Below are 55,488 nucleotides of genomic sequence, written 5' to 3'. Positions count from 1 at the left end.
TTCCCAGGAATGATCGTCGGCATGGGCAATCAGGGTAGGCCACTGATCCGGCTCGGGACATTCGAGAATAGGCCCGAAAAAAATGGCTCCCGGTTTGTTTTTCAAACGCATGGCACAACTTCCGGGGGTACGACCGGACATCGGCAGAAAATCGATGGTTCGGGTCAGCCGCAGCTTGCTGTCCAAGGGTATATCGATGGAAGCTTGCAGATAATGGCCTTCCGCCGGCTGGGCGACCAGCTTGCAACCCGCCTGCTGCCAAAGGGGAACATCCTGTGCACCGAAATGACTCGGCAAAAACAAGACTTGCAGGGGGGCCAAAGCCGCCAGTTCCGCCTGCAAGGTGGTGCTGTACGCCGGGGCATTGACCAGAATGCCTCCGGCGTCCTTGTCCGCAATAAAAAATACGGCGGGCCGGGTTTCTCCACCCTCCACATGATAAATATCCCGGTCGAAGAAACTGCAAATTTTTTGCATACGCTACTCCTGTCATCCGCCATTCCCCACGATGGCGGCAGTATATCATTATCCCAGCCGCCGTTGTGCTTCATTCCGACTGTGGCATACTCTGTTTATGAATATACTCATGCTGATTGCGGCCCTGATCATTATCCTCGCCGGCGCCGAGGCCTTTACCAATGCCTTGGAACACCTCGGTGATCGTATGGGCATTTCCGAAGGCGTCACCGGCTCGATATTTGCCGCCGTCGGCACCGCCCTCCCCGAAGCCATGGTCCCCATTGTCGCCGTATTTGCTGCCGCGTCCGGCAAACCCGCCCATCTCGGTGAAGAAGTGGGTGTAGGAGCCATTCTCGGGGCGCCCATGATGTTATCCACTCTGACCCTGTTTTTGATGGCAGTATTTGTTTCCCCGCAAAGAGGCTGGCGTGGTGCCCTGCAGCCGGAGCCCAGCGGATTACGGCGTGATCTGGGCTGGTTTCTGGCTGCCTTCGGAATATCCTGCATCGCCCTTTTTGTGCCTCACCAGATTACCCTGGCCCGGGTCGGTATCGCCCTGATTTTGATCGTCCTCTATTTTCTGTATGTGTTGAGTACCCTGCGCGCATCCGCAGCACTGGTTGCCGAAGGTCATGGCACTGAGGCCGGACATGCCCTGTACCTGAGCAAAACCGGATTACCCGTACAGATGCCGGTCATTTTACTGCAGTTATTGATCGGTTTGGGCATGATTGTTTTCGGTGCCAGCCTGTTTGTGGATGGTATTGAGGGGCTTTCCAGTTGGCTCGGTATTTCCGCCTTGATTCTGTCGCTGCTGGTGGTCCCCATTGCCACCGAGCTGCCGGAAAAAATCAACAGCATTCTCTGGATACGCCGTGGTAAGGACACCCTGGCCTTTGGCAACATTACCGGCGCCCTGGTGTTTCAGGGTAGCCTTCTGCCCGCCATTGGCGTCTTGTTGACCCCTTGGAATCCCTCTTTTGCCGTGCTGCTGGGGGCCGGACTGACTTTGCTGGCAGGCGGCTATACCTTCTTGCTGGTGATGCGGGGAGTGACCCTGCGTCCATTTCATTTCGTGCTGAATGGCCTGTGCTATGCCACGTATTTTCTGACTTTGACTTGAAAAAAGGATCAATAATAGGGCTCGCACCCAAAGCCTGGCCTTTGCTAGACTAGTAACCATGCCTCGGTAGCTCAGTGGATAGAGCAACCGCCTCCTAAGCGGTAGGTCGCGCGTTCGATTCGCGCTCGGGGCACCAATTGCGAAGCACTCAGTCCGATACGAGATTGCAATTCTTTACTGCGTCATTTTGCATACCATAAAAGACTGGGGCATCCCGCTTGCGCACGGCCCTCCGCAAAATAAAGTATGCGTATCTTCAGATACATGATCTGCGTATTTCTACCAAAGATAAGAGGCACTTAACATGGTCAGAAAACTAAAAAGAGAAGTCGGCTTTTCCGGCCTGATTTTCGCAAGTTTGGGAGGCATCATCGGGTCAGGCTGGTTGTTTGGTCCTTTGAATGCAGCCCGTATTGCCGGACCACTCAGTATTTTTTCCTGGTTAATTGGTGCGATAACCATCCTTTTTCTGGGACTGACTTATGCTGAAGTTGGTCCTTTGTTTCCTCGCGCCGGTGCTGCTGCTCATATCGCCAATGTCGTGCACGGTAATCTGCTGGGAAAAATCTGGGCCTGGCTGCTCTTCATGTTCTATATCGCCATTGCTCCGGTGGAGGTCATTGCGGTGCTGACCTATGCCAATAACTATATTCCCGGTCTGTTGCAGGGAAATACCGCCCTACTCAGCGGGTTTGGCCTTGTTTCGGCTGTCGGGCTTCTGGGAGCCATGTTTCTCCTGAATTTTATGGGTATCAAACGGGTCACCCAGATTTTTACTGGTTTAGGATGGTGGAAGCTGGCGGTACCCATCTTGACCATTATTGTCCTGGTGGCTTTTTCCTACCACCCTGAAAATCTTCATGTCTTGCACATGAAAGATAATGTGCATGGCATGTTTGCGGCCGTAGCTTCCTCTGGTATCGTCTTCAGTTATTTGGGATTCAGACAAGCCATTGAGTTAGGTGGGGAAAGTAAAAATCCTGGCAAACATATTCCATTGGCCGTCATCGGCTCCATTGTTATTGGTGGTTGCCTGTACGTTGCCCTGCAATGGGCCTTCCTGGTCAGCATGCCCCCGGATCAGCTCACCCATGGCTGGACCAAGCTCAGCTTCAGTGGAGTTTTTGGCCCATTTGCGGCGGTGGCCGGGCTGTTGGGAATTACCTGGCTGGCGGTATTGATTTATGCCGATGCCCTCATTTCTCCCGGAGGCACGGCACTCGTCTATGCCACCTCGGCGGCGCGGGCGGTGGTGGCCAATGGTGAGGTCAAGGCCGGCCCGAGTTTTTTCACCAAGATCAGTGAAGGGGGCGTGCCCTGGGTCGGGGTGATTGTCGCTTATGTGATTGGTTGCCTGTATTTCCTGCCCTTCCCTTCCTGGCAGAAACTGGTCGGGTTCATTACTACCATTTCGGTCATTACCTATGGCATCGGCCCCATCGTCCTGCTGCAGTTGCGGCGCTCGGTTCCGGATTTGCAACGACCTTTCCGCTTGTGGGGCGCCCATGTCATTGCGCCGATTGCTTTTATTTTATCCTCACTGGTCGCCTATTGGGGCGGTTTGCAGGCGCTTTCTTACATTTTTGGCGTGCTGTTTGGCGTACTGATCATCTACGGGATCGTGCACTTGATCCGGGGAAAAGCCGATGACAAGCCCCTCGGCTTCAAGCACATCACCTGGATATTTCCTTATTTCATCGGACTCTGGGTGCTTTCCTGGTTTGGTCCCAAGATCCTGGGCGGAACCGGAGATATCCCGTTTTATCTGTCCATGGTTCTGGTGGCCATTCTCGCCATCATCTGCATGATCTGGGCACTGAAAGTCACGGTGCCGGACGGTCGTGTCAGCGATTATTTTTCGACCATGGAGCAGGAGGGTATCGATCTGTAAACACCGATCATCCTGCAGTCTATGGTCAGCCCCCTTTTCAGGGGGCTTTTTGCTATGATGGAGATTACCTGGCGTTCCGACAGTGGAGTGATGAGCATCATGGGGAAGACAGCATCCAGTAACGTCCGCAAACTGGCTGCGGCGCAGAAGCCGATATTTTTTCGTCCGCCCAGCCACCCCGCGCCCTTAAAAAGGCCATTGTATTTATCACGTATTCCAGCCGGCTTCCCTTCTCCGGCCGATGATCATGTCGAGCGCTCGCTGGATCTGCATGAACATTTGCTCCCCCATCCCGATGCCAGCTTTTTTCTGCGGGTTTCGGGCGATTCCATGCTGGACTATGGCATTCATGATGGCGATCTGCTGATTGTCGATCGCGCCATTGATGCCAGGGAAGGCCATATTGTCATTGCCGCCGTGGATGGCGAGCTCACCGTCAAAAAGCTTGGCAAACACGCCGGACAACTGGCTCTGCTACCAGGTAACAGCGCGTACCCCCCGCTCTTGCTGGATCCCGAACAAGAATTGGTGATCTGGGGCGTGGTGCGTCATGTCATTCACAGCCTGGGCCAGTAAACATGACCTTTGCCCTGGTGGACGCCAATAATTTTTATGTCTCTTGCGAACGCTTGTTTGCACCACAACTGGAAGGGTGCCCGGTGGTAATCCTCAGCAACAATGATGGATGTGCCGTATCCCGATCCGCCGAAGCCAAGGCTCTGGGTATCGGGATGGGCAAACCGTATTTTCAGTGGCGGAAACTGGCGGAACAACAGGGTATTGTCGTGCTGTCTTCCAACTATGCGCTGTATGGAGAATTGTCGGCACGGATGATGCGCCTGCTGGGGAGCTTGAGCGCAGCACAGGAAATTTACAGTATTGACGAGTCCTTTCTGCATATTCCCGTCCAGGGGGATGCAGCCATGCGCTGGGGCCAAGCCACCCGGCGGCGGGTGCACAAGGAGTTGGGCTTGCCGGTTTGTGTCGGGATGGGACCTTCCAAAACCCTGGCCAAACTCTGTAACCACTGGGCCAAAAAAGGGCGGGTCGCCGGGGGCGTATGTGACTGGGACAGCATACCCGCCGATCAGAAGGCGCAGTGGCTCCAGGAAACACCGGTAGATGCCGTCTGGGGAATAGGCAGACAATGGGGCAAAAGCCTGGCGCAGCAGCATATCCATCGGGTCATGGATTTATTGCGTGCGGATCCCGTCGCTCTCCGGCAGCGCTATGGCGTCGTTCTGGCCCGCATTCACAGGGAACTGCAAGGTGTTTCCTGCCTGCCGCTGGAGCAGATACCGCCGAAACATCAGCATATCCAGTGCAGCCGTTCGTTTGGCCGCGCCACGGAAAAGCGCGCTGATCTGGAAGAAAGTTTATCCGTGCACGCGCAACGTTGTGCGGCCAAGTTGCGTCAGGATGGTCAGGTGGCTCAGGGCATTCAAATCCAGATTCGCAGTTCACCCCATCGCGGACACTATTATTCCGGTGTTGCTTTTCGGCGCTTACCCCGGCCGAGTAATGACTACCGGGAGTTGTGGTCTGCGGTGAAAGCGGCGCTGGCAGAGGCGTACCGGCCAGGCGTGCGCTACGTCAAATCCGGTATTTTGCTGAGCGACTTGCAGGACGTGAATACGCCAGAAACCCGGAGTCTTTTTGCCCCGGAAACCGCTCCCGCTGAAGGCCGGAATCAAAAACAGGCGGCACTGGCGGAAGCCTTGTCGCTGCTGCAAAAGCGTTACGGAAAAGCCGCTCCCGGATTCGGGGTAGCCGGTCTGCGCGCGCCACGGATCTGGTCCATGCGTACTGGCAAGCGCTCGCCCCACTATCTGAGCGACTGGTCTGACATTCCCGTGGTCCAGGCCGACTATTCGACCACCACTTCCAGCGCCCCTACGTCCAGAAAAGCGGCTTCCACCATTGCCGATTCCTTCTCGTCAAAACCGTAAAACTCACAGGCAAGCACATCTTTTTCGGCAAATATGGCCGGGCGGTAGCGCAGCGGCTGCTCCAATAATTTCTGCAAGGCGGCATAGTAATCGGGATGATCCCCGTGCTTCTCCGTCCAGGCCGTGCGGATACTGGAAAGGGCTTCCTGAGCCGCTTTTTCATCATCAAACAATACTTTCAGGGCAAACATAAAACACTCCTGTGCGGCAGTGGCATCGCGTTTTCTATTCAAAAAATGGCCGGGGACATACAAGCAAAATCAGTATAACAGCTTCCAGAAAACCGCACATTTCACTGACTGAAAATTTCATGCGATCTGGTGGCATTTGGCCAATGCTCTGCACAAACAGGGAGCTGTCGCTGCGAAAGAAGCCAAATATGCCGCTTATCTGGTCTATGAGCGCAACATTTACAGTCAGAAGCCAGATATCGCCCTCCTGCTGCCGACTCTACAGCTCCTGCAGAAAGCCCTGGCTGCGGAGGGTGATCAGCTCGGTGAAATTCATCTTCTGGTAGCCATGTACCGCGCTTATCCCCATGACCCCCAGGTCGCCGTTGACCTCAAAAAAGCCGTCCTGACCTCTGGTTTCAAAATCCAGAGTATTATACCCCGGATACCAACCAGTTTCCGACGCGGACCTGCGTCCGCTTTACAGCGCCCCTGTCAGAAGCACCGGATTTTCATGTCAGTAACTGGGTCAGCTTTTCGCCGGCCCGCGCGCAGCTTGCCGTAGTCCGCGAAAACGGCGGCATTTGCATCTGAGGTATCCACTATTGTCAGGACACCTCAGAGTGCCTTTCGGTATGGATATGCGCTGTGACGCCTCCTGTAAGCCGAGCCCCTGACTCAAAACCAACTTGACCGCTTCCGCCCGAAACTCAGCCGTATAGCTCTGCACTTTCTTTCCCATAAAATCCTCCTCGACCCACTATATCCAATAGGGGGTGTCCACGAGATTCAAGGTACCTCAGAAAACAGCAGCTTTTTTCTCGAACATGGTCTAAAATCCTTGAGAGTTGGTCAGATATAAGGTCCATAATGATGGAAATAGTGAATATTCATGCAGCGAAAGCCCAGCTATCCGAGTATCTCAGCAAGGTAGAGCGAGGCGAGACGGTGATCATTGCCCGTCGTAACAAACCGATTGCCGAGTTGCGGCCGATTTCGGCATCCATCCTGACCAAGAAAAGTCGGCCCATGGGCTTGGCAAAAGGTAAAATACATTGGGTCGAGGATGCCTTTGCCCCCCTGTCTGATAGTTGATCATTGAGAGCGGATCCGATTCGGTTTTTGACTATCTGCTCTTCCAGATCGACGCATCGGACTTTCGGCGCATAGCACTGTCCGATACCGACCTTCGTCATCTTCCGCAACTACCGCCGATTCATCGGGATCCTTTCGATCGCATGCTGATTTGCCAGGCCATCGAACGTGGACTTACATTGGTCACCCCTGATCCGGCCATTGGAAAGTATCCCATTAGAACGCTTTGGCTGTGATGCGTTCTTCGGACGAAAGTGGTGGGGCAGCCTGAAGCTCTTGGGGCATTCTACCGGGAAGATGACTAGGCACTATCTGGACAAACACCAAGAACCGTGAATTGTGACCGATACTGTCGGGCCATCACTAATGGCTTGCCAAAAGTTTACCAAACAACTTTTTTGATGCCTGCATAAAATATGCAACACAATGAAAAATATAGATAAATTGGTCGGGGCGAGAGGATTTGAACCTCCGACCACCTGAACCCCATTTATTTGCGCCCTAACATCCTAACGCTTTCTTTATAAAAAACTATTTTACTTCCGGATACAACAGTAAAACACAAATCGCGTCATTTAATATCAATAAGATACAAATCTGTTTCCAGATAATATGCACACCTCCTGCCTGGAAAGCGCCCGTTCCGCCCCCTTATCTGTCGCTGAACTTTTCTGCATCGAATACTACATAAAACAAATCCGGATTCTTTACCCAGAAGCGCGAGAGGAACGTCAATTAATCGGGGTAGTACGGCATCTGTACCAGTTCGGCCACCAGCGGGGTGAAATAGGTGTGGGTGACACCACGATAGCGGCCATGCGCCTTGCGCCGCACTTGCCGGACGATGTATCCGGCAGCTTCGAGATTTTTGATAGCTTTGCTGACCGTGCGCACGCTGCGCCCACCTTCTCCTTACTCGCCAGAAACCAAAGCGCAACCAACTTCCGGTAGAGAAGCCCATTTTTTGATTGTAATCACCTGTTTTCATTGCAAAAATAAATGCCACCCCAAAAAGGAACTCATTTAATAGCAAATATAACAAAGACTGCAAAGGAAGCCGGATACCTTTCGTGCCCTATCCCCTCTTGTCCTGTCGGCTTCCCTGCTCTTTTGGGTTTCTCCAAAAGCCCATGTCCTGCCAACCCACACTTTCTGTCCGGCCTTTGAGTTTTGGTATTCGCTCAAACATGGAGATTTACATGAAAGCATTGCAAATAGTCGCCGCCGCTCTGGGCAAGAGCCTGGGCGGTATATCAGTTACCGTGGATCCCAAGGCATCCACGGCATACACCAACGGCAAGAAAGTGGTCCTGCCTGTCCTGCCGATTCTGGCAGATGAAGAGCGAGCGGATGTCACCCTGGGGCTCGTCTGTCATGAGAGCTTCCACATTCGCCATACCTATCTCGGCGGTCGGCTCGATGGGAGACCCCCCGCAGGAATCGACTACACCCCCCTCAAAAAGCGCATCCAGAACGCCCTGGAAGACGCCCGGATTGAACATCGGGGATTCAGGCAGTACCCCGGTTCCCGGAAGTTTCTGGACACTCTGGTGGCCTTTGCCATTCGTGAGGGCTGGTTCAGAAACCCCCGGCGGAACACTAAGCCTGGCAACCTGGTTCTGTTCGGCCTGCTGTTCCACTACCGGGCGGGCTTTCTGGAGCAACACGATCTGGACAACATTGCCCAGACCTGGGAGAAAAAGGCGATCAAGACCTTTGGCAAGCGTTTGTGGTGGCAGATGTTGGGTATCGCCGATAACGCGGTCGTGGCTTCTGGTCCGGAAGCCTGCTGGCTCGCGGCAGATCAAATCTGTGCGCTGCTGGCTGGTGAGGATCAGGAAGAGGATCCGGATCAGGAATCTGGTTCTTCTTCGGATTCCGGAGAGGATGCAGGTTCGGATGACTCGTCTGATTCCGATGATTCCGAACTGGACTCCCGCCAGAAAGCCGCGAAAGAGGCTGCCGCTTCCGGAGAGGATGATCTGGATCAGGTAGATCTGGCGGAGATGGTGCCGGTAAAGCGGAAACAGGTTTCAGATATGCCCCCCGAACCAGCCCTCAGTCAGCCTCTGAAGGAGCATGGGAATGATGCTGACCGTCTGAACCCTGCCCAGGTGGAGTCCCAGCGGATCTACCGGAAGATCTGTGGTCCTCTGGAAGCCAAACTCTGGGCCAGAGCGCAGGAAGAGGAATGGGTCACGCGCACGGGCACGTCTGGAGTGGTTTCCAGCAGTCTGTACGCGGCACATACCACCGGGAGGGTTTTCCGAACCCGTGTGGAAGGCGATTCGCGGTCCATGACCGTGCATCTGCTGCTGGATAACAGTGGCAGCATGGGGGATGTTATGAATGTCGAACATAGCAGCTACTGGGCGGCTGCCGGCGCATTGGCACTGGTCCGCTTGTTTGCATCGCTGGGCATCGACTGGTCTGCATCGTGGTTCGATGATGTTTACTACCAGGGACGGGGATATTCTTCAGCCCCTATGTCACCCAGGGATCCCTGGGAACTGTTTCCCGGCGGCTATACGGATCTCCCTTTGGGGATGTCCGAAGCGGGTAAGCAGCTTGTCTGTGAAACAGAAACAGACCGCAAGCTCTTGCTGGTTCTGACGGACGGCGGTGCGAACGAGTCAGACACATCCGCGCTGGATGCCGAGTTGATGCGTCAGGGTATCGAAGTTCGGTATGTTCTGATCGGAGCTTTGGCGGGTTTTTATTTTGCCAAGGACCGTGTTTCTCACGGCGAACTGGCGGATACGGCGAAAGCCATGATCGGAGCTTTCCGGTCTTTTGTCTGATCTGTAGCAGGCTTCTATTTTTCCCCTACCCCACAGCTTCGGCTCTGGGGTTTTTTTCGTGTGCGTTCCCATATTTTCTGTCCTGCCTTTCCCTTGCGGTATTCAATCATCGCAAGGAGAGTGTCATGGACGTGGAAAATGTAAGCAATGAGGTGTTGTTAAGCTGCGTTGTCGGGAAAAGAATGGCGAAAAGCCTCGCAAATAGACCGTTGAGCGAAGTCTTTGGCTATTCCAGGCCGCGACACAATGATCTGGCTGAGGAGATCGCACCTTACAATGTTATTGAACAGTTGGCCGCAAGCAAGGAGCTAATGGCTCGTTGCTTCGCTGAGAGGTTATCTACTGAGGAAGATCTGGTTATGAATTCCCCGGAGGCCGTGAGAGGGTTTTTGTGTACCCGTCTTGCCCATTTGGAACGAGAGGTTTTCGCCATTCTTTGGCTGGATAATCGGCATAGGGTGCTGGCATTCGAGGAGCTATTCCACGGAACAATAAACCAGTCATCTGTTTACACAAGAGAGATTGTCAAATCTGGTTTGGCCATCAATGCTGGGGCCGCACTGATTTGCCATAATCATCCTAGCGGTTTACCAGAACCTAGTCGGGCCGATATTCAAATAACAAAGCATATAAAAGAGGCTTTGTCGTTGGTGGAGATTCGCCTGCTGGATCATCTGGTCGTTGGTGGTAACACCGCTACATCCCTTCAGGAAATGGGAGTCATGTAAACTAATACCCACCCTCACGCTCAGGCTTGAGGGTTTTTCTTCGGGTGCCGTCTGCCATTCCATACTTTCTGTCCAATCTCTCCTTTCCGGTAATCAGGAAATCAATCGGCAAAAAAGGAGACAGGCCATGAATTTCAAAAAAATGGCGGAGCGTTCCGCCTATGCTTCTATTGCCGGTCTTGCTAAAATGGCACTGACCGGTTCCGCCGATCCAGTTTCCATCACTGCGACCGCTGTTCTGACCGTTATTGCCATTGCATTGGCAATTCTCGACCGCCTCAGCAGCTAAAGGAGATCGTTATGGAAGACTTTATCAGCAATCTCATTGGAAACGGCATTTTGATCTTTATGATCGTTGCCGTGTTTTTTGGGACCACAGCCGACATAGGCTATGTGGCAGCAGGCGGATCAGGGTTAATTATCGCGTGGGTATTCTCTTTATACCTGCGCCATCCTGAAAAATTCAAGCTTCATAAGAAGCATTAACCACCCCCACCCCATTGCTTCGGCTCTGGGGTTTTTCTTCGTGTGCGTTCCCATATTTTCTGTCCTGCCTAACCCTGCCGGTAATAGATCGCAATAAGGGAACACCATGAATAAACGTGAAAAGTTGTTGGCAAAAGCCCAGATGGGGGCAGAACTTTCCTATAGCGAGTTCCAAACCTTGCTCACTCAGCAAGGATGGCGCTACTCTGGCCATGAAGGTAGCCATGCAAAATGGGTATCGCCTGCTGGAACGCGCTTGATGATTCAGGACTCGAAGGGAAAAGCGAAAAGATACCAGGTTCGTCTGTTCCTGAAATCGTTGGACAAGGAGGTGTTGTAATGGATGAATTTAACGGATTCGCCGTGCGGCTGTGGTTCGATCATGATACTCAACAGTGGGAAGCTATGCTTGTTGATGTTCCCGATGCTTTCATCTCTGCTGGCGGACACTCTCCAGAAGAAGCTATAACAGAACTGAGAATAGCCTGGGATTTGTGTTATTCGGGTGAGAAAAAGCCTGTCTCCGAAGTAGCAGTTTCTGCAGCCTGACCATCCCCACCCCATAGCTTCGGCTCTGGGGTTTTTCTTTGCCCTGCAGACAAAGAAAATGCCCTCTGTTCACACCTGGGCTGGCGTCTGCTGCCCTCAAACAGTAAGGGGTATTCAATTACAGCAACTTCCTTGCAACAGAACCCGGAACATTGCCGGCCTTGCACCGACCAAAGATTTGAGAAAAAACCCCAAGGCAGGGAAGGAGATCACATCCTCGTGTGGGGATGCCCTTTGGTCTCCGTTTCAAAGTACGCAATGCAGCGATAGAATGCAAGTGGATAATGAGCTCCCATACTTTCTGTCACCCCCCTTGTGTTTGGAATTTCATCCCAACACAAGGAGATTTATTTATGAAAACGCACAATACTGTTGTTAGTGGTTTTATCACCCTCAAAGACGCCAACGTCGAGGCGGCGCTATTCGAGGCTCGCCATGAGATCGGAGAGTCCGCCTGGAAACAGGGGTATTCCGAAGAAAAGTGCAAGGCCACCCGTGCCATCTTCAAAAAGCACGGGGCTGGTTTCGTAACAAAGCTGTCCGGCCCTCTGATGGGATTTTCCACAAAGGAAAATGTGGACGGCTCTGGTAATACCTACCAGAAAGCACGCATCGTTCTGGGGAAAGATATTATTTCCCTGGAAGTGGATACGGAGTTTTGCCAAAGGCTCTTGCCCAAGCTGGAAACCGTTATTGCTGATATGGGATTAGGTACCGAGATCGTCATCTCCGCTTTCCCCACTGAAGAAGAACGGAATGGTCGGAAGTTTATAAACCACACGGCCTCTGTGAAGGTCCAGGGCACGGAGGTGAAAGGCGCTTCCCACTTCAAAAAGGCCCAGGAAGCAGCCAAAGCTGCCGGCGAAGCCATGAAGTCTGCCGGTATCAAGGATGCCAAGGCACTCAAGGCTGCCCGGCAATCCGCGAAGAACCAGTATTTCTGGGAATTGGCGGAGAAGCTCGGCAGGATTTGCGCTGACCAGCATGATCCAGAACCAAGCCCTTTGTTCATCAAGGCGCTGGATCGGATACAAAAGGCGGACATTTCCAGATTGGATGCCGCTCAAGAATGGGTATCGGCCCACTTTTTTGGGGAAGAGTTGGTCCTCTTAACCGAGGCCATTCAAAATCGCTGCTCCATTGCGGCATAGATCTATCCGCCCCCACCCTCACGCTTCGGCTTGAGGGTTTTCCCTTGCCTGCCGCGTGCTTCCCATACTTTCTGTCTGGCCTTTGAGGTTTGGTATTCACTCAAAATGGAGGTTCTTATGAAAGTATTGGTTAGCCTTTCCGGCGGTTTGGTCAACGCGGTCTATCTCGATGATGAGGCCCAGAAAGCGGGGCTACAGGCAGTCATCGCTGATTACGACTGTGAAGGTTCGGATGTCATACCCGTTCAGGATCCCGATGGGGATGATGTGTTGCTGTGGCGAGAAACGCCCATTGTAGAATCTTCGTTTGCCCAACAGATGTTCCAGATCGAGGAGGTGTTACGATGATGGATGTAAATGAAATACCTGACGAAGTGTTGACTGACATTATGCGGAACATGGGTTATGAGCCGGATGGGGAAAGCGATATTCAAGCCTATCTGGATGAAATAGGTAAGATGGATGTCCGTACAGCATTCAATAAGTATTTGTCATGGCAAGGAATTATCGGATACACCGACGATATTATCGCCGCCTTGGATGGCATAAGATCTGCGGAAAATCCCAAGAAACCGAGCGAAGTTTAAGGCTAACTTCCTGATATTTCACCCTCACCCCACTGCTTCGGCTTTGGGGTTTTTCTTTGGGTGCTGATCCCATATTTCCTGTCCGGACTCTCTCTTTCGGTATTCATCCGAACATGGGGTTCGGTTTTTTTTCTCAAGGAGAGTGTTATGTCTGATCATTTTTTTGGTGAAGTGCGTTTTCCCCTTTGGGCCGTCCAGCATGTTCCCGGCCTGGACGATGATGTTCGTCTGTACGAGCTTGAAACCCTGGGTATCCCCTATGACCGAGAATCCGCCGAGTATTACGAGTACAAGACCGAAGACGAGTACCTGCGCTGGGTGAATCAGTACAAGGCCCGTGTCTTCCGCGACAATCTTCAGCGTCTGAAGTCAGGAGCGCGGGATAAGATCGGTGATATGTACCGGCTCACCGAAGAAACCAAGGGCCATCTCGACGGGATACCCGGCATCTGGGTCTATCAGAACGTGGCTTGTGGGCGAATCGTCACCGATGATGCGCTGGATGCCGCTGAACGGGACTTCCGGGAAGTGATGCGGATTTTCCGGATTGGGGGCATTACCCGGATCGGGGCTTTTGTCTCGTTTCCAGAGAGGCAACAGAAATCCATTGCGGATGCTGTGTTGTGGGAGATTGAAGCGCGGTTACGGCAGATTGCCGGGCTTGAGGAGGTGTGAATATGTGTTTGAAAGTTTGGATGCAAAAGCTGAAAATATTTCAGAGGATTCTCTTAGCCTTGGTTGTCTTAGATTGGTTTGGGTTTGAGTTTATCGGGTACCTGATTGTCGGGAAAGGAGATTGCTGATGTTTTTCACTATCTTTGAGTCTGTTTTGGTGTTCGGAGGATTTTTCGTCATCGTATATTTCATTGTGGCGCTTAGGAAGCACTGAAATGTCTGCGCTCGATTGGTATGACACTATTGTGTCTGGAAGCAGGTTTGTTATTGGGTGTGTCGCCATTTATTTGCTGACCCGGCACTAATTACGATCTTCCCCAACCCCATCGCTTCGGCTTTGGGGTTTTTCTTTGCCTGATGCGCTATTCCAGGGGGCGGTTGTATTTCAGGGACTGCTCATAGAACGGACCCTTGGGTATCGCTTCCCGCAAGGATGCGCGTTCTCTCTCCAGGTCGGATATGTAATTTTCAGCATGGGATAGCGATCTCGATAAACCCACCCACTGATGCAAGATCAATCTGCGATGTTCGATCAAATCCTGTATCCGGTTCAAAGATTCCCGCGTCTGCTCCACACCCAGCCCCCAGCCACCCTTGCTCTTCGCTTTGCGGGAAAGGGCTTTCAGCGGGAGGAATGTGTAGAACCAACGGTACTGGCCAGAAAACTGCCGCATGAGCCAACGCACCATTCTGGGTTGCAGTGCGTTATTAAGCCGTCGCTCGCTTCGTTCCCAGAACAATCCTATCTTTTCGTTACTCTTGGGCTGGTAGGTGTCCAGAATCCGACCATGAAGCTCAAGAGTCTCGTCTATCTCGCCCAGGGCGGCAATCGTGCGGTCGAGTTGAGTCCGGAGGTATTCCGTCATATTGGGGTCGCTTCCGGCAGGAACAGGGGCGCGGCTCGATGTTTTTTGAATCTGGCGGTCATCGGCAAATTCTTCGATGGTCAGGATTTTTCGGTCAGGAGACATTTTTTGGTCCGTGGACGAGAAATATCGCCGACAATGATATTATAAGGTTATGAAAAGCACAAAGCTGCATTTTTTTGAGTGCTTGAGGGTACTCTTGAGCCCCTTTAAGGACAGGTAACAACCTGTTCGGACTAAAAGGGACTCTTGAGGACCACCAAAGACAATCAGAATAACAACCCGCAATGACTATAGTGTATTTTTGAGCATCTGTAAGCACTCAGATAGACCGAACAAGACTCTACAAGACCACACAAGACTTCAAAGGATGAGAATAAAGCAGCCTCTCTAGGTATTGTGTGGTTGTCGCAAGTTCTGTTGAGTGCTTGCGAGTGCTTACAGGTATCCTGTGGTCGTATTCGTGCTTCTCAGGTCCACAGAAGTGCTCTTGTGTCTCCTGGAATGATATTATAGTGTATAAACTCTTCCATATTGGGAACCAAAAAGGAGATTTTGATATGACGTGTGTAGGATTGGATGTAGGGCATTCCGCTGTAAAACTGACATGGCAGGGCAAGGATGGAACCATCAAGCGGGCCATGTTTCCGTCCGTGGCGGTCCCCGCCATGACCATCACGGACAAGGAAGCATCAGAACAGGCCAAGACCGAAACGGCAGACGTGAATGGCATGGATTATTTCTTTGGCGAAACCGCCGTGCATGAAGTGGGGAGTATTGCTGTGACCGGTCTGCATGACCGATGGCTGGAAATGCCGGAGTTTCAGGCGCTGGTACAAGGAGCGGTCAACATCGTGATGCGGGATACCGGGGGCATCCACAGCATTGCCACCGGACTGCCACCATCCATTTATGCAGAACAGAATCTCCGGATGCGGAACATTGTCTCGGTGTGTACGGATGCCGAAGTACGGGTCCACCAGGAACCCGCAGGGGTCGCCTTGCGGTATCGAGTGGACGAAAACGGCAGCATGAAGCCGGACGCCACAGGCGATCTAGGGGTGGTGGCCATAGGGCGGTACACGACCGACTTTATGGCCATGCTGGATGGTCGATGGGTGCAGGGGGCGGCAGGATCGGCCAGAGGCATGAGCAGAGCCGCAAATCTGGTGATGCGAAAACTCAATGAACAGGGATACAAAATTGATTACCTGGATGCCGACGACGCTCTCTGGAAGAAAACGATCAAATATAACGGCCAAACGAACGATGTCAGGCCTATAGTAGATATGGCACTGCATGTGCTGGCTTCGGAAATCTTCGATGCCGCATCCAACAAATTCGGGGATACCGGCAGGAAGCTCGAAAGAATACTCGTGGCTGGCGGTGGCGCTGCGCTGATGTTCGATGGGCTTAAAGCCTACTGGCCCCAGGCAGAGCTGGTGGAAGACCCCCGATTTGCTGTTGCAGAGGGATTCCGCCGGATCAGCGCCGGGATATGGAACATCCGGAACAAATAAACAAGAGGGCGGGCAGATGCGAAAAATACGAGTGATTTTTACCGTCAAAGAAACAGATGCCGATCTGTATGATTGGTTTGACAATATTCCTGCGCGGTATCGCAACCTCATGTTGAGGATGGCGCTGCTGGATGCTATACGGAACGGGAACGGCGGAGCGGATCCTGAGAAATACTTTTCCCGAACAACATCAGGACCCAATAAAAAGCCCGTGAAATCGCAGCCCGGAACGTCTAAGATGGAAGCCTATCAGACGGAACCCAAGGTGATGAACCAGCCCAAACCCAAAGGTCGGGATGAATCAACCAGAGATGCGGTAACGGATACAGAGGCCAAGGGTGAAGAAGAGTTGGTGGCCTTTACTCTGGCCCATCTACCAGAGGGTGTCTCGGAAGATTTGCGCGAACTGGCGACTCGATTCCCCAGGGAGCAGCCCTACTCTATGGATGATCTGCTCACTCTGAAAGAGTTGGTCACTTGTACTGAGCAAGGGGGGAATGGCTAATGCTCGTTGTTACCGATCAAGAAATAGCCGGGAAGTCCGTCGAACAAACGCTCGGAGCCGTGTATGGCGTGGCAGTACGCTCTCGGAACGAGTTGGGTAACGTCCTGGGAAAAATACGGGCCATTACTGGCGGGAAAATGGCGGGTTACGAAAAATTGGTCATGACCGCTAATCAGAGTGCGGTGGAAGCTATGGTCAGTCAAGCGGAACAGGCCGGAGCCAATGCTATCGTGGGATTCCGGTTTAATACATCTTCCATGGGCGGCGGCGAAGAAGAAGAGTTTATACAAGTCACGGCCTACGGGACTGCGGTAGTCATTCGGTAGAACCGGACCAGACAAAGAAAAACCCCAGGCCGAAGCATGGGGTGAGGGGGTTAATCAGAAAGCCCAGTCCGGAGACTGGATCGCACGGACAGCCGATTGAATCCGTTCGGCGGTTATGCTCGGAGATTTGGAGGGAGATTCTGGCTTGTGGGTGCTTTTTGTAAAGATGGTGCGCAATAATTGCTCGAAATTGCCCGTTTGAATAGCCCTCAGCAATTTTTCACCAGCTTCTTTTGTGGAAACACCGTCAGCCAGTTCACCATCGAGATCATAAAGCGGGGAATACTCTCCACGAGTTTTCTTGTTCAGCATGGTAATGGCGGTATGTCCCGGTTTCCTGTAAACAGATCCACCGAGCTTAGTCCCTGGGCCGTAGAAAATCGCCGCATCAGACACTCCATCGGGAATAATACAACCCCAAACCTTTTGCGTCGGGCTATTGGATGCCCTGACAATCGTGATTCTGACATTCATGACGTTCCTCCTTACGATTTGCGAATGGTTTCGCGCAAGGTGTCGGCCTTGCGGTATGTATCCAATGTGGAAGTGTCAAAACCGATCTCCTGCAGCAGACGCGAATAATCCACGCTGCCCTTGGCATACTTCCGGGAGACTTCCAGACCCGCACCCTTGATCATCCCCTCGCCTTCCGGCAGGAAAGACAGCAGGGCTTCCCGAAGACGCTTTTCTTCGCTCTTTACCGTTTCCACCATGGACTGAAAATCCAGCCATTCCGCTGCGAGGTCGGCAAAGCCGTCGGGCAGGGAATCTGATACAGAATGGTCAAAAACCGACCAGTCTTCATCTGTGACTGCTTTCCAGAAAGCCGACTCGCGCTGGATAAGCCGTTTCTGAAATTCCGGATCCGGCAATACATCCAGAATGATCGGGATCTCCGCTGCCTCTGGCCGGTAAGTGGCGTAGAGGAGTTTGTTGGCTCCGGAAACGGCCAAGGCGTGCTGGACCTGGCCGAGATACTACTCCGGCACTTTGCCGGACACGGCGGTTTCCCAGTCTTTTATTCCTGGGCACTTGATCTCCAGGAGGGTGTCACCATCCATGGAAATACCGTCTGCAGATAGCCTCATCCAAGGGTGATGCGGGTGTTCGCCACAGATCGGAGAAAAAAACTCTCCGGTAATGCCGTTGACCAGATCACGCGCCACTGGCTCCAAGTCATGACCGCGCTGCATGGCCTTGGCCGCCGCAGGGTGCGGGATAGCGGGCTTAGTGATGCCCACTTTTTCACTGTAAAGCGTATATGGGTCTTTGAACGGGCTCATGCCCATGATGATCGGGGCGTCGGATCCGCCGATACCGCCCGTCCGCCATGACAGCCATTCGGCGGTATTTTGTTCCATCTCGATGATTTTCATTAAATCTCTCCTTGTGTTGGGGGTGAATTCCAAACATCAGAGGCCGGACAGAAAGTATGGAATGACGCCCGAAGAAAAACCCCAGAGCCGAAGCTATGGGGTAAGGGTGGATTAGAACATCCAGGGCTGTGATGCCGGTATTTTTTGGATCTGCGTTTGCACAACCTCAGTGGGTTCTGGCTGAAGTCCTGACCGGTCGCCCTCCCAGAATCCGATTCCTAAAGGGAGTACCACCACTTTCCCCAAATTTAACATATAATTGGGCATGTCTTTTATCGGTTCGTCAGGGCCGGACATGCTCGTTCTGGCTTTCAGTAATTTCTTGGTTATTGCCTTAGCCAACGTGAGACAACCATGGGTGAAAGCATCTTTGGGTGTCAGCCGAAGATGCTGAACTTCCTTGTATTCAGCCCCTGGGTACAGAACCCGCGACTGATAACGAGCAAACACCTCATTTTTGGTGTGCGCCTTAATGTTAGCGGGGCCATTGAGAATGCCGCACCAGAACGATGCGGCATTCGATGAATCCGGGGCGGAATCATCATACAGAATGCCGTACACACTGCGGCAGTCATCCTGTTTGCTTCCTATCCGTACACGAATACCCATGACACTCTCCTTACGATGATTGAATACCGGAAAGGAGAGGCCGGACAGGAACTATGGACTAGCACACAAAGAAAAACCCCAAAGCCGAAGCTGTGGGGTGGGAGATGCGTCGTGATAGCGAGATGAGTTCCATCTGACTACCTTCTGTTCCCAGGGGCGACGTGCTCCCCGGCTTGCAAAAGCAAGCAGAGGATCCAGTATCAGATGATACCGGAGCGGATGAGTGAGCCACGAACCCCAGCATAAATGCTGAAGCCCGTGATCACGCACGCGCACACGACGATAGCCATACGGCTGCTCCTTTTCGGATGAATACCGAAAAAAAGAGCGGTGACAGAAAGTATGGGAAGCGCACAGCAGGCAAAGAAAAACCCTCAAGCCGAAGCGTGAGGGTGGGGTGAGAATCAGGATGCCAGATCGACTGGTTTAGGCAGGCTCATGGTCGCCGTATGACAGGCTGAACCTGAAGAACAGTCAACCAAAGCAAAATTGCTTTGGTAGCCGAGTTTTTCCATAGATGAAACCAGATTGTTATGAAACGATGCCATAGTTTCTTCGTAACTGTCATCCCGATAGGCTGTTTCCCGGTTAGATAAAGCCCAGCTTTCTTGTCTGGTAAGGCGCAATCCCTTATTAAACTTCTCGGCTTCCCGATACTGTTTCCAAAAAGGATTCTCCTGTTCAGGGGTGGCGTTCTCCGGTATCCATTGTCGCCGCAGACCAACCATAACATTCAAACGATCCATGATTTTCTCATTGTTCGGGAAAAAATGAATCGTGCCAATGCCGGGATAGAACCGAATATCAAAATAGTCGGTTTTGACGCGCTGGCCACCCCTTAGATCCGACAGTTGACCCTCAAAAGCATCAATTAGCCCATAGCGGGGACAGTCCTTGCCGTCGAGCATGGCAAAAACCTTGTCTATGTCTTCCAGGATTTTCCGGGCATAATATCCAAGACTACGTTGCCATGAATCCATAGAAAAACCGGGTAATATGAAGCGATTGGCTCTAATTCGCATCCCCGCCATGCGGTGTTTGTCGTTCGACTTCCACCCCATATAATAAACTGTGTTATCGCTATGATACTTGGTGATCTGGTCGAAGATCTCGCAGGCCATGTCGAGCTGAATATCGCCCTTACTCATGGCCAATCCCTGCAGGAATCCGTAAATATTTCCAACGGTGAAGTCCATCTTTTTTACGGATTCAAAGCGACTTTCCAGATCCTGCTGCACCTTTGTTGAAGTCATTTTATTCACTTCTGTGGAGCGGATAACGTAAGACCAGCCACGGTCCTTTAGATCTTCGTATGCGGTATTCAACGCTCCATGAATACCTCTCTTGCTTTTGGGTGCCGGGTTAATGTCATCAGGATGTGATGTTTCCCTTTGCATTTCCCTCAAGCTCTTGCCCAACATGCGGCGATAATGGCTGACACGGGCTTCCATGATAATTGCTTCCTTCTGTGCGGCCCATGCACAATCAAATGCCTTAACCGCATTCTGTATGACATTTGTGGGGATAGACAGCTCCTGCAACGGGTCATAATCGACATCTTCCCGTTCGTTTCTGTCCAACCCGTCAATGATCGTGTCGAGAAAGTCATGCCGCTGTTCAGGCACTTTTGTCAGATGCACCAGGGCGACTTCCACTTCTGTTTTGCGCTCTGTATCTTCCGTCATGAAAGCATCTGTTAGAAACTCAACACTTCCGTGTTTCTCAATGAGACTATTCAGCAGACTACGCTTCTGAGAAAACGGGTTTTTGAGAGTTTCCGCATTCAACAGGCAAACAATCTCGCCCGAATACAGAATATCCCATGCGTGCAAGAGGTGTTCCGCCCCATCCTTGAAAGGCGGGTTCATGATGATATGGGAGTACATGGATCCTTCTTGCAGATCCATGAAATCCAGAGAAACCACTTGGATGCCCTTATCCTTTAGCGTGGGGTGTAGGTCCATGTTGATCTCACAGGCATCAGTATCATGAAATTTTCCATGAAACTTCAGAAGCCGGCCATCGCCTGCAGATGGTTCCAGGATACGGGCAAAATCCCGGTCCTTGAACGTGAACCACATTTTCTGAATTAGGGTGTCCGGGGTTGGGTAATACTGCAGATTATCCATTTTTATCTCCTTGTGTAGAAAGCTGAAACGTGTTCAGCGACGAATACCGGAAAGGAGAGATTGGACAGAAAGTATGGAATGGCAGACGGCAACCGAAGAAAAACCCCAAAGCCGAAGCTGTGGGGTAGGGATGGGATAGATCAGGCCGCAGCAGAACTGCGACGTTCAGAAATGGCCTTTTCCAAAGCCTTTAAGTCATCTCCGGCAAAATTGATCCGGCACCACTGTTCAGCAAAATCCAGCTTCTCAATACTGGATTTCTTGATCTTCTCAAGAGCTGACTCCAACGACGGACCTGCTTTTGCGGCAGGTTTTTCGCCGTTTCCACTGGATGAGGCAGGTGCAGACGCAGATGCAGGAGCAGGACGTTGCTGTTGCCGTGCAGCGGCTGGCCTACTGGTGGAAGATCCACCGGAGGCCGCATTACCATCGTCGTCTTCAGGGGCAATGCCCAGCAGACCCATGAGGGCGTAACGCCGTGCATAGGTCACGGCGGATCCGTAACCTTGAGGGTTTTGTTCTGTCAAAGGAATAGTGGTGAGAATTTCCAAAGATTCGCCACTTTCCGCATGGATGAGTTGAGTCTTTACCGTTGCAGAGGGGTTCTCTGTCCGCTCACCGGTATCAACCGGCGGTTGCATGAGTAAGATGCCCGATTCCAGCAAAGGCCCGCGAACAGCATTCAATAAGGAATCCAAAGTCGCATACTGCGAATTGAACGTGAGATTTTCTCCGTCCCTGGTGATAGGGTTAAATGACTTTTGCGCCTTGAGCAAGGCAGCGTACAGCTTTTGTGCTTCCATGACACTCTCCTTGTAAAAATCGCTGAAACCATTTTCAGCTTGATTGCCGCAAGGAAGAGTCCGGACAGAAAGTATGGGAACGAGGGGCTGGCCTTGCTTGTCTAACATCTTTTATTACACTATTATTTTTATCCATGAAAAATATCTTGGTGCTTACGGCCACGCCAGGAATGGCCAACGCTCTTCGGCGTGTGTTAAGTCAGGGCTGCGATAACCGCCCTAAAGTGATTGCAACGGGTGGCGCGATGTTTCGTCACGCCAGCCCCCAGGAGTACCACCCGCGCTGGAAGAGTTGGCGCATCGAAGACTTGCCCATGCTACCGGAACCGCGCTTCCGGCCCAGAACCGGATGTGCCGCGAAGATACAGGAATGTAAGTCAGCGATTGCCCAGGCAGACCGGATCATCCTGGCCCCTCCTCCGGATCCTCCGGGGATGATGGACTTGCAAATACTCTTGGATTATGTGGGCTATGTTGGTCCTGTAACCGTTTGGAGTACACATTCTCTGCGGGATCAAGACATGATCCGCACTATATCTTCCCCAGTGGAAGATGCTGATTATTGGGTGCAAGCCGAAAAGCTGCGTGTTCATGCGGACTGGCTGATCGGATTGAACGGATCTCGCGCAATGACCCTATATGGTCGCGTATCCAAGGCTATTCCCGTAGGCCGCGTACTGAGCGCCATGCTCTCGACTTTCCCTGTAGTGCCATTGTCACCATCCACGGAAGATCAAAATTCATCGCTGGATGCGTCCACGCTACAAGCGAGAACGCTGAGAGCTTTCGGAGATGCTCCCAAGGATACGCTCGTAGCCTGGCAGCGGGCCTGGGAGATGGGTCGGATCTCCTACCCCTTCAGTAATGAGCCTGTTCGCTTTCTCGAAAAACTTTCAGCGCCTCCCAGTGATCCTCTATACGCTCTTTTTCAAGGCGCTGGCAGGAGAGAAAATCATCCGCCATGCCTGTTGGCCGACTGGTTGGAATCGCTGCGAGATGTCAGCCCGTGGGTCCAAGATCCCGCCCTAAAATCTCAGGGGAGCAACATCCCATTAGGATCCGTCAGAGGGCGCGTCAATCATTTTCAACACCTCGTTGATCAGGGATGGCTGGATCCCCATGAAATGCGACTGACGGACGCGGGGCGGCGCGTTCACGCGCAATTACCGGCATCCCTCACCGATTTAGGCTTGACGGTTTTGTGGTCACACGCGCTGGACCCGCGTGTTTCTATAGGAAAGATCGGAGAAGGCAGCGATGTGCTGCAGAAATTCCGGGCTTGGTCCGATAAATATGTCGTAGATTTGATTTCCCAAATGGGAAAAGGATAGAAAAATGTCGCTCGTAAACAGCAGCCTGTCCCAGTATGGGCACGAAAAAGGTTTTTTGAACATCGCGTTCGCCAGTGGATATGCACGGGATTTCCGGAGAACCGACTCTGGCGGACTTGTCGGTTTTGTCCAGCAGACACGGGATGTTTCCAGAATGGTGCCTGTTGAGCAGCCTGCCTCGCGCAAAAAAAGAGCACTGCATGTAGAAAACGAACAACCCACAAAAATCATCGGGCGCATTCGCAGTCGAAAAATCGTCTGGAATAACGGCAAGAGAGACATCACGGACTACCATGCCTATCTGGACCCCCTGGAAGTATCCTCGCCATCTATCATTGAAATGCCAAGCTCTTTGGCCTGGTCAGATGCCATTCAGAACCGCAAGGAAACTAAAACAGATGGTTTCAATCCTTTTGCGGTCGTAGAGGGAAGCCATCGTGAAACCACGCTTCGGGAAGCCGCGAACCGGGTCAAAATCGCCGGGATCGTGGACCGGGTGCAATCCATTATTCACGAAAACTCAAATTCTTTGGTCGGGGTGGAAGTCTGGGTAAGGCTGACCGCCAATCCGGAAGCCTTGATCCCGGTTCGGATGGTGAATGCCGCGATTGCGCAATCGGTTCGCCGCGAGCTGAGAATGGGGCGGCCCATTCTGATTGATGGCAAGTTACGCGCACGAGATCTCAAGGCGTTCGACGAAGACGGCCTGGAAGTTCCCACTGGTCAGCAGGTCGGGTATATCTGGTGCCGGACCATCCTCAATGCCCGTCGTGGTGTAGATATTCTCTCGATTCCGCCGTGGATTCACGAAATCATGGATCGGTATCGCCAGCCAGAACAGGGGGGGCAGGAAGCGGGAGAAGCCTCTGATGGGAGTGCGAGCACTTCGGCAGCAGAACAACCGCCAGCACCCGCAACCCGGAATACGTCCCAGGATGTCGAGCAAGAGGAAGAGGATGAGGAAAACCCGCCCGCTGGAAGTCTCGCTGACTTGGTGGACAATCTCTAGGTTTTTGCGGGAAAGCGCGGTCGTGCTAGAATCTTCGGGTGCCCGGCCTTTTGCCGGTGACGTGTATAAAGGATCGGAGGCAATCTTGCGTCCGATCCGCCCCAAATCTCCTCGAAAACAATCCCGACTGCGCTCCCATACTTTCTGTCACCCCTCTTTTTTTCGGTATTCATCCGAAACATGGGGTTCGGTTTTGTTTTTTCTTTCTCAAAAGGAGATATGTCATGTTGAATCGCGCTGAAATCATCGGTCGTCTTGGTCAGGATGTGGAAACTCGTTACACCCAGGACGGCAAGTGCATCGTCAATTTGTCTGTTGCCACCTCTGAGTCCTACAAGGACAAAGATGGCAATAAAAAGGAAATCACCGAATGGCATCGAATCGCCGCCTTTGGCAAGCTCGCTGAAATCATCAGTGAGTATTGCAAGAAAGGTCAGCTCATCTATGTGGCTGGCAAGATTCGCACACGCAAGTGGACGGATAAGGAAGGTCAGGATCGTTACACGACCGAGATTGTGGCTAACGAGATGAAGATGCTGTCCAAGGCTGACGGAAAATCCGCATCTTCTGAAGATCAGCATCCTGCTGAAAACTTTGACGATTCGGACATTCCGTTCTGAGGATAATGCAATGATTATCTTCGTAAAAATCCTTTTGCTTATAGTGGAATGTGGACTTTTGGGTGTTGCAGGCATGATGTTCTACGATGCCGTGCAATATCGCCGTAATGCTGCACGTCGTTCACGTTCACGTTTCTAACCCACCCCACCCCACAGCTTCGGCTTTGGGGTTTTTCTTTGTGCCTTGTATCTGAAAAGGATGTGCGGATGCCAGATCAGCGCGATCTTCTGAAATTTGGTGGATCCACGGACGCTCTCTCCCTGTTGGCCCTGGGATCGGCATTCTGGGCCTGCGGGCCTTATACACCCGGCGCTTTCAGTATGGACTGGAAGATAGCCACCGGAGGCCTCGCCGCCGTGGGCACCCTGCATATTGGCAAGCGCATCATCAACTGGTACCACAATGGACGGCACGCTATCGAATCCAATCTGGAAATAGATTCTGCAGATCCCATATTCCCGGCTTCTGATGGAGAACAGCCACCAGATTCGGCCCTGTTGGGATACATTACCAATTCTGGCAAACCGTTCTGGATGCCTTTGGTATCCTCTGCCGGTTTTCGGGAGGAAGATCCCTCCAACGACCACATGGCCATCCTGGGTATGTCCGGTATGGGGAAGACGGTTGCCGCAAACTTTCTGATGTATCAGCAGCTCATGGATGGTGGCGGGATATTTTTTGTCGATGGCAAAATCGACAACAAAAACATCGACAACCTCTGGCAACTGCTGCGTTATACCGGGCGCGAAGATGATCTGGTCATCATCCATCCGGGAGATCCGGCGATCAGTAATCGTTACAACCCGCTGCTCTTTGGGGACGCGGATGAAGTGGCCTCGCGCATCATGGCGACGGTCCCGCTGACCACGGGCAAGGCCGGCGCGGACTACTACCGCAAATCCGCTACCCAGGCGCTCATGGCCGTGATTGCCGCCCTGCAGCGCGGCGGATATGCGTACACAGCAGCCGATTTGTCCCTGTTGCTCAGTAGCCCCACGGAACTCGACAAGCTACCAAATCTTCCGGGGATACGAAATACCGCCGAAGGTCGCACTGCAGCACTGTTCATCAATCGCTTCCGTGTGCCCAACAAGGCCGGCGGGACCATGATCAACGTCGAGAAAGTAAAAGACCTGTTTGGCGGCATCGGCGGGCGTCTGGGCATGATGGGCTCCGGCAAATTCGGCGAAGTGGTCAATACGACCAAGCCGGACATCAACATCTTTGATTGCCTGACGCAAAACAAGGTGGTCTATGTACCCTTACCGACGATGGGTAAGGAAGAAACGGCTTCCGACTTTGCCAAACTGTTTATCGGTGACTATCGGACGGCGCTTTCCTGGATTCAGGTGATGCCTGAAGAGCGCCGACCCCGGCCCAGCACCCTGGTGTTTCTGGATGAACCGGGATCGTATATTGCCGAGAACTGGGACCGCATCTTTGAGCAGGCTCGATCTGCCCGGCAGAGAATCGTGCTTTCTCCGCAAACCAAAGGGAATCTGGATACGATCTCCGAAAACCTGTTCAACAAGGTGGTGGGCAACTGCGCGAATAAAATGTTCTTTGGTCTGGGGGATCAGGATACAGCGGAATATGGGGCGGATTTTATTGGCCAGCAGGTTTCGGTGCTGCGCACATTGAGTGAAACCATGTCGGATTCTGCCAGCGAAGCCTCGACGGACCTTGCCGGGAGTGGTGCGGCATCGGGAGGTGCTGGAACTTCGTACGGCGAACGCGAGCAAGAGATGTATCGCGTATCCGCCGATGATCTGAAAGCTCTCGATAAGGGCGAATGCCTGTTCACCCGGAACGGGCAGCACTACTACCATATCCGGGTACCGTTACTGAGTTTTTCTGCCGATTTCAAAAAATGGGCGGGACCATTCCGGGTGTGGGCACCCGATGATCCCAAGCGTCCACGCCCCTACCGCAGCGACTACGGCCTGATGGAGCGCATGGATGCCGTCATCAAGGCCGATGAGGAGTATGTGAAAGCGCAGTTTCCCAAAGGCGGCAATTTCAACCAGAAAAAACAAACATCGGAAGAACCGGAGTCTGACCAGAAGCCTTCCGGCAGAACGCCTTCTGGCGGCAGGCGCAGGACGGGCAACAGCAACACATAACCTTGCGCTGGTTGGGTATTCGGGGATAATCTTCGTTATAGTGTAATTATTCTTGTTTTATAGGGGATCCCTGTTGTCTGAACCTGTTACGCCCAAAGAACGCCAGAAAGCCTGGTTGCACCGAGCCCTGGTGGACCCGGACGGGCTTCGGCGCACGCGCTTGCAGCTTTATATCTCTGAAGATGCTGCAGCGAATATAGCCACCCTGCGTCGGAAAACGGGCTGGACTAAGCGGCGTGTTGTTGAGGCGGCGCTGGCAGAAATGAGACACCGCTTCGATGCTTAACCTTATCGCAAAAGGAGTCCCCAATGACGGTCACAGCGATTACCGCTTCGGCGAAAGCGCCCTCACCCCCCAAGGGGCCGACCATCCATCATCCCATACTGGCGGATCCTCATGCGGCCTTTCTGATCGGGATAGGGATACTGATCTTTCTGTTACTCCTGTGGATGCCGATTACCAGGGAGATATTGAAGGAAGTTATTGGGAAGCTGTTGATTCCGGGATTTTCGGCGATCTTCCAGATTACTCTGCGCTGGCTGGTGAAGAAGATGAAGTGGATAGCCCAAGCCCACTACGTTCTGGGGAGGAATCTCTTGTCTTCCTATCACAACATTCATCCCACATTAAAGAAACGAAAGCAGTAGCTTCACTGCTGGAGGACTTGTTACCGGAACAAATTATCATCTTTCGTCATTTGTCCACGCAGATCCGGATGTTGTTTCAGGTGCGCTGCAGCATGAGGAAGAAAGCCGAGATACTGACCTGGATATTTTCCGCCGGCACTGTCATGGACCATGCGAGCTTCGATGATTGCTGCTCGGCACTGGAATGCCGTCCATGGGTGATGCGGTTAAGAATTCATCTGGAGCTGTGGCGGAAGGATGTTCAGCTCACAGAAAGGATCAAAGGGCTAATCGTGCCGGTTCCAGAAAGACTGCTGGAAGAATCTTATGCGCTGGCAGGATCCCAGGGTTCCTGGCTGTTGCATCGCGTTTGGGAATATCCTGGCATCTCGCAAGAAAAATTATGCCGGGACAGGGAAGATCAAAAAGCATTGGAGCTGCTGGATGAGTCCGGCATTCTGATTGCCTCATATCGTCGTTTTTGGTACTGCGTCGGGCGCAGCCCCCTGAATCGTGCCGGGTTGCCGCGCTCCCAAAGCTGGGCCAGTTTTTGGAGGAAAAGCTGAATGTTATACAAAACTGAAGAGTATCAGGATGCTTGGCTAGGTTTGCCCGTGTCGCATCCGCATCTAGGCGGTGGCATTGTCATGCGCGTTGTCGCGGCCCGTGCCGGCACGCTGGTATCCGTCCATTTTGCATCCGGGCTGAAAAAGGTCTTTGCCGTCGATCAGTTCTGCTCGGAATGCCGGAGTCTGCTGAATATTGGGAGCTTTCGGAATACAGGATCAGACCCCGACACGTTGTTGGCCAATCCGCAGCGGATGCGGGTGGCTCTCCAGGATGCCCAGTGGCGGCATCAAATGCAGCAATGGGCTTTGGAAAGCGATCTCGATGACCGTTTGAACCGGGCTGCCGGATACCTACAGCCGCCCATTCGGAAGCCCCATTTCGATTGGTCTTCCATCGCGTTCTAAGGAATTTTTTAGGTGGCTGTTCCTGTTCATCGACGCCTGCTATCGGCCACAGCGACCGTACTGGGTTTCTGGGCGCTGGTGGCGACAGTGGTGACATTCTTTTTCTTCAGCAAGGTCTTTTCGCAGTCCTTTCTGTTTATGGGAGATCGAATAGTCTGGGTAATCGCCTGCACCCTGGCGGCTACGGCCTTCATCCTGTTCTGGGAAGCTGCGGAAACATTTACGATCACCCAGGGGCTTCGCCCACAGTCCAGGCGTGGACTAAGTACGACCACGTTGGGCATGTTACCGCAATCGCATGGGATTACAGGACCGCGCCAGCCGATACCGATCAAGCAACGCGCTTCCAAGCTGGAAGCAGCCATTGCCCGCCTGGAAAGAGAGAAGGCGGAATCATTGCTGGATAAACATGCGCTGAAACATTTCGCACTCACTCCATCTCCAAGGTCAGAGCTTTTCTGGTCTATCTACGGAATCATCGAAGAATCCGGCCTTCCAGCTTCTCCTTTTCACGGATCTCACGGCGATGCCTCATTACTCGAACACAGCTTGCGTGTGGCAGCAGCAATGGCTCGCGTGTGGGCGGACATGGAATCGTCCGGTATCACCGCTGTGCGTGCCAGCGAGAAGGCTTCCAGCCGCTCTTTTGATCTGGAAACGGCAATTCTGGCCGGGTTCGCGCACGACCTGGGTAAAGTCTTGTGTTTTCGGCGCGTAGGTAAAAATGGTGAGAACATCGAGGTCATCGGGCTGCATGACATCGAAGGTAGTCGTATGTTGGCCAGGCTGGAGGCGTTTTGGGCCTTGTTGGATCCCCAGGGCCAGCATGACGATTTCACCCAGCGCATGTTGACCCAATCCATCCGCTATTATCACCACGCCTATGCTTATCCGGGGTCCGGCTTCAAGCGCAATTACATCCAGACGGATGAGGCGGTTGTCGATCTGATGCAGGCCATTCGCAAAGCCGATCTGGTTGCCGGCAGCATCGAGGGGCGAGAAGACGAGATTGCCAATGATTATCAAGACAGCAATGACCTTCCTGAACAGAAGCTCGAAGATCAGGTCTGGGAGTCTTTCCAATACCTGATTTCCCGCACCAATCTGATCAATCACAAAAGCCCCGAACAAAGGCTGGGCTACAAGCAAGGCAACCTGATTTTTCTGGCGGAAAAAAAGATCCGGGCACAAATCTGTGCCCATCTGGGATTAACCCGTTCCGATTATGTATCCGACAATAACGGCAACCCCGGTCCCATTATCAAGATCATTACCGCACACCTGGATGAGCTGGGCATACTGAAAAAAGACTTTCAGCAGAAGTCCTGCAAGAAGCCCGAAGGGGCGGGCTTTTATTTGCAGATTGAGGGAACGACAAGGGATGGAGAGGCCAAGGAGGTTGAGGAAAAAATCCCGTATTATCTGGCCCGCATAGAGGGAAGCCCTCTTTTTTCACGTTTCACAGAACTGGAAGACTACCGTTCCAGGCTGGCTGTTTTAGCCCCTACCTGGCCGCAATACTTCAAGGCCATAGGTAAAGAAGATAAAGAACAGCCAGCGGCAGAAGATCATTCCTCTATCGCTGTTCCTGAGCCTGTTTCAGAGGATCGTCCTGATGCGGACACTGATGCTCCCCAGGAAGCCATGAATCGGGATGTTGCCCAAGATGCAGCGCCGGGAAATGAGGCAGAAGAAACGGCGGAAGATGATGATGACCGAGATGCCCCCCCGGATGAAAGCGGGGATCTTTGGGGAAGCGTAGAAACCGCATCCCCGGCGGATTCTGAGGCAGCTTCTGAACCACCGGCAAAACCATCCGTGGATCCTGAATCTGCATCGGATCCAGAACCTGAGCCAGAACCAGAACCAGCGGAGTCCGGGCAAAGCGTCCAGGCGGATCAGGACCGTGCAGAGCAGGTGCCCCGTGCAGAGCGGTTGCCCCGCGCAGAGCGGCAGCAGGCCATGGAAGCCGCCAGGAAAAGAGCTGAACAAAACCACAACGTAACACAGATGATCAAGGGGAATATGCAAACACCTGCACAACGGGCGAACGCTGTCAGCCAGCGTCTTCGTGAAATGATGAATACTTATCCGGGTATTCTTGAGGATTTTCCAGAAAAAACCCGGAAAAGAGTGCTTTTTTCGATGGTTTGGCTGGACGAAATTCAACGGGATTTACGGGCAAGAAACATCCCCAAATCCGCCATGTATCGTGGCAATATCGCTGAGCTGCTGGATCAGGAACCGCCGGGGGAGGCCAAGACCTTGGTTGTCGATACCCTATCCGCTTTGGATGCGGGGCTGATACCTGTTCTGGAGGCCCGGATGATGCTTCAGATCGTGAAAGACTCGGATGGATGCCTGGATATGGTTTCGAGTGGTTTTACCGCGCCATTACCGCCGGGCGATCCGTTAATTACGGCATCCGCCCAGGAAACCAACTCTGGATAGCCACATCCCCCAATGGTTTGCGGACCCCAGGGGTAGCCCTGGGCAGGATGTGCTGCGCTTCATACAGCGCCGCGTCAACCGACATTTCTTTTTTCGTCGCCGCAAGTATGGAATGCCGGTCGATGAAGAACTACAGGCTGAAGCGGTTCAGGAAGTCTGGCTTTCCCTGGTTCAGAATCCGACTGTCATGGATGACGAAACCCTGAATCTGCTGGTCCGTCAAAAAGTAGAAAAGGTACAGCGGGCCACAGTGCGATGGTACGGACAGACGGTTCCACAAGAATCCGTTCCTGAGTTTGAAGCCACGGGAATTGCCGCAACTAACCCGCTGGATATGGCCGAAGAAAAGGAAGCGGTTACGGCAACGACATCTGCCAGGGATGCAGCTATCGCCAGGCTACGGGGTGCCGTTTCCGTTTGGTCGGCGAAAATGACCACCGAAGGCGGTTCTGAGCCGAACAGACACGGAACCAGGCCTTCCTCTGCTGATTCAGATTCTCCGTCGGCGCTGCTTGCACGACAGGCTATTGAAGCGACCGGTTGGACTCATGCGCAGTTATGCGATCACCTGCATATTTCTCAAAGTCTGCTGAGAGAGGTGCTTTATAGAAGCGCAGATCTTCCGGAATCAAGTATCAAAAGAATGCAGGATCTTATTCAGATGCAAAATGAATCCCGTGAATGGGATTGGCCTATGCTTATCAAGGATGGTTGTCGCAGCACAGGCAAGAGTGAGGCAAATTTTCGTAAGCATCTGGCAGGCATCATGGGCGTGCATCCCCGCACAATCCTGCGGTGGTCACAAGGCGGCTTTGGGTCCAGAAGAAATCTGCAACTGGCACTCGATGTACGCCGTCGCGGGTGGAGGCGTTAGGCAAAGAAAAACCCTCAAGCCGAAGCGTGAGGGTGGGTGGGATAGATCAGGCGTGCCTGGTGTGGTGCCGTTTTTCTTTTTTGGCGGATCTTATGGCCAGATATGCCAGCGGATAACCGACCACAGCCACTAATGCGGTGGCCATCCATTGCCAGAAAACGATGTCCGTACCCATGATTTTTCTCCTTGTAGAAATTAGTCTTCGCAGGCCATGATGAGCCATACAACGCTCTTACATACAAGAATATAGCCAATGGCAGCCAAAAATCCAGCCATGCCCTTGTCATGGACCCAAAGGTTATAGGCCACTGCACCGAGCTGGGTGGTACCGCCGGCATAAGCCAGTACGTTGAATGTGCGGATGATGTCGTTACGAAGACGGTGATTAAAAGTAAAGTTCATATTCGCTCCCTTGTGTTTGTATGAATACCGCAAGGGAGCGGGGTGACAGAAAGTATGGAATGGCACCCGAAGAAAAACCCTCAAGCCGAAGCGTGAGGGTAGGGATGGATAGATTCTTACCGGCTGAGTCTAGCTATGCCAGCGTCCAGGTGATCGTGATTCGAGTCTGTAAATACCTTGCTGAGACTATCCAGGACTTTCGCGGATGTTTCGTCTGGAATCCTACCACGAACAACTGCCAACTCCTCTGGAGTGGGCATATCGTGGGACACATCCTCCGGGAAAAACTGGTCGTAGAGTCGGTTAATCGCAATATGAACGGCCTTGTTTTGTGAAACGCCTAGATGCTCTGCAATCCGCTTCAATGCGAAATGTGTTGCTCCTGTAACCGTTTTTTCGTTATCAAAACGAATGGTGATGGCATGAGCCATATCAATTTCTCCTGTCTAACTAGATTGGAATGATGATACCATAATGATACCGTTCTGCAATCGTTCGGCGCTGCTCAGAAACCATGCACAGCCCCAAGCGCCTTTCTCAGTTGTCCCATGATCGCGGGATCCTTCAGACGGAGAACTCCCACCTGAGCGCACTCCTCCGGACGAAATCGCGCTGTAACCTTGAAGTCGAACCGAGTCGGCAGGCTTAGTCCTGCAGCTTGCAGATCCTCTTTCTTCCATAAGACCATCTCGTGCGGTAGATGCCCAGAAATAGATACCTTTTTTGACGATCCGTAACATACTGTAACCACTTCGCCGCCGAATGTGCTTTCTACCAACACCACCACACCATAATGCGGGAGTGTTCGGCCATCGTTCGTCGGGAACGGCACTTTTACAATGTCACCTGCACTGATTGTGGTTTCCATAACATTCTCCTCCAGAACACGCAGATGCACGCCCTGCTCATCCTGATAGATGGTGGCCTTCCCGGAGGCCGTGTTGACTTGTGCCTTCATAACAATCTCCTTGTGTTGGGGTTAAATTCCAAACACAAGGGGAGTGACAGAAAGTATGGGATGGTCGCGCCTTGCTCCATTTTTGTTCTAGTGTATTATTGTTAATATGATTTCACAGGAAAATGCGCATGTTTCACGGTGTACCCGAAATTTGTATTCAGCAGGCCTCTGCCACCTACGGCGTCCCGCGCCGGGATATTGTAGCTTTGCTCAAAAACGAGGGCGGACGGCCTGGTGTTGCAGTTCAGGATGCGAACGGAACGCAGGATTTAGGGCCGATGCAGGTGAACACCTGCCATCTGCCCATGTTAAGAGGATTTGGTTATAGTTATAAACTACTAAAATATAACCCCTGTGCAAACGTCATGGCGGGCACTTGGGTGTTCGCCCGATGTCTGGCCGCGACGGGCAACCTGATCGCCGCAAGCGCCTGCTACAACGCAGGGGCTGGTGATATGCAGGCAGCATGGGCGGATGGTTATGTGCAGCGGTTTTCCGCGCACCTGGGTTTGCGTATCGCTGGCAGCCCTCAGCAGCATTATTTATCCGCCGGACTGGTGGTAGAAGGGGGAGGTCATTAAAGCCCGTTTCTTACAGGGAATCGCAACTCTGGCTTGCTTACTGTGGGCCAGCCAAGCTGCGGCTGAACCAGGATGGTTCTGGTATCAGATCCCCCCTCCTCCACCGCCGAAGCCAAGAATTCTGCCGAAGCCGGTACCCAAGCCGGTTGTCGCAAAACCCAAGCCGCCCGTGCCACGAAAGAAATCCCCGCCGCCATTGTCCGTGCAGTGGATTCGTGTCGAGTTGCCCAAACTCCGGGATGCGGCCATCAATAATCCCAGCACGAAAAACGTCACCCAGTACCTCTCTGTCCAAAAGGTGATGTTCGACAAAGCACAAAACTTCGCCGAGAAATTCGTTCAGGTGGCCAATACCAATCCGGTATTGAATTATTCCAACTTCGTACCACGCTCAAACGATGCCAACAGCGAGTTCAACACCTATATCGCCTGGAACAAGCAGCACGCCCTGCAATATCTCACGCATCATGTGGGGATGTGGGTGTTCGTCAAGCACGACTGTCCCTTTTGTAACCTGCAGCTCCGCCAGTACCGGCACCTGCTGCAGCAGGCGCATTTCAAGACGATTTATATTGATGTGAATGGCGGATCTGTTTCTGGCGTTCCTAAAAATGCGGTTTTTGTGAAAGATCACGGACAAGCCAAGCTCTTGCATCTGGTGGAAACCCCATCCATCGTGATGGTCTATCCTCCGGATAATTTCGCCATCATTTCCCAGGGGTATCAGGTGATGGCCAGCCTGGAGCAGAACCTGCTGGCCGATGCCAGCTATCTCCACCTGCTGCCGAAGAAAATGTCGGAGTGGTCAGAAAACGCCTATGAGCGCGGCGTACTGACCACTCATGAGATCCATGCAGCGTCAAAGGCTGGTATCACATCACCCCAGGCGATTAGTCGTTATATTGAGATACAGACCGCAGCGCGGGCTAAAAACTGGTAAGTCAACTACCCCGCCCTGAAGGGCGGAGCTTGCAAGGCGGTACGCAGGCTGGGTTGACCAGGGGGCCGGAGTAATCCGGCAGACGTGGGATACAGGTCGGTAAGACGCACCCTGGAATGCTTCCTCAGTTCCAGGCTCTGCAAGGCAGGCATCATGCTGGGCAAAGGTAAAGGCCCGAAGGTGTCCGCCGCGTGTGTAACAGCACGGAGCCGGTATCACACAGCCCCGAGGGGATATAGGCGAAAGCCTGAGTCACAAGCGTCCGTAAGGACTTGTCGCCCGTAAGGGCATAGGAGAAGCAAATGGCTGTATTTGTTTTGGACAAACGCCACAAACCGCTGATGCCGTGCTCGGAGAAACGGGCACGCATCCTGCTGGAGCGCGGGCGGGCAAGAGTGCATCGCATGGTGCCTTTTACCATCCGCCTGGTGGACCGCTTGCAGAAAGATTCCGTCCTGCAAGATCTGCGCTTATCCATCACGCCGGGCAGTAAGACTTCTGGATTAGCTTTGGTGCGGGAGAAGGAAATCGTGGACCAAAGTACGGGCGAAGTGATTAAAGCCCGCGTGGTCCTGATGCTGCTGGAATTGCAGCACCGGGGTCATGCTATTCGGGACAAGCTGACCAGTCGCCGGGCTTTTCGCCGTCGTCGGCGCAATCAGCTCCGCTACCGGGCTCCGCGATTCCTGAACCGCACCAAGCCGCAAGGATGGCTGGCACCAAGCCTGCAACATCGGGTGGATACAACGATGGCATGGGTGACACGGCTCCAACGCTGGGCACCGATTGCCAGCCTCTCGACGATGCTGCACCGCTTCGATACGCAAGCATTGCAGAAGCCGGAGATCAGTGGCGCGGAGTACCAGCAGGGTGAACTCCTGGGCTATGAGGTCCGGGAGTATCTGCTGGAGAAGTGGGGCCGGAAATGCGCCTACTGCGACGCGGAGCATACGGCCCTCACCATCGACCATATTCACCCCAAAAGCAAAGGCGGCAGTGACCGGGTATCGAACCTAACCCTGGCCTGCTTCCCTTGCAATCAGCGCAAGAATAATCAGGACGTGCAGGACTTTCTGGTGAAAGACCCGAAGCGTCTGGCCCGCATCGAGGCGGTACGCAAGGCACCGCTTCGGGATGCCGCCGCCGTGAACAGCACCCGCTGGGCGCTCTGGGAACGGCTGAAAGAAACCGGGCTGGATGTGGAAGTCGGCACCGGTGGCCGGACGAAGTGGAACCGCAAGCGTCTTGGTATCCCCAAGGCGCATTGTCTGGATGCTGCCTGCACGGGCCGGGTGGATGCCGTGCAGCACTGGCAGCAGCCCGTGTTGACCATCAAGGCGACAGGGCGGGGCAGGTACCAGCGCACGCATCTCACGAAATATGGCTTTCCGCGTAGCTACCTGACCCGGAGCAAGAGCGCGTTCGGCTTTCAGACCGGGGATATGGTCAAGGCCGTCGTCACCAAGGGCAAGAAAGTCGGCACCTATTGGGGTCGCATCGTCATTCGTACCAGCGGCAGTTTCAATGTCGGGGCAGGAAAAGAAGCAGTACAAGGCATCCATCACCGTTTCTGCACGCTGATCCAGCGGGCAGATGGATATGGGTATGCGTGGACCAAGATAGCATCAGACAAAGGAGATGCGGGAACAGGGGCGGCTTGCGCCGCCGTGCTATCCCTCCCCGGCATGAATGCCGGGGACTCTCGCGCAACGGGTTGATGCAAAACAAATCGCAACCGCTAAAAAAACTTAAAAAACCGCTCAAGAAGCAATTCTCGACCGGGGTGTTACTGGCCGTTACTGCCTCGCTGGTCACAACCAGTGTGTTGCAGTCCGAACATGCCTATGCCGGGATGCAGGGATTTCTCAGCGGGATGTTCGCGGCCACCTCAGTGCCGCAGGCCGCGAGCATGGGTAATGGTGTCACCCTTTCCGGTGGATACGCCGAAGTCCGGACCCCGCTTTCGGGGGCCAATATCATCAGCTTCAGCCCGCCAGACATCAGCGCCGGATGCGGTGGCATCAACCTGTATATGGGGTCGTTTCACTTTATCAATGGACAGGAGTTTCTGGCGCTACTCCGCACGATTGGTCAGGAAGCTCTGGGCTATGCTTTTCAGTTGGCTATCGACGCCATGTGCCATCAGTGCGGTGCCTTGCTAGCCTCCATAGAAAAAACCATTCAGAACATGAATAACGCTCTGCACAACACCTGCCAACTGGCGCACGGCATATTCAACGCCAGCGATGTGATGGGTGACTTCAAAGCAGTCGGGAAGAATGCTGAAAAGGTTTTCGGGTTCGGATCGGGCGCGTCCACGGACGTGTCCTCTGCTTACAACTCCGCCAACCATGAAGGCGTCCTACAAAACGTCCTCGACACATTCAAAACGAATATCACGAAGTCGTGGGATACCCTTACATCCAGCGGATCAACCACGACACAAACCAAAACGGAAAATGTTTCGGCGTCCGATCTGATTCCCGAAGGCAATATGTTCTGGAAGGCCATCAACAACAGTGAGGCTTTCCAGATGCTGACCGGCATTGATAACAGTGTCAGCAATGTCAGCGCCCCCTGCAAAAATCATGACCATGCCTGCACCAAGGAAATCCTGATGTCTCTGGTGGGCACGGAAGTCCTGCGTCCAGGAGCCAGCTCAACGGCGAACAGCGATCAAGAGGCTGAACAGGAAAATTCGACACAAGCCACACCTAACGCAGCCAACGCTCAGGATACGGAAACCGCGCCGCCGACTTTATCCTTGCAGGATCTCGTCAACGGCACCAAATCTGCTACCGTCATGACCTGCGAGCCATGGTCATCCACGACGCAAACATATTCCCCGTTTTCGCCACACATGGGCTGTGAATATGTCGATCAGGGGGGTACCACATTGGGTGCGTTGGGGTATGAAGGCATCAAAGCACACATCAAACACATGCTCTTTGGGGGCGGTCCCGGTGATCATGTAGGACTGGAGGACGACATTATTGACGGAACCCCCCTAAGCGCCGCGCAGCAACAGTTTTTGCAAACCATGCCGGGTGATCTCGATACCATGTTGCGTGAATCGCAGGGATCTCCGGCTCTGGTAGTGGAGGTGCTGGGGTTGATGGAGCCGGTTGCGGTCAACGACTATGCCGTAAAGCTGGGGGCGTCACTCATGGCGACCGAACAAAGCGTGTATAGCGGGAACGCACACGTCGTCATCCCGACTTTCTATAAAGATTCCATTATGCGTCTTTCTCAAAGCGAAAACGTCTATATGCGGAACGTCAACACCGATAGCACACGGGTACTCAAGGCGATCAAGCTCGTCAAGGAATATCACCAGACCATGCAGGACGCGACGCACGGGGGAATTTGATGACTTGGAACATCTACGTCATCGGCAACATTAAGCCGTTTTTTTCCGTTTTCACCATGCTCCAGATGCTGTTCAACCCGGCGAATAATACCGCATGGGCAAGCAGTTCGAGTGCCTGGGGCGGTCCTTTAATCGGATTGATGCTGATTGTCAGCCTCTTTATTCTGGTGATCATGTCCTTGATGCAGAGCCGGTTCTTGATTCATCACATCATGATCATGGCCATTGCCTATGCCGCTTTGTTTGGGGTAACAACAACTGTCAACATCCAGAACATTTATAACGGGCAATCGCAAATCGTCAGTGGTATTCCAATCGGGATTGCGGTACCCGCTTCCATCTTCTCGGATGCGTTCTGGTCGATGACGAAAGAAGTGGGCACTGCCGATGATTTGGTCACGACGGACAACACTAATATGTTCAGTGGCCCGACATCATCGAATCAGGTTTACGGATTCGATGGGCCACTGTCCCTGATGTATCGGCTGCGCGGACTCTATGCCAGCTTTTCCATGACAGATCCCGCACTTTCCCGATCCATCGCCAATTATGTGGACTTTTGTATCTCTTCGGATACTCCTGTTTTGGATTCCATGGGGAAACAAAAGGATCTTTCTGCGGCACTTTTTCAAACAACGCCGCCCTACCCCAATGCCACAGATACGCTCTATGTGAACTCTTCAGGCGATGCACTTACCACACCGCAAGCGACAACCTGTTCCAATGCGGAAGCCACACTGAACAGCGCCTGGAAAGATTTCGAGACAGGATCCATGCCTTCTGGCAGCAAAAATCTGGATCAATTACTGGGCACCCATCTGGATACAGGATCGGTGGCGAGCGTGAGTGCTTCACAAGCCAACACCTTGCTCGATGATGTTTTTCTCAACTCCGGAAATGCCGGCTACGACTTCATGAACAACATGATTCTGAACTGCGCGGTCGAGGCTGGGGCCAATGAAAACTATGACTGGGATTCCAACACACCCGGCATGATGTCGAGTTACTGTGCGACCAAGGCCACGGCTTTCGGGCGAAGTGTGACCGTCAATGCCGCCAATGCGTCCATGTTCGATATGAACATGATTCCGATGATGGCGATCCTGCAGTTTCTATTTTTTGCCGGGTTCCCGATTATCATCGTGGTGGCATTGGCCATGGGGCCGAACGGATTCGGCAAGATTGGCGCATTCATGGCATTCGGTGCGACCACGCTCGCCTGGATGCCTATCTCGGCGATCATATCCAACTACGCCCAGAGCCACATGCACGAAATAATGCGACATTTTGTGGCCAATCTGAACAATGGCCCTGCCACCGCCGCGATCAACATTCCCAACCTGCTGGAACATGCCATGCGCACGCAGGCGATGGCCGACAAGATGCTGGCTCTCACACCGGTAGTCACCATGGTCCTGCTGGGTCTGGGCGGCGCGTATGCAGCCACCCGGCTGGCCCAGGATCAGAGTGAGGAGAACTCCGCCAGCAAAGCGATAGGTGAGACAACACCTATGCCGGGCACGGATACCTTGAGCCAGGGCGCATCAGGTGTCCAGGTGAACTCGACCGGAAACTCTTATGTGGGAGGAGGGTCTGGCCCGGAAATGATGGGGACTTCGCCAGCATTCGCAGCAGCATCTTTTTCCATGGGAAGCTCCATGAGTGCAGGGATCAGCGCGGCACAACAACAGGAAGCCTCATATACCCAGAGCGCAGCGGCCAGCGCCGCAGACGCCTGGAAACAGGGCTACAAGATCATGAACAGCCGGTCTTCCGGGGTGGAAAGTTACCTGCAAAACAATACTCAGGCTGGTCACGAATTGAAAAATATGCGTGCTCAGGCTGCAGAAATCAACCATAGTTTAGGGCTCACGCATGATCAGGGTGTCAGCTTCGCCGGCGCACTGAAAGCGGAAGTGGGGAGCGACTTCAACAAGCTCGGTAGTGGTTTTTGGAATAGTGCCAAAGGCGAGAAGGCCATTTCCAACGCCTTTAGCGCCGTCAACGCGGGTGCTTCCATTAACGCCTCCGAAATGGATACCATCAAAAACGGGTTATCCAATGCCACTACGCAAAAAAACATGGATTCGGTCACATCAGCATCGTCTGCCAGCTTGTTACACACCATTGCCTCCGGATCCAAAGACACGGATGCGGAAAAAGCATCGGAAGACATGAGTAAAGACGCCAGCAGATCCGGCCAGGATTCACGAAACGCGACTGCTGCGAGAAAACGCGCCAATTCTCTCAGCCATCTGGCGAGCGCGTCTAACAGCATGAACGGCGGAGAGGCTGTCAATATGGCCGCCATGAGTTCGATGATGGCAGAGTTCGACTCGAAGAACCCTCATGGTCCGGATGCCACGCTCACGGCGCAAGCGTATGCGGATCATAATGGTCTGGGAAAAACCTGGGACCATTATCATAGCGCGGCGATGAAATCTGGTATGCAGAGCAATGCAGCGGCTGCCTGGGCCAGCATCATGACTGCCAATGCCGCTGTGAATCAGGGCCGTTATGCGGCGGCGGGGAACTTCTGGAACGACACCCTCAATAAATTTGGCAGTTTCGGAACGCCGGGGAATGGTAATGTGGGAAGCACTGTGGCAGGAAGAATGGCCAAAGGTGCGGCCATGCCCGCAGGCGGTGCTGGCCTTACTTCGCAGGTAGATAACGCTGTCCCACCACCCAATGCTTCCGGGAATGCGGCGCAGGCTGCAGCTATCCGGGGTGCTACCATAGCCCGGAGAGACAGCATCAATGCCATGGGTGAAGATCAGCCGGGGGTGGTTAACCAGGCTTACGCCGACTGGAAGGCCGCAGAAGCCGGATTGCCGCAGAAGGAAATTGCCAAATTCAATGCAGCCATCGCCAAGGCCAAGGGCGGATGGGATGGCAGTGATGCGATGAAGGTGGTGCAATGGATGGCAAAAGATCCGGCCTTGGCTGCGGCGATTGGGGTAAGTGGTACGGCGGCGTTAGGTGCGGGTGTAGGGATGGGCGGAGCACATCTGGCTAATAAATGGGCGAAAAAAGCGAAGGCCGCGAACGATGATCAGAAAACACAGCCTGATGATCCTAGTGATTCTGCCCATAATCAGCCAGCACCGAAAACATCGTCTGATAGTGATGGAGATCTGGGAAAAACTATTCAGAATGATGAAAATCTTATCAAGGATGTCGCAGATGGGAACTGGAAAGGGGCCGAACGAGCACTCAAAACAAACCTGGAAGGCGATGAGCGGCAAATGAGCGAGCCGCTCAAAAATCCTGAAAAATTTGGAGAAGATCCAGGGGCTACACCACCAGTAGTAGATGAATAAAGGTCCTGCCAGCGCCCTTTCCAGAATCTGCCAAGGATGCGCCAAAGGGCTGAATTATTGGGGTATTTGCAAAGTGTCCAGATCTGCGCTATATCTGAAAAGGACATTATAGTGTAACGCCCGCAGGGACGGGCATTGAGGTGCGCTGTGCAGAATGATTATGTGAGCAAATACATCAAAATCTGGCCTTTCGAGTTTGGCTTGGAAGTCTTTCGCTGTGTCCGGAAAACTTCCAATACGGAATCGCGTGCCCGGTATCCACATCCCATCGTGAAAATGATTCTGGACCACCTGGATGTCTGTATATTCCTGGGGCTCCCGATTATCGTCGTGATGGCGTATCAGTTGCCTTTTTACGGGTATTCCATCGTTACCGTAACGGCACCCCCTTCTGGTGTCGGTGTGACGTTCAATGACGGTGCTTTCGGTGTATTCAATGCGGTAGTCTTCTTTTGGGTTTATATGGTCTCTACCTTTATTCTTCACCGCCTCATCCCTCGGCTGATGGGTTATCGCCGGGTGCCCCAGTGGGAGCTACACGCGGAACGCCGTGCGGAATTGCTGGCAAGGCTGGATGAAAAGGAACGCGCTCGCTATCTGCTGGACGAAGACGCCAGGGATCAGGCTTACCGCCGGGGAGTGGCAACCGGGTATGTGGCCGGGCGTAATTCGGGGCGGAGGTATTAACGAACCGTAATACAAGGAAATCTCCGCCAGGCGCGTTGTGACCTGGCAGCTTGGGAATGTTTTGCGGAATAGGTGCCAGCAGTTCCCTGTCGCAGAAAACTAATGAGGGGACCATCGACAGAACCAACAGTTGGGATATAAAATCATTCACATGAACGCTATCACATCCGCAAAATCGCTACGGTTCCCTTTCGATGAGCGAAAGGCTGCTGAAGTTGCTGCTTTCTTTCTTCTGAAAGCGCAGGCAAGGGGATCCAATATCAGCATTCTTAAACTGATGAAGCTGATGTACCTGGCCGAAAGAGCGTCTTACCAGCAGTTTGGTGCGCCATTAGTAGGGGACAGTCTGTACTCCCTGCCACACGGCCCGGTCATGTCCACCACTCTCAGCCTGATCAATTCCGTAGCTGAAGAGCGTGAAGGCGGGGATTATTGGGACTCCCTGATTGCAGAACGCACAGATGGGAAATATATGTGCCTACGGGAAGGAAAGATCAAAAGCACCGAAGATCTTCTCTATCTCAGCGAAGCGGATTGTGAAATTCTCGAAAAAGTCTGGTCGGATTTTGGAGGCCTCAGCGCCATAAAACTCAGGGCATACACCCATGATCCGGATAACTGCCCGGAATGGGAAGATCCCAACGGTTCCAGCAGGCCTATTTCATTGGACACCATGCTGACCAGCATGGGTTATTCGCCGGATGCCATTGAAATCATTTGCAACAACATCGCGCAAATGGCCGCAACCAATGCCAGCCTGAAACCTCAAGTCCGATTCTAATGCCTGCCTGGATACCGCAACTGGGGAAGACTTTGTATATCCCCAGCGGACCCAAAGGCGAGCATCTTTTTGTGGTGATTCTTGGACCCAAGCTGTTGTCGTCCTACGGACAACAAGAACTATATGTGATCGTTCCTATTTGTTCTGCCATCCCCAACATTGAGCACGAATGCCCACTGGACCCATCTTGCCACCCCTTTCTGCGGCATGATAGCTATGCGGATTTTTCCAATGCACAAATCAGAAACAAATCCGATCTATGTGAATATGTGGCTAAATCCCTTTGGCGTGCCGGCGAAGATGTTTCCGCAGCAGTTCTGAACCGCATCACCGAATCGCTTTTCAAATCGAAGCGGATCCCGCGATACATTAAACGGGATTTTTTGTAATCGGCGACAGCCGATATTTGAGGAGGCACTGCCATGACCAGATACGGGATGGGTCAGATTCACCCCGGCGAATCCATTACCAAGGAAGTTACCCCGCGACATGCGGCTTGAGCCGTCATGACCACCCTACTCCATATCCTCAATTTCCTGCTGGCCATCCTGGTCACGCTGGGGTTGTTCGTTATTTCATTCCTGCTGCACGAGCTGGGGCACGCGCTGGTCGTGGCGCTCTTGCGCGGGAAAGCGGCTGTGCAGGAAATCCGCGCAGGATCCCTGACGTTCTATCGAGGCCGGGTCTTGCGGGTGGGCATCCTGCCCATCTGGGGCTATGTGCGTTTTGCCGAAGAAGGAGTACCACCATCCGACTGGCGGCTTATTTTTGTGGCCGGCCCTGCCGCATCGCTTTTCACGGCTTACCTGTTTCTGGTCCTGCACCACTTCTCATCCTTGCTGGGCTTTCCGGAGAACTGGCACCAGGTTTTCGACATCATGGCGATGGCCAACTTTGCCCTGGCGGGCTTTAATCTCATTCCGATTCCCCCGCTTGATGGATGGAAGATCGTCGAAAGCTGGCTGCCACTGTTCGGAATCCGTCTTAGCAAAGAGTCCCGCGCCCAGATGAACAAGTGGGGCATGGTATTCATCATGATAGTGAGCTTCGGGTTTGTAGCGATCCACGGGTTCTATCGTTAGCTAGACCCAGAGTCGGGTTGGCCGAGACGAAAACACTAGAAAAACCCGCTTTCCACTTGCTTTTTTATTTGTAGTGTATTAAAAATGAGCTATCAGCTTTATTCATTGCTGATAGAATTTTCGTTCAGTCAATTCTGTTCGAGTTCATGCACTCAGGAGGGAACATCTTGAACAAGGCGCAATTTGTCGATCTTCTCGCCCGCAACGGCGACCTCACCCGGTCCAAGGCTGAAGCAACCCTGGCCATCACCATTCATTCCATTACCGACGCCCTCACAGCAGGGGAAGAAGTAAAGCTGTCAGGATTAGGGACGTTTTCCGTTGTAGAAGTCCCCGCTCGTTTGGGGCGTAACCCGCAAACGGGTGCGGAAATACAGATCCCTGCCCGTCGTGCTATCCGCTTCAAAGCAGCGAAACCGCTGAAGGATGCCATTCATGTCTGACCAGGAACAGAAGCCATCTCATCATCTGGATCTGCACACGAAGCCCAGGGAATCTGGCAAGCGTTTGACGTTGATTCTGGTCACGGCTTTTGTAGTGTTTACTATCGTGTTTTTTATCATCGGCAAATTCATGGGAGGACATTCTGCCGAGCATTCACATCCTGTCGCTTCCGCACCTGCGCCGTCAGTATCCCAGACGGTGCATAACGGGGCGGCTTCTTCATAGCGGTTGTTTTGCGGCTATTGCCCGCCTTTATCCTCTGGGCGGGCCTTTTTGGAGGGGTTTTGAATATGCACATTTCCAGGCTGAAACATTTGGCAGGACTGGTCCGGCGATACGACGGCACCCTCCTGCCCATTCTGAAAACAGAAGCGGTGGATGGTCGGGTAAAGCTGCATATCCAAGTCCCTGCGGGAGGCAAAGGATCTGTAGTGGATTTCTGGGCGACGCCCGAAGATCTGTATATGCGGGGATACCGCTTGCTTTGTGCCAAGCCCGCGATCTGGGATCTTTGGAGCCCGGTCATGTGCCAGGCGATACCTCATCCACAACGGATGCCAGTAACGCTGCAGTAGTGTGCCACTTTCTTCGTAATTTCTTGTGTATTTCCGAAATTTGCGCTGAAGCAGGCCGTTTTTTGGAATGTTTTGGATAAAAAGAGGGTTTTCGCCATGCAAGAGGTTTTTCACACATCCACAACGGATTCCATACCAGGGGAAGCCATCCAGAAAAATCTGGGGGTCATATCCGCCTTTAACGAAGCCGTGTATTCGCCGGATACGTTACACCGTCAGGCGGAAGATACCTTGCGCGAATTGACCCGCAAAGCGCGGGAATTAGGGGCCACCGGGCTTGTGGCTGTGCGCTTTCTGCCGACGCAGAACTTCTACGGTGTGCGCTGCATGTACGGTTACGGCACAGCGGTGGTCACGCATAAGATCACATGGCCGCACGCAGCGGACGACGGCGAGCGGTAATGAGCACTCTTTCACCACACCCTCTCTCTGGTGGTGATTATTGCCCGCTCTCATGGGCGGGCTTTTTTAAGGTTTTCAGGAGGTGTTCATGATCTGGCTACTCGGCGTCATTGGCATACCCGTTCTGGTGGTTTTGTTGCTGTTTTTTTCCGCGATGGATGATTTCTGGCAGATCATCACGCTGAAGATCGACTTTTCCCGGTTGTTCGGCGATTTGATCCATGTGCTGATTATTCTGGGTTTGGGAATACTGGCAGAGCTGTTTTTTCTGTATCAGTTGGTGACAACGGTTCTTTAGGGGGTTGTCATGAGCATTTCGTGTAGTTGTGTGGATCTGGACAGCGATCTCCGGAAAGACCTGGCAGAGTTCAACGCGCTCTATGCGCCGATTCCCGGTTTTCATCTGAAAGTGCCACAGGATTAGGAGAATAATTATGCCGCAATTTCATGTGTGGTGCCCAGACGATGAAGAACGCGAAGATGGACAGTTGTTTGAGGCGTGCGACTCGGAAGACGCAGCCCAAAAATGGGGCGATTGGTATGACGTATATGCCGCCGGAGACTACCCCATTGCAAGCGAAACACAGACCCCGACTGTATGTGTGCAGGAAGTGGGCAGTGATGAGGTTTACAAATACATCGTATCCGCCTTTATTTCCACGACCTACACCACAAGGTTGGTAGACAAATAATTCGCATACCTATGTGGTGAAAATGCAATGGGAGCACTAAATATGCCGAAATATCATATATGGCGGCCTGAAATGGGCCAAGATCGAGAGGATGGTCGGGTTATCCAGGCGGATTCTCCCGCTGAGGCCGCCAAACGATGGGCGGCGTGGCAGGATGCCTCTCATGCGGCGGATTATGCGATTGCCGGCAAAAGAGCACAACCGGAAGTCTGTATACAAGCCGAAGGGAGCGATGTGGTCTTTCATTTTATCGTCAGCGGATTCATGTCGCCGACTTATCTGGCCCAGTTCAAAGTGAGTTGGAATAGCGGGGGATAAATATGCAACATACCATCGAAGAAAAAGACGCCCTGCTGATGCGGTGTCGGACGGCGCTTGATGCGGTGCTGGAAAGAAAGCCTATGCTTGGCGCGATGTACTACTCATGTGGGCACTTCACCGACACGATTGGGAATCTCCGTGCTGAGTTAGGCAAATACCGCGCTGATGGGCCGACTGACCAGGCCTGGCATCCGGATTGTGTTATCCATGAGTCCTCCACTGATGTTTGGGCGGAACATTGGAGCAAACATCCCGAAGAATATGGCATGGCCGATAATGCGTCGGTGCCGGAAGCATGGGTGAAAGCGGGCAGAGATACGGAGGGCGAATAAATATGCAATATGCCATTGCTGAAACCGATAATGGGCCAAGGCTGGTTGATTCACAGGGGAAGATTATCCAGAAGTCGGACGTGGATCGCAGAGTTCTGCATGTTTTGCCGAAATTGTATGTCGATGATCCGGTCCTGCTTCGCTCTCTGCGCCCTGAGCATGTGCGGCTTTCCGTCATTGCCGACCAAGCAGATCTGAAGCATCTGCAACCGTCCGGTGATATTCAGGTCACGCAATGCGTGCCCAATAAGGGATATTTTATTGGAGGATGCCAGGACACGCGCTATGGCTGGTTTGTGCCGCTGCCAGACGATATAGCAGTCGTCGATCTGGTTTTTCACTGGGAAATTGAATCCGGCCATTTTTGTCAGCGTATTGAGCACGAGATTCAGCTAAACCTATTACCTGGTGCCTATCACACCTGGTCCATGGACGTTTCTGCCTGGCATCGCGTGCATCGTTTCGAGCCGGGCAAACCGCCCCTGGTGTATCAGCCGACCACCCCGCTGTGGGGTGTGGGATTCGCCGCTGGGCGCAATGTCGAGGTGATAGATCTCTCCGATGATTGGGATGCGTTCGTGTATATCGAATCGCTGGATGTTCCTGCTATTCCTTTTTCGGATATGGCCTATGTCGAGGGGTTTCAAGAGAAACAACTGCATGAGATTCATCGACAGACGGTATTCACCAAAAATAACGAGGCACACCGGGAAAACGCCGTCATCGAAATGCCACGGGAGATTTTCGTCGCGGCTGTTCGCGCCGCGATGGATGTGCCTTTCGGTAAGGACACGGAATATCCCAACGGACGTTGTACAGAGCATCCAGCCATGAAAATCCTCTCTGACTGGTGGAATGCACGCGCACCGGAGCATCGCTGCGCGTCTTTCGCTATGCCCTGGGTGCGAGTGGAAGAGGATGCCGAGGAATACTGGTGTGGGTATTACGAGACGCCCAATGAGCCGTTCGCTTATTTTGCGCAGTACAAGTCTGCAAACGCCCGCGTTGGGGATGCCATTCTTATTGAGTTCATGCGGCAAGTGACGGAAGCGGATGTCCGCCCTCATGGTCATGGGCTGGACGTATTCCTGGTTAACGGGACAGTCGCCCAGACCGTCGGCGTGACACTTGAAGATATTCGATCTGGTGCCTGCGATGAGGCGTGGCTCAGTCTGGAAGCCCTGCGGCGCTTTCCGGGCCGTTTTCCGGAGGTTTGGCAGGCGTTAGTGGAGGGTGTGGCATGAACAACACCCGGAATAGCATCGAGATTTACACGGATGCCGCCTGCCTGATTGCCCGCGACAAACTGAAAATGTTTATTTTTGATCGGGATCGCATGGACCTCAGCGCCACAATGGTTATGGCCATCAACCGATTGGCAGAAGCGTTTCCGGATCGGGATATGGGCGCGGAGCTGGCGATGCCGGAAGCCCATCGTGAAGCACACGAGCAATACCGGGCGCAGCGCAGACGCCTGGCAACAGACCTTGATCTGATCATCGACACCCTCAATCGGGACGTGGGGAGCTGCGGGCTGTATTACGAACTCTGGCATCCCCGGATGATGCAGGCCATCGCCGGTCATATTCGACGGTATTCCGTGGATAAGGCCGTTGCCGCCGCGCTCTGGGCCACCGTGGACTGCCCCGCTGATGGCCCTACGGAGCAGGACTGGAAAAACGCATCCGAGATGGAAAGCGATGTCTGGGAAACCATCCAGGAGGATATGGAATGACAGAAAAAGAAATCCGGCATTTTCACCTGTTCTGCGGTCTGGGTGGCGGCGCTGCGGGGTTCAATCGGGGTGAAGCCCGCATCGGCAACCTGCAGGCCCGTTTTCGCTGTCTGGGTGGGGTGGATTCCAGTCCCTTGGCCATTGCCGATTTCAGCCGACTGGCGGGGGTACATGGAACGGTCATGGACCTGTTTGACCGTGCCCAGTACCGGGCCTTTCACGGCAAAGAACCCCCGGCTGACTGGCGCGAAGCGACACCTGCGGATATTCGGCAGGCGGCAGGAAATGAGCGACCCCACATTGTCTTCACGTCGCCACCTTGTAAGGCGTTTTCCGGCCTGCTCTCTGAGAGCAAAAGCAAAACCGCCAAATATCAGGCGCTGAATCAACTCACGCTGCGCGGCATCTGGCTGACCCTGGAGGCCTGGCACGATGATCCCCCAGAGTTTGTGCTGCTGGAAAATGTCCCGCGCATCCAGAACCGTGGCCGGCACCTGCTGGACCAGATCGTACCCTTGTTGCAGAAGTATGGATATGCCGTGGCCGAAACCACCCATGATTGCGGCGAACTGGGCGGACTCGCGCAGTCCAGAAAACGGTTTCTGCTGGTTGCCCGGCACATGGAGAAAGTGCCGCCTTTTCTGTACGAGCCCAAGAAAAGCCCGCTACTGCACATTGGCGATATTCTGGGACGGATGCCCTTGCCGGGAGATGCGGTGGCAGGCCCCATGCACCGGGTACCGAGTCTGCAATGGAAGACCTGGGTACGCCTGGCTTTTGTGGAGGCGGGATCCGATTGGCGATCCCTCAACAAGCTGGCGGTACAGGATGGGTTTTTGCGGGATTATCTAATTGTGCCTGCAGATCATCGTAGAAATGACTATTTGGGCGTCATCCCCTGGGATGAACACACCGGGGCCGTCTCTGGAAGAGGTCTTCCTACCAATGGCCGTTATTCGGTCGCGGATCCCCGTTTTCAGGGATCTGCTGAATATGGGCAATATGGTGTGCGCGACTGGAGCGACACTTCTGGCGCGGTAAGCGGCCAATCGGCTCCTGGTGGCGGTCGCTATGCGGTTGCTGATCCGAGAAACCCCTCTGGCAAGGTGTTTGGCAAATATGCTGTCACCCCCTGGAATGATCCGTCGGGTACGGTCATATCGGGCAGCACGACCGGTCAGGGCGCATTTGCGGTCGCTGATCCACGCACCGGTCTCAACCGTGGCCGTGGGGACGATTACCTGACTGCCGCACATTATGGTGTCATGCCCTGGTCGGCAACTGCGGGAGCGGTTTCTGCGGCGGCGGCCCATGATAATGGCCGTTGGAGTGTGGCGGATCCGCGTACTGCTTCTGCGGCGGAATCCTTACCACACCCGAACACGCCCGCGACCGTCATCATCGAGGCGCTGGATGGTACCTGGCACCGGCCTTTTACCACTCTGGAACTCGCATCCCTGCAAGGATTGGTGGATCCAGAAGCGCATCTGGAGCTGGAAGGACTCAACGATTCGGCCTGGCGGGAGCGAATTGGTAACGCAGTACCGCCGCCGGCAGCGCAAGCCATCGCCGGCGTCATGGGTCAAGCACTCTTGCTGGCCTGGTCGGGAGAAACTTTCCTGCTGAACGCCATGCCCATTTGGGTGAAGCCTGTGGCGGTGGCCTTGAGTGTGGCTGGAGTGGTGCGTGAATAGCGCCGACACAACAGAAACGCTCGCACATCGTCCAGTCCGCCCGGTGATGCGCTATCACGGCGGGAAATGGCGTCTGGCGGATTGGATCATAGGATTCTTTCCGCCCCATTTCGCCTATGTGGAGCCATTTGGCGGGGCTGCGGGCATTCTCATGCAAAAACCGCGTAGTCCTGCCGAAGTCTATAATGATTTGGACGATGAAATCGTCAATGTCTTTGAGGTGTTGCGCGATAAAAAAGACAGTCAGGCGCTCCAGACTGCTTGCGTATTAACGCCTTATTCCCGGCGGGAATTTGAAAAAGCGTACAGCCAAAATGATGCGGCGCTTCCCCCTGTTGAACGCGCCAGGCGCACGCTGTTTCGTGCTTTTGCGGGATATGGCAGCGCCGGAGCGACGAAAGGCAGAACCGGATTCCGGTCTTATGCGGGGGACAAGCGTTCCAGTCCTCCCGTTATGGATTGGGCCAATTATCCCCGGCATATTGCGTATTTCTGTGACCGATTACAGGGAGTGATCATAGAATCACGCCCCGCATTAGAGGTTATCCGCCATTATGATGCGGAAAACACCCTGTATTATGTGGACCCGCCCTACATGCACGATACGCGATCTATCCGTGGTGGCCGTTATTATCGGCATGAAATGGATACCGATGATCACGTTGCTTTGTTGGATACGCTCCTGGAAATTAAAGGCATGGTCATATTGTCGGGCTATGCCACGGATGTTTACAACAAAAAGCTCCTGAGTTGCGGTTGGTTACGGTTCGACAAGCACACGCAGGCCAATGGTAACAGTGGATCCGTGCAAAGAAAGGAATCCATCTGGATCAACCATGCCTGTTGCAATCGCGGCCAACAGCAGATTTTGCGGATATAGAAGGACCAATTTACATGCAACGCATCCAACTGAAAGCGGGGCTGCTAACTATGGCTGTTCTTGCGGCATTTGCGCTTGTCATCATCGTGATTGCAGGATGTGTGGCAGCAGTGGTCTGGGCGCTGATTCACTTTTTGGGGATGGGGATGGGGTTACAGCAAAGCATTACGGCCTTGCTGATGACCGTGCTGGTATCGCCTTTTGTGGTCTTCGTCGGATGGTCCGTCTTTGATCTGGTCAGGACGTTGTATTTGGAAATGCTCTATTTTCTGGACACCAAAAGGAGAACGCGGTGAGCCGGATGCGAATGGCCGTAGATGCCGATCAGGTGCTTTTCGATTTTGATACCGCCTGGCGCTCGACGGCAGAAGATCTGCTGGAAAGGCGTTTGCAGCAATGCGGTCATAGCTATCACCTCATGGCCCGATATCAACTTTCGATGTCCGAGTACCATCGCTGCTGGGCCGAGTTTCATCGCCGGAAAATCTGGCGTGACTGCCCTGTTTTCCCGAAAGCCCTGGCCACGGTGCGGAGCTGGCTGGATGCCGGGCATGAAGTCTTTGTGGTTTCCGCTGTGGATGTGGAAGCCCGAAAGCTCCGCCAGCAGGCGCTGGATGCCCTGGGGCTGCAAAGGGTTTGTCTGGTCGGTGTCGGCTCCAAAGGCAGCAAGTACCAGACACTGAAAATCCTGAAGCCGGATCTGTTTGCAGACGATCTCTGGAAGCATTGCGGCGAAGCAGTCGATGCGGGTGTACCGCAGGTCGTGAGGGTTTCCGGAGGGCATGATGGTGGCGGGGATCCGGTGCCTGGGGTGAAGGTTGTACGGGGCATTGAGGAGATCGGGTTGTGATTACTGACGTTCAAATTGAACGCATTAAAGCTATGCCCCGTGATGAGGCGGTAGCGACGGTGCTGCGTCTGCTCGATGCGCTGGAAACCCTGAAAATGCAGGGCGAACCAGACGTGGCAGAGGGATGGACCGCTCTGCCGGAAGCGGTGTGGGATCGGGTCATGGAGCAGGTTTTTGGCAAGGATTGGTGGGTCAGAAAATGATCGAGGAGAATGCCCCGCTCATTACAGCCGAACCAGCAGATATGGTGCATCTCATTAAATTCCTGGCCGCAACATGGGCGGAAGTGGATGCATGGGCACATACTCTGGATGCCGATGTACTAATGCGGTATCCCGTGGTGCAGGGTCTTCGCGCACAAATGGCATTGCGAAAATTGGGTATTCGTAATTTGGTGTTTACGAGGCATCAACCTGGCCACAGGCTTCTCTGACCACGTTTGTGTATTTGTCCAAAACCGGACTAGCCCAGATCGCGAGGCGATTTGTGTATGGTATCATTCCCGCCGGTATCCAGCGCCTCTGCGAGCAGCCGAAGATCCACCCCATAGTTGATTTCTGTTTGGTCTTCATCAGACTCCAAGGGCAGAGCCATCCCCATGTGGTAGAAAGCGGTGGTGCCCAGCGACTCTCGTCGAAATTTCGGTCGCTGCAGGGTTTTCTTGTGGGTGCCCCGGGTGAACAGAATCTTCGCCCGCAGTACCTCAAAGCTGTAGCCCCGGCCCATGCGGTTGGTGACGCGGATCAGGCTGTTCAGGCTCTCAGTAAAGGCGTTGGTGACCTGCTGGTCGAAGTAGGCCAGGATGTAAGGCTCCCAGTTCTGCCAAGCCGTGAGAATGGGTTGAAAGGCGCTCTGGCACTCGGGTGGGACGGATGCCGCCCAGACGATGTATCGTTGGTGGGCGTCCTTTTTGTTGTCAGCATCGTAGACACCGTAAAAACCCTCTTTGAGTCGCCATGCCTCGCCCAACTCCGGTATGCTCCGCAGCCAGCCATCGAGTATCAGGCGCTCACTGTCGTCCAGATCTTTTTCGCGCTTGCGGAAGAGATAGGCATCTTTCTTGACCCCTGCGGCCCTCCGACGTAAACGATCAGCATCTTTGGAGCGAGACAACGAGCGGCGAAGTTCATCCATAGACTGGTTGGCCATGCGTAGAACATGGAACTTGTCCACCACGACAGACGCATCAGGCAGCACTTCATGAACTGCATCTCGGTAGGGCCGCCACATATCCATGGCGACTGTGCGGATGCGATCCCTTTGCTTCAGGGCAGCGAGATACCGCAGAATGCTCCGCTTGCCGCGATCTGGTAGTAGATCAATGGCGGTATTTTCCCGCAGATTGGTAATCACGGCGCGGGGGCGACGCAGCAGATGGATTTCGTCGATACCCATCCATTCCGGCGTCTCGAAGTGGTGAGTCTGCTCCAGCGCCTCAATATAATCGTGGGCGATGTTGCGAATGGTGCCTTCCGTAACGCCGATTTCTTCGGCGACACTGGTAAACGTATAGTTGAGCGAACGAGGGCCGATCCAATGGGCCAGTCGCTCCGTCATGCGGCGCTTTCCGTCCACTGCAGGCAGCGATTCCATAAAGGTTTTGCCGCAGCCCCGGCATTTGAAGCGCCGGGCGTCAATATAGAGACCCACCCGTTTCCCGTGCATGGGCAGGTCATGGACCAGTAGTTCTGAACGGCCATAACCTACGCACTGGACACCCTGACATGCTGGGCAGACCGCCGTCGGTGCCAGAGTTTCGATCTGTATATGATAATCGTGTCCTGTTTCCCGTAGGGTGCGTATCGCGTAACCAGGTAGCCGAATGATATTGGCCGAGGCATCGGGGGGTGATTCTAATGAGGCTGGGTTCTCGCCCATGGGGTGCCCTCGCCGTGAACTACTGCCCGTCACCATGGATGTCAGCCGTGAACCCGATAGGGCGAGACCTGGACGGAGGAGTGTGGGTCAACTCCCGGATGGCGTTGATCAACCCGGCGATGGCCTGATCGTGGGTGGATACGGTGCGCTCCAGCGCGTCTAGTTTCTCGGCCAGTTCCTGGTGGGTTGCCAGTATTTCGCGCAACTGGACAAAGGCCCGCACCACGAAAACGCTCATCTCGATGGCCTTGGCGGAGTTGAGCACTGTGGCCGCCATGATAGCCCCATGTTCGGTAAAGGCGTAGGGCAGATACCGGCGGCCACCACGCCCGGTGTTTGAGGTCGCGAATTGCGACCTCAAAGCCGCATACTCCTCATCGTCCAGTTGGAACATGAAGTCCGACGGGAAACGGTCCGAATTGCGCTTGACCTGCTCATTGAGCCGTTTGGTGGTGACCCCGTAGAGTTCCGCCAGGTCAGCATCGAGCATGACGCGCAGCCCACGTATGCGGTAAATCCGCTGTGCAAGGGCTTCTACCTGCATGGGTTCGGCTACGGTCATTTCGTTCTCGTACACAGGAGATTACGAGGTCAATGATAGATGTTTATGGGGTGGCCGTCTATTTTTCTACGCGGCGAGATTTTGCAAGAGCTTTTCCATGCCGACCCGTCCAAGCTCCATGAGTTGTTCCCGGTCCGTCCTGGGCATCCGGGCGTCCAGCATGTTCAGGTTTCCGGTGTCCACCGGAAGAAAGCGCACCCACGGCGCGGCATGCCGGTCCAGGTATTCCTGCCCACGCAGCAGATCGCGCACGCTCAGCGATGCCAGGGCGAAAAGCGTCGGTTCGTTCCCGTGAAGCCTGGGTGGTTCTCCCGTCAAGTAGACGCCGACAGAAGGAACCTCGCTATCTTTGGGAAGCACGTCGCCCGGTATGTCGTCGGTCAGACCGCCATCCACATAGAGCCTCCCATCGACCCGCTTGGGTGGATAGACAAAAGGCAACGAGGACGACGCTCTGGCTGCCTTTGCGACAGGCAGTTCCGGCGTTTCCGCTCGACAGAAAACGGTGCGTTGCCCACGCAGCAAGTCCGTAGCGCAGACGAAAAGCTCCAGGTCAAGGTCGGCAAAGGATTGTCCTTGTGTGTGCCGGGTCAGAAAAGCATCGAGGGCTGCGGTCGCGCAGATACCCCGCCGGGTCAGGAGACGCCAGCCGTTGGTCCAGGAGTCGAAATTCATGAACGGTTGCCAGTCGGTATCCAGGACGAGGTTCACCAAAGACGGAATGTCTCGATGCACCGCGTAAAGGACGGCCACGATAGCGCCACCCGACGTACCACTCAAAGCAGAGACACGGTACCCGGCGGCTTCGATGGCCTGCAATGCCCCCAAATGCACGGGCAGCAGAAAACCGGAGCCGCTCAGCGCTACTTGGATCGGCTTTTTGGACCCCGCAACCGGATGGTTCACAACGCCGTGGTCCTTGGCAATGCCGGCCATCGATTGCTACGCATCTGTTCCACCAAGGTGCGCGCCCGTTCCCCGGTCTGCTGGTACCAAAGACTCTGAACCATGGCATCCGCAGCGCCGGCGTAGTCACCCTGCTGCAAGGCCTGGAGCATCTCGTGAAAACCCAGCAATCCCTGAATCCCCAAATTGAACGTCATGTTCACCAGCACCGCAAAGCGCACCACGGACAGTTGGCGGCGCGCTCTAAAATGAAGTGCAACACCTCTGGTCGAAGGCAGACGGAAG

General features: G+C 53.5%; 72 protein-coding genes, 1 tRNA gene and 1 pseudogene (1 of these 74 only partly in view). 55 read left to right on the top strand and 19 right to left on the bottom strand.

The annotated features are described in order from the left end of the window. Positions 1-477, bottom strand: partial view of a hypothetical protein gene (locus B1757_RS03010; protein WP_101536912.1) — the 5' portion only. It extends 147 nt beyond the left edge of the window; the window shows 477 of its 624 coding nt (coding positions 1-477); the start codon lies at positions 475-477; the stop codon falls past the left edge of the window. Between the two features lie 97 nt (positions 478-574). Here B1757_RS03010 and B1757_RS03005 point away from each other — a divergent pair, with 97 nt between their 5' ends. The 5 genes from B1757_RS03005 (at position 575) to B1757_RS02985 (ending at position 5,422) form a co-directional block, all read left to right on the top strand. After that, positions 575-1,582 carry a sodium:calcium antiporter gene (locus B1757_RS03005; RefSeq protein WP_101536911.1) on the top strand — a complete coding sequence of 336 codons (1,008 nt, stop codon included), beginning with the start codon at positions 575-577 and terminating at the stop codon, positions 1,580-1,582. Between the two features lie 60 nt (positions 1,583-1,642). Next, positions 1,643-1,718: transfer RNA gene (locus tag B1757_RS03000), tRNA-Arg, on the top strand. A gap of 168 nt (positions 1,719-1,886) precedes the next feature. Beyond that, positions 1,887-3,473: an APC family permease gene (locus B1757_RS02995; RefSeq protein WP_101536910.1), complete on the top strand. Its 1,587-nt coding sequence runs from the start codon at positions 1,887-1,889 to the stop codon at positions 3,471-3,473. A gap of 54 nt (positions 3,474-3,527) precedes the next feature. Beyond that, positions 3,528-4,049, top strand: coding sequence for a LexA family protein (locus B1757_RS02990; RefSeq protein ID WP_253253675.1), 522 nt, complete (start codon positions 3,528-3,530; stop codon positions 4,047-4,049). 2 nt (positions 4,050-4,051) lie between these two features. Then, on the top strand, positions 4,052-5,422 hold the full coding sequence (locus B1757_RS02985; RefSeq protein WP_101536909.1) for a Y-family DNA polymerase: 1,371 nt from the start codon (positions 4,052-4,054) through the stop codon (positions 5,420-5,422). Here B1757_RS02985 and B1757_RS02980 read toward each other — a convergent pair. Continuing rightward, positions 5,341-5,613 carry a hypothetical protein gene (locus B1757_RS02980; protein WP_101536908.1) on the bottom strand — a complete coding sequence of 91 codons (273 nt, stop codon included), beginning with the start codon at positions 5,611-5,613 and terminating at the stop codon, positions 5,341-5,343. The two genes, B1757_RS02985 and B1757_RS02980, sit on opposite strands and share 82 nt — an antisense overlap. Before the next feature lie 136 nt (positions 5,614-5,749). On the opposite strand from B1757_RS02980, the gene B1757_RS15690 reads away from it, so the two are divergent. Further along, positions 5,750-6,157 (top strand): hypothetical protein, encoded by a 408-nt coding sequence (locus tag B1757_RS15690; RefSeq protein ID WP_253253674.1) that lies wholly within the window; start codon positions 5,750-5,752, stop codon positions 6,155-6,157. 54 nt (positions 6,158-6,211) lie between these two features. Here the strand turns inward: B1757_RS15690 and B1757_RS15685 are convergent. Further along, a pseudogene (locus B1757_RS15685) lies at positions 6,212-6,334 on the bottom strand (transposase); the annotation flags it as partial. Between the two features lie 140 nt (positions 6,335-6,474). On the opposite strand from B1757_RS15685, the gene B1757_RS02970 reads away from it, so the two are divergent. Further along, the gene (locus B1757_RS02970) at positions 6,475-6,687 is read left to right on the top strand and encodes a type II toxin-antitoxin system Phd/YefM family antitoxin (protein WP_172437574.1); all 213 of its coding nucleotides are present in this window, start codon (positions 6,475-6,477) and stop codon (positions 6,685-6,687) included. After that, positions 6,684-6,923 (top strand): type II toxin-antitoxin system VapC family toxin, encoded by a 240-nt coding sequence (locus B1757_RS15980; protein WP_101536906.1) that lies wholly within the window; start codon positions 6,684-6,686, stop codon positions 6,921-6,923. Before B1757_RS02970 ends, B1757_RS15980 begins: the two co-directional genes overlap by 4 nt. 499 nt (positions 6,924-7,422) lie before the next feature. On the opposite strand, the gene B1757_RS15320 is transcribed toward B1757_RS15980, so the two are convergent. Beyond that, positions 7,423-7,581 (bottom strand): hypothetical protein, encoded by a 159-nt coding sequence (locus tag B1757_RS15320; protein ID WP_172437573.1) that lies wholly within the window; start codon positions 7,579-7,581, stop codon positions 7,423-7,425. Positions 7,582-7,886: 305 nt separating this feature from the next. Between B1757_RS15320 and B1757_RS02960 the strand changes: the two genes are divergently transcribed. From B1757_RS02960 to B1757_RS02920, 10 genes are all read left to right on the top strand, one after another. Continuing rightward, positions 7,887-9,488, top strand: a complete 1,602-nt coding sequence (locus B1757_RS02960; RefSeq protein ID WP_101536905.1) for a vWA domain-containing protein — start codon at positions 7,887-7,889, stop codon at positions 9,486-9,488. A 125-nt stretch (positions 9,489-9,613) separates the two neighbouring features. Beyond that, on the top strand, positions 9,614-10,216 hold the full coding sequence (gene radC / locus B1757_RS02955; protein ID WP_216360810.1) for a RadC family protein: 603 nt from the start codon (positions 9,614-9,616) through the stop codon (positions 10,214-10,216). A gap of 127 nt (positions 10,217-10,343) precedes the next feature. Then, the gene (locus B1757_RS15315; protein ID WP_172437572.1) at positions 10,344-10,505 is read left to right on the top strand and encodes a hypothetical protein; all 162 of its coding nucleotides are present in this window, start codon (positions 10,344-10,346) and stop codon (positions 10,503-10,505) included. Between the two features lie 11 nt (positions 10,506-10,516). Then, entirely contained in the window at positions 10,517-10,702 is a 186-nt protein-coding gene (locus B1757_RS02950) for a hypothetical protein (protein ID WP_101536904.1), read from the top strand. 106 nt (positions 10,703-10,808) lie between these two features. Then, positions 10,809-11,042 carry a type II toxin-antitoxin system HicA family toxin gene (locus B1757_RS02945; RefSeq protein ID WP_101536903.1) on the top strand — a complete coding sequence of 78 codons (234 nt, stop codon included), beginning with the start codon at positions 10,809-10,811 and terminating at the stop codon, positions 11,040-11,042. Beyond that, positions 11,042-11,251 (top strand): hypothetical protein, encoded by a 210-nt coding sequence (locus B1757_RS02940; RefSeq protein ID WP_101536902.1) that lies wholly within the window; start codon positions 11,042-11,044, stop codon positions 11,249-11,251. Before B1757_RS02945 ends, B1757_RS02940 begins: the two co-directional genes overlap by 1 nt. A 353-nt stretch (positions 11,252-11,604) precedes the next feature. Beyond that, on the top strand, positions 11,605-12,402 hold the full coding sequence (locus tag B1757_RS02935) for a hypothetical protein (protein ID WP_216360809.1): 798 nt from the start codon (positions 11,605-11,607) through the stop codon (positions 12,400-12,402). Positions 12,403-12,519: 117 nt separating this feature from the next. Then, positions 12,520-12,750: a hypothetical protein gene (locus B1757_RS02930; protein ID WP_101536901.1), complete on the top strand. Its 231-nt coding sequence runs from the start codon at positions 12,520-12,522 to the stop codon at positions 12,748-12,750. After that, positions 12,747-12,989 carry a hypothetical protein gene (locus tag B1757_RS02925; RefSeq protein ID WP_101536900.1) on the top strand — a complete coding sequence of 81 codons (243 nt, stop codon included), beginning with the start codon at positions 12,747-12,749 and terminating at the stop codon, positions 12,987-12,989. Before B1757_RS02930 ends, B1757_RS02925 begins: the two co-directional genes overlap by 4 nt. 147 nt (positions 12,990-13,136) lie before the next feature. After that, entirely contained in the window at positions 13,137-13,664 is a 528-nt protein-coding gene (locus tag B1757_RS02920; RefSeq protein ID WP_101536899.1) for a hypothetical protein, read from the top strand. 362 nt (positions 13,665-14,026) lie between these two features. Here B1757_RS02920 and B1757_RS02915 read toward each other — a convergent pair whose 3' ends face one another. Further along, positions 14,027-14,635: a hypothetical protein gene (locus B1757_RS02915; RefSeq protein WP_101536898.1), complete on the bottom strand. Its 609-nt coding sequence runs from the start codon at positions 14,633-14,635 to the stop codon at positions 14,027-14,029. Between the two features lie 455 nt (positions 14,636-15,090). On the opposite strand from B1757_RS02915, the gene B1757_RS02910 reads away from it, so the two are divergent. The 3 genes from B1757_RS02910 to B1757_RS02900 are packed head-to-tail and all read left to right on the top strand — an operon-like array spanning position 15,091 to position 16,881. Beyond that, positions 15,091-16,050, top strand: a complete 960-nt coding sequence (locus B1757_RS02910) for a ParM/StbA family protein (protein WP_101536897.1) — start codon at positions 15,091-15,093, stop codon at positions 16,048-16,050. A 31-nt stretch (positions 16,051-16,081) separates the two neighbouring features. Next, on the top strand, positions 16,082-16,555 hold the full coding sequence (locus B1757_RS02905; protein WP_143484203.1) for a hypothetical protein: 474 nt from the start codon (positions 16,082-16,084) through the stop codon (positions 16,553-16,555). Further along, positions 16,555-16,881 carry a YbjQ family protein gene (locus tag B1757_RS02900; RefSeq protein ID WP_101536895.1) on the top strand — a complete coding sequence of 109 codons (327 nt, stop codon included), beginning with the start codon at positions 16,555-16,557 and terminating at the stop codon, positions 16,879-16,881. Before B1757_RS02905 ends, B1757_RS02900 begins: the two co-directional genes overlap by 1 nt. Before the next feature lie 54 nt (positions 16,882-16,935). Here B1757_RS02900 and B1757_RS02895 read toward each other — a convergent pair whose 3' ends face one another. From B1757_RS02895 to B1757_RS02870, 6 genes are all read right to left on the bottom strand, one after another. After that, the gene (locus B1757_RS02895) at positions 16,936-17,355 is read right to left on the bottom strand and encodes a hypothetical protein (protein ID WP_101536894.1); all 420 of its coding nucleotides are present in this window, start codon (positions 17,353-17,355) and stop codon (positions 16,936-16,938) included. Between the two features lie 11 nt (positions 17,356-17,366). Beyond that, the gene (locus tag B1757_RS02890; protein WP_101536893.1) at positions 17,367-17,834 is read right to left on the bottom strand and encodes a hypothetical protein; all 468 of its coding nucleotides are present in this window, start codon (positions 17,832-17,834) and stop codon (positions 17,367-17,369) included. A 24-nt stretch (positions 17,835-17,858) separates the two neighbouring features. Then, a complete protein-coding gene (locus B1757_RS02885; RefSeq protein ID WP_101536892.1) occupies positions 17,859-18,257 on the bottom strand; it encodes a lambda-exonuclease family protein in 399 nt (132 codons plus the stop codon). A 111-nt stretch (positions 18,258-18,368) separates the two neighbouring features. After that, positions 18,369-18,866, bottom strand: a complete 498-nt coding sequence (locus B1757_RS02880; protein WP_101536891.1) for a hypothetical protein — start codon at positions 18,864-18,866, stop codon at positions 18,369-18,371. A 404-nt stretch (positions 18,867-19,270) separates the two neighbouring features. Further along, positions 19,271-20,995, bottom strand: coding sequence for a DUF4942 domain-containing protein (locus B1757_RS02875; protein WP_101536890.1), 1,725 nt, complete (start codon positions 20,993-20,995; stop codon positions 19,271-19,273). Between the two features lie 140 nt (positions 20,996-21,135). Next, complete coding sequence (locus tag B1757_RS02870; RefSeq protein ID WP_172437571.1) at positions 21,136-21,798, bottom strand: ERF family protein; 663 nt, start codon at positions 21,796-21,798, stop codon at positions 21,136-21,138. Between the two features lie 245 nt (positions 21,799-22,043). Here B1757_RS02870 and B1757_RS02865 point away from each other — a divergent pair, with 245 nt between their 5' ends. The 9 genes from B1757_RS02865 (at position 22,044) to B1757_RS02820 (ending at position 31,808) form a co-directional block, all read left to right on the top strand. Further along, a complete protein-coding gene (locus B1757_RS02865) occupies positions 22,044-23,129 on the top strand; it encodes a DNA topoisomerase III family protein (protein WP_101536888.1) in 1,086 nt (361 codons plus the stop codon). A gap of 4 nt (positions 23,130-23,133) precedes the next feature. After that, a complete protein-coding gene (locus B1757_RS02860; protein WP_101536887.1) occupies positions 23,134-24,138 on the top strand; it encodes a hypothetical protein in 1,005 nt (334 codons plus the stop codon). 224 nt (positions 24,139-24,362) lie between these two features. Further along, positions 24,363-24,758: a single-stranded DNA-binding protein gene (locus B1757_RS02855; protein ID WP_101536886.1), complete on the top strand. Its 396-nt coding sequence runs from the start codon at positions 24,363-24,365 to the stop codon at positions 24,756-24,758. Between the two features lie 207 nt (positions 24,759-24,965). Then, on the top strand, positions 24,966-26,882 hold the full coding sequence (locus B1757_RS02850; RefSeq protein ID WP_101536885.1) for a type IV secretory system conjugative DNA transfer family protein: 1,917 nt from the start codon (positions 24,966-24,968) through the stop codon (positions 26,880-26,882). 73 nt (positions 26,883-26,955) lie between these two features. After that, a complete protein-coding gene (locus B1757_RS02845; protein ID WP_101536884.1) occupies positions 26,956-27,168 on the top strand; it encodes a hypothetical protein in 213 nt (70 codons plus the stop codon). Then, a complete protein-coding gene (locus B1757_RS15010; protein ID WP_143484201.1) occupies positions 27,161-28,075 on the top strand; it encodes a hypothetical protein in 915 nt (304 codons plus the stop codon). The genes B1757_RS02845 and B1757_RS15010 overlap by 8 nt, the downstream gene beginning before the upstream one ends. Continuing rightward, positions 28,076-28,483 carry a hypothetical protein gene (locus B1757_RS02830; protein ID WP_101536881.1) on the top strand — a complete coding sequence of 136 codons (408 nt, stop codon included), beginning with the start codon at positions 28,076-28,078 and terminating at the stop codon, positions 28,481-28,483. A gap of 12 nt (positions 28,484-28,495) precedes the next feature. After that, complete coding sequence (locus B1757_RS02825; RefSeq protein ID WP_101536880.1) at positions 28,496-30,934, top strand: HD domain-containing protein; 2,439 nt, start codon at positions 28,496-28,498, stop codon at positions 30,932-30,934. 187 nt (positions 30,935-31,121) lie between these two features. Then, positions 31,122-31,808 (top strand): hypothetical protein, encoded by a 687-nt coding sequence (locus B1757_RS02820; protein WP_143484200.1) that lies wholly within the window; start codon positions 31,122-31,124, stop codon positions 31,806-31,808. Between the two features lie 46 nt (positions 31,809-31,854). On the opposite strand, the gene B1757_RS15885 is transcribed toward B1757_RS02820, so the two are convergent. From B1757_RS15885 to B1757_RS02805, 4 genes are all read right to left on the bottom strand, one after another. Continuing rightward, a complete protein-coding gene (locus B1757_RS15885; protein ID WP_301179148.1) occupies positions 31,855-31,983 on the bottom strand; it encodes a hypothetical protein in 129 nt (42 codons plus the stop codon). Positions 31,984-32,003: 20 nt separating this feature from the next. Next, on the bottom strand, positions 32,004-32,210 hold the full coding sequence (locus B1757_RS02815) for a hypothetical protein (RefSeq protein ID WP_101536878.1): 207 nt from the start codon (positions 32,208-32,210) through the stop codon (positions 32,004-32,006). Positions 32,211-32,326: 116 nt separating this feature from the next. After that, on the bottom strand, positions 32,327-32,641 hold the full coding sequence (locus B1757_RS02810) for a hypothetical protein (protein WP_101536877.1): 315 nt from the start codon (positions 32,639-32,641) through the stop codon (positions 32,327-32,329). A 74-nt stretch (positions 32,642-32,715) separates the two neighbouring features. Further along, the gene (locus tag B1757_RS02805; RefSeq protein WP_101536876.1) at positions 32,716-33,168 is read right to left on the bottom strand and encodes a hypothetical protein; all 453 of its coding nucleotides are present in this window, start codon (positions 33,166-33,168) and stop codon (positions 32,716-32,718) included. A gap of 128 nt (positions 33,169-33,296) precedes the next feature. On the opposite strand from B1757_RS02805, the gene B1757_RS02800 reads away from it, so the two are divergent. The 25 genes from B1757_RS02800 (at position 33,297) to B1757_RS02680 (ending at position 52,290) form a co-directional block, all read left to right on the top strand. Further along, entirely contained in the window at positions 33,297-33,749 is a 453-nt protein-coding gene (locus B1757_RS02800) for a lytic transglycosylase domain-containing protein (RefSeq protein WP_253253673.1), read from the top strand. Beyond that, entirely contained in the window at positions 33,745-34,689 is a 945-nt protein-coding gene (locus tag B1757_RS02795) for a conjugal transfer protein TraF (RefSeq protein ID WP_101536874.1), read from the top strand. The genes B1757_RS02800 and B1757_RS02795 overlap by 5 nt, the downstream gene beginning before the upstream one ends. 302 nt (positions 34,690-34,991) lie before the next feature. Continuing rightward, a complete protein-coding gene (iscB, locus tag B1757_RS02790; RefSeq protein ID WP_101536873.1) occupies positions 34,992-36,407 on the top strand; it encodes an RNA-guided endonuclease IscB in 1,416 nt (471 codons plus the stop codon). After that, positions 36,347-38,059, top strand: a complete 1,713-nt coding sequence (locus tag B1757_RS02785; protein WP_216360808.1) for a conjugal transfer protein TraH — start codon at positions 36,347-36,349, stop codon at positions 38,057-38,059. The genes iscB and B1757_RS02785 overlap by 61 nt, the downstream gene beginning before the upstream one ends. Then, on the top strand, positions 38,059-41,382 hold the full coding sequence (locus B1757_RS02780; protein WP_101536871.1) for a conjugal transfer protein TraG N-terminal domain-containing protein: 3,324 nt from the start codon (positions 38,059-38,061) through the stop codon (positions 41,380-41,382). Before B1757_RS02785 ends, B1757_RS02780 begins: the two co-directional genes overlap by 1 nt. Before the next feature lie 147 nt (positions 41,383-41,529). Next, on the top strand, positions 41,530-42,069 hold the full coding sequence (locus B1757_RS02775; RefSeq protein ID WP_101536870.1) for a hypothetical protein: 540 nt from the start codon (positions 41,530-41,532) through the stop codon (positions 42,067-42,069). Between the two features lie 277 nt (positions 42,070-42,346). Further along, entirely contained in the window at positions 42,347-42,850 is a 504-nt protein-coding gene (locus tag B1757_RS02770) for a Panacea domain-containing protein (RefSeq protein WP_172437570.1), read from the top strand. Between the two features lie 32 nt (positions 42,851-42,882). Next, positions 42,883-43,239: a hypothetical protein gene (locus tag B1757_RS02765; RefSeq protein WP_143484198.1), complete on the top strand. Its 357-nt coding sequence runs from the start codon at positions 42,883-42,885 to the stop codon at positions 43,237-43,239. Between the two features lie 117 nt (positions 43,240-43,356). Then, a complete protein-coding gene (locus tag B1757_RS02760) occupies positions 43,357-43,932 on the top strand; it encodes a M50 family metallopeptidase (protein WP_101536867.1) in 576 nt (191 codons plus the stop codon). Between the two features lie 167 nt (positions 43,933-44,099). Continuing rightward, complete coding sequence (locus B1757_RS02755) at positions 44,100-44,375, top strand: HU family DNA-binding protein (protein ID WP_101536866.1); 276 nt, start codon at positions 44,100-44,102, stop codon at positions 44,373-44,375. Next, the gene (locus B1757_RS02750) at positions 44,368-44,601 is read left to right on the top strand and encodes a flagellar basal body-associated FliL family protein (protein WP_101536865.1); all 234 of its coding nucleotides are present in this window, start codon (positions 44,368-44,370) and stop codon (positions 44,599-44,601) included. Before B1757_RS02755 ends, B1757_RS02750 begins: the two co-directional genes overlap by 8 nt. 65 nt (positions 44,602-44,666) lie before the next feature. Next, positions 44,667-44,951: a hypothetical protein gene (locus B1757_RS02745; protein WP_101536864.1), complete on the top strand. Its 285-nt coding sequence runs from the start codon at positions 44,667-44,669 to the stop codon at positions 44,949-44,951. Positions 44,952-45,023: 72 nt separating this feature from the next. Continuing rightward, positions 45,024-45,353, top strand: a complete 330-nt coding sequence (locus B1757_RS02740; protein WP_143484197.1) for a hypothetical protein — start codon at positions 45,024-45,026, stop codon at positions 45,351-45,353. Positions 45,354-45,441: 88 nt separating this feature from the next. Beyond that, entirely contained in the window at positions 45,442-45,651 is a 210-nt protein-coding gene (locus tag B1757_RS02735) for a hypothetical protein (protein WP_101536862.1), read from the top strand. Positions 45,652-45,787: 136 nt separating this feature from the next. Next, positions 45,788-46,045: a hypothetical protein gene (locus B1757_RS02730; RefSeq protein WP_101536861.1), complete on the top strand. Its 258-nt coding sequence runs from the start codon at positions 45,788-45,790 to the stop codon at positions 46,043-46,045. A 72-nt stretch (positions 46,046-46,117) separates the two neighbouring features. Then, positions 46,118-46,363 (top strand): hypothetical protein, encoded by a 246-nt coding sequence (locus B1757_RS02725; RefSeq protein WP_101536860.1) that lies wholly within the window; start codon positions 46,118-46,120, stop codon positions 46,361-46,363. 2 nt (positions 46,364-46,365) lie between these two features. Next, entirely contained in the window at positions 46,366-46,698 is a 333-nt protein-coding gene (locus B1757_RS02720) for a hypothetical protein (protein ID WP_101536859.1), read from the top strand. Between the two features lie 2 nt (positions 46,699-46,700). Beyond that, the gene (locus tag B1757_RS02715) at positions 46,701-47,942 is read left to right on the top strand and encodes a hypothetical protein (RefSeq protein ID WP_101536858.1); all 1,242 of its coding nucleotides are present in this window, start codon (positions 46,701-46,703) and stop codon (positions 47,940-47,942) included. After that, the gene (locus B1757_RS02710) at positions 47,939-48,433 is read left to right on the top strand and encodes a hypothetical protein (protein ID WP_101536857.1); all 495 of its coding nucleotides are present in this window, start codon (positions 47,939-47,941) and stop codon (positions 48,431-48,433) included. Before B1757_RS02715 ends, B1757_RS02710 begins: the two co-directional genes overlap by 4 nt. Beyond that, entirely contained in the window at positions 48,430-50,127 is a 1,698-nt protein-coding gene (locus tag B1757_RS02705) for a DNA cytosine methyltransferase (protein WP_101536856.1), read from the top strand. The genes B1757_RS02710 and B1757_RS02705 overlap by 4 nt, the downstream gene beginning before the upstream one ends. Next, positions 50,120-51,007, top strand: coding sequence for a DNA adenine methylase (locus B1757_RS02700; RefSeq protein ID WP_216360807.1), 888 nt, complete (start codon positions 50,120-50,122; stop codon positions 51,005-51,007). The genes B1757_RS02705 and B1757_RS02700 overlap by 8 nt, the downstream gene beginning before the upstream one ends. 14 nt (positions 51,008-51,021) lie before the next feature. After that, complete coding sequence (locus tag B1757_RS02695; RefSeq protein WP_101536855.1) at positions 51,022-51,303, top strand: hypothetical protein; 282 nt, start codon at positions 51,022-51,024, stop codon at positions 51,301-51,303. Further along, positions 51,300-51,857: an HAD family hydrolase gene (locus B1757_RS02690; RefSeq protein ID WP_101536854.1), complete on the top strand. Its 558-nt coding sequence runs from the start codon at positions 51,300-51,302 to the stop codon at positions 51,855-51,857. The genes B1757_RS02695 and B1757_RS02690 overlap by 4 nt, the downstream gene beginning before the upstream one ends. Continuing rightward, a complete protein-coding gene (locus B1757_RS02685; protein WP_101536853.1) occupies positions 51,854-52,060 on the top strand; it encodes a hypothetical protein in 207 nt (68 codons plus the stop codon). The genes B1757_RS02690 and B1757_RS02685 overlap by 4 nt, the downstream gene beginning before the upstream one ends. Continuing rightward, the gene (locus B1757_RS02680) at positions 52,057-52,290 is read left to right on the top strand and encodes a hypothetical protein (RefSeq protein ID WP_101536852.1); all 234 of its coding nucleotides are present in this window, start codon (positions 52,057-52,059) and stop codon (positions 52,288-52,290) included. Before B1757_RS02685 ends, B1757_RS02680 begins: the two co-directional genes overlap by 4 nt. A gap of 29 nt (positions 52,291-52,319) precedes the next feature. Here B1757_RS02680 and B1757_RS02675 read toward each other — a convergent pair whose 3' ends face one another. The 4 genes from B1757_RS02675 to B1757_RS02660 form a co-directional block, all read right to left on the bottom strand. Then, positions 52,320-53,735, bottom strand: a complete 1,416-nt coding sequence (locus tag B1757_RS02675) for an ISL3 family transposase (protein WP_010637458.1) — start codon at positions 53,733-53,735, stop codon at positions 52,320-52,322. A 19-nt stretch (positions 53,736-53,754) separates the two neighbouring features. Continuing rightward, positions 53,755-54,297: an ORF6N domain-containing protein gene (locus B1757_RS02670; RefSeq protein WP_010637454.1), complete on the bottom strand. Its 543-nt coding sequence runs from the start codon at positions 54,295-54,297 to the stop codon at positions 53,755-53,757. Between the two features lie 66 nt (positions 54,298-54,363). Beyond that, entirely contained in the window at positions 54,364-55,203 is an 840-nt protein-coding gene (locus tag B1757_RS02665; RefSeq protein ID WP_172437569.1) for a patatin-like phospholipase family protein, read from the bottom strand. Next, the coding region (locus tag B1757_RS02660; protein ID WP_172437568.1) for a glycoside hydrolase family protein at positions 55,200-55,488 on the bottom strand (289 nt) is incomplete at its 5' end. The genes B1757_RS02665 and B1757_RS02660, both read right to left, overlap by 4 nt.

Origin of the sequence: Acidithiobacillus marinus, assembly GCF_002847505.1 — a bacterium.
GTDB lineage: Bacteria > Pseudomonadota > Gammaproteobacteria > Acidithiobacillales > Acidithiobacillaceae > Acidithiobacillus > Acidithiobacillus marinus.
This window is presented reverse-complemented; position numbering and strand designations above follow the sequence as displayed.

Coding starts and splice junctions, on each gene's coding strand:
- B1757_RS03005 (WP_101536911.1), top strand. CDS start 575: ATGAATATACTCATGCTGATTGCGGCCCTGATCATTATCCTCGCCGGC.
- B1757_RS02995 (WP_101536910.1), top strand. CDS start 1,887: ATGGTCAGAAAACTAAAAAGAGAAGTCGGCTTTTCCGGCCTGATTTTC.
- B1757_RS02990 (WP_253253675.1), top strand. CDS start 3,528: ATGATGGAGATTACCTGGCGTTCCGACAGTGGAGTGATGAGCATCATG.
- B1757_RS02985 (WP_101536909.1), top strand. CDS start 4,052: ATGACCTTTGCCCTGGTGGACGCCAATAATTTTTATGTCTCTTGCGAA.
- B1757_RS02980 (WP_101536908.1), bottom strand. CDS start 5,613: ATGTTTGCCCTGAAAGTATTGTTTGATGATGAAAAAGCGGCTCAGGAA.
- B1757_RS02960 (WP_101536905.1), top strand. CDS start 7,887: ATGAAAGCATTGCAAATAGTCGCCGCCGCTCTGGGCAAGAGCCTGGGC.
- radC (WP_216360810.1), top strand. CDS start 9,614: ATGGACGTGGAAAATGTAAGCAATGAGGTGTTGTTAAGCTGCGTTGTC.
- B1757_RS15315 (WP_172437572.1), top strand. CDS start 10,344: ATGAATTTCAAAAAAATGGCGGAGCGTTCCGCCTATGCTTCTATTGCC.
- B1757_RS02950 (WP_101536904.1), top strand. CDS start 10,517: ATGGAAGACTTTATCAGCAATCTCATTGGAAACGGCATTTTGATCTTT.
- B1757_RS02945 (WP_101536903.1), top strand. CDS start 10,809: ATGAATAAACGTGAAAAGTTGTTGGCAAAAGCCCAGATGGGGGCAGAA.
- B1757_RS02940 (WP_101536902.1), top strand. CDS start 11,042: ATGGATGAATTTAACGGATTCGCCGTGCGGCTGTGGTTCGATCATGAT.
- B1757_RS02935 (WP_216360809.1), top strand. CDS start 11,605: ATGAAAACGCACAATACTGTTGTTAGTGGTTTTATCACCCTCAAAGAC.
- B1757_RS02930 (WP_101536901.1), top strand. CDS start 12,520: ATGAAAGTATTGGTTAGCCTTTCCGGCGGTTTGGTCAACGCGGTCTAT.
- B1757_RS02925 (WP_101536900.1), top strand. CDS start 12,747: ATGATGGATGTAAATGAAATACCTGACGAAGTGTTGACTGACATTATG.
- B1757_RS02920 (WP_101536899.1), top strand. CDS start 13,137: ATGTCTGATCATTTTTTTGGTGAAGTGCGTTTTCCCCTTTGGGCCGTC.
- B1757_RS02915 (WP_101536898.1), bottom strand. CDS start 14,635: ATGTCTCCTGACCGAAAAATCCTGACCATCGAAGAATTTGCCGATGAC.
- B1757_RS02910 (WP_101536897.1), top strand. CDS start 15,091: ATGACGTGTGTAGGATTGGATGTAGGGCATTCCGCTGTAAAACTGACA.
- B1757_RS02900 (WP_101536895.1), top strand. CDS start 16,555: ATGCTCGTTGTTACCGATCAAGAAATAGCCGGGAAGTCCGTCGAACAA.
- B1757_RS02895 (WP_101536894.1), bottom strand. CDS start 17,355: ATGAATGTCAGAATCACGATTGTCAGGGCATCCAATAGCCCGACGCAA.
- B1757_RS02885 (WP_101536892.1), bottom strand. CDS start 18,257: ATGAAAATCATCGAGATGGAACAAAATACCGCCGAATGGCTGTCATGG.
- B1757_RS02880 (WP_101536891.1), bottom strand. CDS start 18,866: ATGGGTATTCGTGTACGGATAGGAAGCAAACAGGATGACTGCCGCAGT.
- B1757_RS02875 (WP_101536890.1), bottom strand. CDS start 20,995: ATGGATAATCTGCAGTATTACCCAACCCCGGACACCCTAATTCAGAAA.
- B1757_RS02870 (WP_172437571.1), bottom strand. CDS start 21,798: ATGGAAGCACAAAAGCTGTACGCTGCCTTGCTCAAGGCGCAAAAGTCA.
- B1757_RS02865 (WP_101536888.1), top strand. CDS start 22,044: ATGTTTCGTCACGCCAGCCCCCAGGAGTACCACCCGCGCTGGAAGAGT.
- B1757_RS02860 (WP_101536887.1), top strand. CDS start 23,134: ATGTCGCTCGTAAACAGCAGCCTGTCCCAGTATGGGCACGAAAAAGGT.
- B1757_RS02855 (WP_101536886.1), top strand. CDS start 24,363: ATGTTGAATCGCGCTGAAATCATCGGTCGTCTTGGTCAGGATGTGGAA.
- B1757_RS02850 (WP_101536885.1), top strand. CDS start 24,966: ATGCCAGATCAGCGCGATCTTCTGAAATTTGGTGGATCCACGGACGCT.
- B1757_RS15010 (WP_143484201.1), top strand. CDS start 27,161: ATGCTTAACCTTATCGCAAAAGGAGTCCCCAATGACGGTCACAGCGAT.
- B1757_RS02830 (WP_101536881.1), top strand. CDS start 28,076: ATGTTATACAAAACTGAAGAGTATCAGGATGCTTGGCTAGGTTTGCCC.
- B1757_RS02820 (WP_143484200.1), top strand. CDS start 31,122: ATGGATGACGAAACCCTGAATCTGCTGGTCCGTCAAAAAGTAGAAAAG.
- B1757_RS15885 (WP_301179148.1), bottom strand. CDS start 31,983: ATGGGTACGGACATCGTTTTCTGGCAATGGATGGCCACCGCATTAGTG.
- B1757_RS02815 (WP_101536878.1), bottom strand. CDS start 32,210: ATGAACTTTACTTTTAATCACCGTCTTCGTAACGACATCATCCGCACA.
- B1757_RS02810 (WP_101536877.1), bottom strand. CDS start 32,641: ATGGCTCATGCCATCACCATTCGTTTTGATAACGAAAAAACGGTTACA.
- B1757_RS02805 (WP_101536876.1), bottom strand. CDS start 33,168: ATGAAGGCACAAGTCAACACGGCCTCCGGGAAGGCCACCATCTATCAG.
- B1757_RS02800 (WP_253253673.1), top strand. CDS start 33,297: ATGTTTCACGGTGTACCCGAAATTTGTATTCAGCAGGCCTCTGCCACC.
- iscB (WP_101536873.1), top strand. CDS start 34,992: ATGGCTGTATTTGTTTTGGACAAACGCCACAAACCGCTGATGCCGTGC.
- B1757_RS02780 (WP_101536871.1), top strand. CDS start 38,059: ATGACTTGGAACATCTACGTCATCGGCAACATTAAGCCGTTTTTTTCC.
- B1757_RS02770 (WP_172437570.1), top strand. CDS start 42,347: ATGAAGCTGATGTACCTGGCCGAAAGAGCGTCTTACCAGCAGTTTGGT.
- B1757_RS02760 (WP_101536867.1), top strand. CDS start 43,357: ATGACCACCCTACTCCATATCCTCAATTTCCTGCTGGCCATCCTGGTC.
- B1757_RS02750 (WP_101536865.1), top strand. CDS start 44,368: ATGTCTGACCAGGAACAGAAGCCATCTCATCATCTGGATCTGCACACG.
- B1757_RS02745 (WP_101536864.1), top strand. CDS start 44,667: ATGCACATTTCCAGGCTGAAACATTTGGCAGGACTGGTCCGGCGATAC.
- B1757_RS02735 (WP_101536862.1), top strand. CDS start 45,442: ATGATCTGGCTACTCGGCGTCATTGGCATACCCGTTCTGGTGGTTTTG.
- B1757_RS02730 (WP_101536861.1), top strand. CDS start 45,788: ATGCCGCAATTTCATGTGTGGTGCCCAGACGATGAAGAACGCGAAGAT.
- B1757_RS02725 (WP_101536860.1), top strand. CDS start 46,118: ATGGGCCAAGATCGAGAGGATGGTCGGGTTATCCAGGCGGATTCTCCC.
- B1757_RS02720 (WP_101536859.1), top strand. CDS start 46,366: ATGCAACATACCATCGAAGAAAAAGACGCCCTGCTGATGCGGTGTCGG.
- B1757_RS02715 (WP_101536858.1), top strand. CDS start 46,701: ATGCAATATGCCATTGCTGAAACCGATAATGGGCCAAGGCTGGTTGAT.
- B1757_RS02710 (WP_101536857.1), top strand. CDS start 47,939: ATGAACAACACCCGGAATAGCATCGAGATTTACACGGATGCCGCCTGC.
- B1757_RS02705 (WP_101536856.1), top strand. CDS start 48,430: ATGACAGAAAAAGAAATCCGGCATTTTCACCTGTTCTGCGGTCTGGGT.
- B1757_RS02695 (WP_101536855.1), top strand. CDS start 51,022: ATGCAACGCATCCAACTGAAAGCGGGGCTGCTAACTATGGCTGTTCTT.
- B1757_RS02680 (WP_101536852.1), top strand. CDS start 52,057: ATGATCGAGGAGAATGCCCCGCTCATTACAGCCGAACCAGCAGATATG.
- B1757_RS02675 (WP_010637458.1), bottom strand. CDS start 53,735: ATGGGCGAGAACCCAGCCTCATTAGAATCACCCCCCGATGCCTCGGCC.
- B1757_RS02670 (WP_010637454.1), bottom strand. CDS start 54,297: ATGACCGTAGCCGAACCCATGCAGGTAGAAGCCCTTGCACAGCGGATT.